Source organism: Actinokineospora spheciospongiae, assembly GCF_000564855.1.
Classification (GTDB): domain Bacteria; phylum Actinomycetota; class Actinomycetes; order Mycobacteriales; family Pseudonocardiaceae; genus Actinokineospora; species Actinokineospora spheciospongiae.
This window is the reverse complement of sequence record NZ_AYXG01000222.1, coordinates 1-50,220: the sequence shown is the minus strand read 5'-3', so window position 1 is coordinate 50,220 and position 50,220 is coordinate 1. Positions and strand designations below refer to the sequence as shown.

Here is a 50,220-nt window from a genome sequence, read left to right as displayed (position 1 = left end):
ACCGAGGGCGGCGCCCAGCAGCGCTACCTGCTCAAGGCGAACGTGCCGTTCGTCGACGACGCGACCTGCAAGTCGGCGTACCCGAGCATGAAGACCGCGGTGGAGATCTGCGCGGGCTACCCGCAGGGCGGCACCGACACCTGCCAGGGTGACTCCGGTGGGCCGATGGTCCGCCGCGACGCCAACAACAACTGGGTCCAGGTGGGCATCGTCTCCTACGGCCAGGGCTGCGCCCGGCCGAACTACCCGGGCGTGTACGCCCAGGTCAGCGCCCTGTCCGCGGCGATCGCCCAGCAGGCCGCGGCCATGGGCGACCCGAACACCCCGCCCGGGAACCAGGTGTTCGAGAACGCCACCAACGTGACCATCACCGACGCGGGTGCGGCTGTGACCAGCGAGGTCACCGTCAACGGGATCACCGGCAACGCCCCCGCCGCGCTGTCGGTCGGGGTGGACATCAAGCACACCTACCGCGGTGACCTGGTGATCGACCTGGTCGCGCCGAACGGCACCGCGTTCCGGCTGAAGAACGCCAACTCGTCCGACTCGGCCGACAACGTGATCACCACCTACACGGTGAACGCCTCGGCCGTCCCCGCGAACGGCACCTGGAAGCTCAAGGTGCAGGACGTCTACAGCGCCGACACCGGTTACATCGACAGCTTCAAGTTGGCCTTCTAGGTCGACCACCCCGGGGCCCCGGCCGAGACCGCGCAGGTCTCGACCGGGGCCCCGGCCGTCGCGCACCGGGTGGTCGGTGGCGGTTTTGTCACACCGGTCGGTATCAGTTGGGTTCGAAGTCTGGCCGTTCGGAGTAGTTCCGGGCAAGATACGGACAAAGTTACTGTCAGGTAGCCGCCTGGTGCACACCCGAGGTGACCAGGTGACGACCGCCGTGCGCCGTCCGGAGGAGAAGACCATGCGCGAGTTCGCCGTGCCGCCCGTCGCCAAGCGTGAAGAGGCGGGCGGACTCGCCGACCTGGTGTACAGCAATGCCGCCAAGACCCCGGAGCACGTGCAGTTCAAGCGCAAGTCGGGCGGCGGTTGGGCGGACGTGACCGCGCGGGCGTTCGCCGACGAGGTGACCTCGGTGGCCAGGGGCCTGATCGGCTCGGGCGTCGCCCCGGGCGAGCGGGTCGCCATCCTCGCCGCCACCCGCTACGAGTGGACGCTGCTGGACTTCGCCATCTGGGCCGCGGGCGCGGTGCCGGTGCCGATCTACGTGACCTCCTCCGCCGAGCAGATCCAGTGGATTCTGTCCGACTCCGGGTGCGTCGCGGTGGTCGTGGAGACCGAGGAGCACGAGAAGCGCGTGGCCGACGTGCGCGACAACGTGCCCACCCTCCAGCACGTGTGGCGGATCGAGACCGGCGCCGTCGAGCAGATCATCGAGGCGGGCGGGGGGGTCGACGAGGCCGAGGTGCACGCCCGCCGGGCCGCGGTGTCCTCGTCGGACCTGGCCACGATCATCTACACCTCCGGCACCACCGGCAACCCCAAGGGCGTGGCGCTGACCCACGACAACTTCTTCGCCGAGGTCGGCTACGGCGGCGAGGTGCTGACCCGGCTGTTCAAGGGCACCGGGGTGCCCGGCGACGCCTCCACCCTGCTGTTCCTGCCGATCGCGCACGTCTTCGGCCGGATGGTGCAGGTGGGCTGCGTGTACTCGCAGACCACCATGGGCCACGGCCCGGACGCCAAGAACCTGCTTCCCGACCTGGCGACCTTCCGGCCGACGTTCATCCTGTCGGTGCCCTACGTGCTGGAGAAGGTCTACAACGGCGCCCGGCAGAAGGCGCACGCCGACGGCAAGGGCAAGATCTTCGACGCCGCCGCGGCCACCGCGATCGCCTACAGCGAGGCCGAGGGCAAGGCCGGGCTGGGCCTCAAGATCAGGCACGCGGTGTTCGACAGGCTGGTCTACTCGAAGCTGCGCGCGGCCATGGGCGGCAAGACCGGGTACGCGATCTCCGGCGGCGCCGCGCTGGGCCTGCGGCTGACGCACTTCTTCCGCGGCATCGGCCTGGTGGTGCTGGAGGGCTACGGCCTGACCGAGACCACCGCCGCGGCCACGACCAACGCCCCGGACAACTTCAAGGCGGGCACCGTGGGGCAGCCGCTGCCGGGCACCTCGGTGAAGATCTCCGAGGACGGCGAGATCCTGCTCAAGGGCGGGCAGGTGTTCGGCGGCTACTGGAAGAACGACGCCGCCACCGCCGAGGTCCTCGACGCCGACGGCTGGTTCGCCACCGGCGACCTGGGGCAGCTCGACGCGGACGGCTTCCTGTCGATCACCGGCCGGAAGAAGGAGATCCTGGTGACCAGCGGCGGCAAGAACGTCGCCCCGGCGGTCATCGAGGACCGGATCGCCTCGCACCCGCTGGTCGGGCAGGCCATGGTGGTCGGCGACGGCAAGAAGTACATCGCCGCGCTGGTGACCATCGACCCGGACTACTTCACCTACTGGAAGACCACCGTCGGCAAGCCCGCGTCGGCGACCGTGGCCGACCTGGTGGACGACCCGCAGTTGCTCGCCGAGGTGCAGAAGGCCGTCGACGAGGGCAACGCGGCGGTGTCGAAGGCCGAGTCGGTGCGCAAGTTCCGGGTGCTGGCCACCGAGTTCACCCCGGAGACCGGGCACCTCACGCCGTCGTTGAAGCTCAAGCGCCGGGTGATCATGAAGGACTTCGGGGCCGAGGTGGACGCGCTCTACTCGTAGGCGAGGCTGATTCACAACAGTGATTCACATCTCGGCGGCCCTCCCCCGGGCGCGGGGTTTCGCTTAACCTGACTGAAACTCATCTCGGGGGAGGGCCGACACCATGGGGCGACACTCGTCGGGCAGGGGTCGGCCCCGCCCCGTGGTGTTGATCGGCCTCCTGGTGGTGGTCGCCCTGGTGGGCTGGCTCGGCGTCACCCTGGTCCGGGGCTGGGTCGGCCCGTCCTGCGAGAACCCGGTGACCCTGGACGTGGCCGCCACGCCGGAGATCGCGCCGCTGGTGGAGCAGTTCGGCAAGCGGGTCGCCGACGACCAGGCCGCCGGGGACGAGAACGCCTGCTACCGGGTCGCCGTCGCCGCCGAGGACTCGACGTCGGTGGCCGAGGCGCTGACCGTCTCCGACAGCGGCGCCCTGCCGGACGTGTGGATTCCGGAGAGCACGATGGTGCTGCGCCGGGCCCAGGCCAAGGGGGCGTTCGACGGGCAGGTCAGCGGCACCTCGATCGCCTCGTCGCCGGTGGTGCTGGCGCTGACCGACGACACCGCGGGCGCGCTCGGCTGGCCGGACAAGACCCCCACCTGGGCCGACGTCCTCGCCACCCCGGCCGAGACCGCCATCGGCATCCCGGACCCGGCCCGCGACCCGGTCGGCACCTCGGCCATGTTCGGCGTCCGCACCACCACCCAGACCACCCCCGACCCGGACGCGGCGCTGACCAGCACGCTGCGCCGGATCTCGGCCAATACCCGGCCGCTGGCCGCGGACCTCTACGCCCGCCTGCCCGGCGCGGGCAGCCCCGACGAGCCGATCGACGTCATCGCCACCACCGAGCACGACCTGCTCAAGCACAACGCGGCCGAGTCCGGCTACGAGCTCGTCGCCACCTACAGCGAACCGGCCGTGCCGTCGATGGACTACCCGTACACGGTGCTGCCCCAGACCGCCCCGGCCGAGCGGGACGCCGCGTTGAAGTTCCTCGGCAGGCTGCTCGACGAGACCTCGGTGCGGGCGCTGGCCGACGCCGGGTACCGGGCCGCCGACGGCCGGGTGCTGCGCGACCGGTCGCAGGACCGGCGCACCGGGGCCGAGCAGGTCGACCGCACCGAGGTGCCGGACAACGACGCGGTCGACGCGCTGCTCAACCAGTGGGCGGGGGCGAACCTGGCCGCGCGGGTGCAGGTGCTGATGGACGTGTCCGGTTCCATGGCGCAGGAGGTGCCCGGCACGGACCTGGACCGGATGACGGTCACCACCAGGGCCGCCGTGCTCGGCCTGGGCCTGTTCAAACCGGACACCAAGCTGAGCTACACCCTGTTCTCCACCAACCTCGACGGGGACAGGGACTACCGGGAACTGCTGCCCATGAAGCCGGTCCGCGACCACCTCGCCGCGGGCGCGCGGGAGCAGGTGGCGGCGATCAAGGCGGTGCCGGGCGGCGCCACCGGGCTCTACGACACCGTGCTCGCCGCCTACCGGTCCGGGCGGGCGGACTGGGAGCCCGGTCGGCTCAACCTGGTGATCATCATGACCGACGGCCGCAACGAGGACGGCAACGGCATCAGCCGCGACGACCTGCTGGCGGAACTGGACAAGCTCCAGGACCCGCGCAGGCCGCTGCCCATCGTCGGCGTCGGCATCGGGCCGGACGTGGACAAGGCCGAACTGGACGCGCTGTCGGCGGCCACCGGCGGCAAGGCGTTCGCCACCGCGGACCCCACGAAGATCAGCGACATCTTCTACGCGGCCCTGGGCAAGTTCCTGTGCCAGCCGCCCAACTGCAAGGCACCGGCGAACTGACGTGCCCGCCGAACCCGCGGTCCCCACCGCGAGCGGGATGCTCGACGTCGGCGACGGCAACCGGGTGCACTGGGAGACCTGCGGCGACCCGGCGGGCACGCCGCTGGTGTGGGTGCACGGCGGGCCGGGGATGGCGACGACCGAGCGCTGGCGGGACAGGCTGACCGCGCACGGGCACCGGGCGGTGTTCTTCCACCAGCGCGGCTGCGGTCGCAGCACGCCGAACGCGGCGGACCCGGCCACCGACCTGTCGGTCAACACCACCGCGCACCTGATCGCCGACATGGAGCGGTTGCGCGCGCACCTGGGCATCGAGCGCTGGGTGGTGACCGGCGGCTCCTGGGGGTCGACGCTGGGGCTGGCGTACGCGCAGGCGCACCCGGAGCGGGTCAGCGCGATCGTGCTGCTCGCGGTCACCGCCACCCGCCGCCGCGAGATCGACTGGCTCTACTCCGGACTGGGCCGGATCTTCCCCGAGGCGGCGGAGCGCTTCCGCGCGGGCGTGCCCGCCGGAACCCGCCGGGAGGACGTGCTCGCGGCGTACTCGCGGCTGATGGACGACCCGGACCCGCGGGTCCGCGCCCGCGCCGCGCACGACTGGTGCGCCTGGGAGGACGCGGTCCTGTCGCACGAGGACGGACCCGCGAAACCGTTCAGCGGCAGCACTTCCGCCGAGCGGTTGGCGCTGGTGCGGATCTGCGCGCACTACTTCTCCCACGGCGCCTGGCTCGACGAGGGCGTGCTCATCCGGGAGGCGGGGAAGCTCGCGGGCATCCCGGCCGTGCTCATCCACGGGCGGGTGGACCTGGCGGGGCCGCTGGAGACGGCGTGGGAACTCGTCAAGAACTGGCCGGACGCCGAACTGGTGGTGCTGGAGGGCTCCGGCCACCAGTCCACGGCGGCGTCCGACGCGGCCCTGAGCCGGGCACTGCGCCGCTTCGCCTGATCGCGGCGGGAACCTCATCCGGCCGGCGTTTGTCACATCCGGTTAAAGTCGCGGTGGTTTGCGCGCTCTTTTTCGTGCCCGAAGGTCCACCACGAGGAGGCCCTGCTCAAAAATTGGCCCATTGGGCCGCATCAACTGGTCTGAATGGTCGTGGCTACGCCAAGATTAGCCCATATAACGCCATTGTTTGAATAGTGCCGTTATCGCTACAGTCTCGGCGTACCGCTCACCGCTCCCGACCGGAAGGTGCGTCATGCGCGCCCTGGTGCTGACCGCCGCCCTCCTGGCGACCGTGACCGTCGCCGCGGCCACCGAGACCGGCTCCGGGTCCCCCCGGCTGCGCCCGCTGCCGCTGCCCGGCCCCGACACCGAGGCCGGGCTGACCGGGATGACCGCGACCGGCATGGTGCACGGGTTCGTGCGCGGGCGCGGCGGGCCCGCGCGGGCGGCGGTGTGGCGCGGCGGGAGGCTGACCCTGCTGGAGCGGACCGGGCCGAGCACCCCGACCGCGGCGAACGACCACGACCAGGTCGTCGGCTCCTACACCCGCCGCCCCGGCGAGGAGGAGCGGGCGGTGCTCTGGACCGGGGGGCGCCGGGTCGACCTGCACCCGCGCGGGGCCTTCCGCAGCGCCGCGGTGGGGATCACCGACCGCGCCGAGGTGCTGGTGGTGAGCCACCACGTCAGTTCGGACACCCTCGGCACCGCGCGGCGGCTGTCGCTGTGGCGGCCGGGCGGGTGGCGCACCCTGGTGGAGGACGGCCGGTTCCACGACCCGGTGCTGGGCGCGGCCGGTGACGTCGCGGTCCTGGTCGACGACCGGGCGCTGCTGTTCCCGCGCGGCCGGGGCCCGGGCATCCGGCTGGTGGGCCTCGGCGGCGGCGCGCCGGTGCCGATGGGCATCAACGCCGGTGGCGCCGTCCTGCTGGCCTGCGAGGACGACGGCCGCGGCCGGGCGGCGCTGTGGCGCGACGGGGGCCTGACCGACCTCGGTTCGCTGGGCGGCGGCGACACCCGCTTCGTCGGCACCGGCCCGCGCCACGGCCCGTGGCTCAACGCCTCCGGCGAGGTCACCGGCCTGTCGGAGACCCGCGACGGCCGCTACCACGCCTTCCGCTGGCGGCGCGGGGTGATGACCGACCTGACCCCGCACGCCCCGTACAGCACCAGCTACGCCATCAACGAGCGCGGCGACATCGCGGGCGAGGTGCCCGCGCCCGGGGCGGCGGGCACGCACGCGCTGCTCTGGAAGCGCCGCAGCACAACGGACCTGGGCGCCGCGACCCCGGGCAACCTGACCATGCCGACCGCCCTGCACCCCCGCCTGCCGCAGGTCGCGGGCATGGACGCGGCCCCGGGAAGTTCCGCCACCTCGCTCTTCACGTCCCAGTAGGACGGTCTGACCCCGAAGGAAGGACACACACCGATGCGTGTCAGGACAACCGTTTCGGCCACCACGGCCGCTTTGCTCATCCTGGTCGGCGCCACCGCGGAGGCGGACGCGGACGCCGGGGTGCGCCCGCTGCCCGCCCCGGCCGGTGCGCGCCAGGCGGCCGGGATCGGCATGAGCGCCACCGGGCTGATCCACGGCGTGGTGCTCACCGACGCGGGCTCGCGGGCCGTCACCTGGCGCGGCGGCGAGCGCGTCGACCTCGAACCCGAGGGGGTGAACAGCCTGGTGCACGAGGGCAACGACCTCGACCAGGTCGTCGGGTACCGCGAGGTCGACGGGGTGCGGCACGCCGTGCTGTGGTCGGCCGGGCGCCGCGTCGACCTCACCCCGGCCGGGGCGGTCGACAGCGCGGCGGTCGACGTCAACAACCGCGGCGAGGTCCTGGTGAGCAGCGTGGACGCCGACGACGACCGGCGGCTGTCGCTGTGGCGGGCGGGCACCTGGCGCACGGTCGTGGAGAGCCCGTCGGCGTACTTCGGCAGCCTCGGCGCGGGCGGCGACGTCACCTACACCGCCGACGGCACCGCGTACCTGGCCCGCCCCGGACGGGCGCCGGTGGCCATCGGCGCGGGCACCCCGGTGGACGTCAACGCCTCCGGGCAGGTCCTCGTCGCCGCGGAGGGCAAGCTGCTGCTGTGGAGCGCGGGCCGCACCACCGACATCGGTTCCCTCGGCGGCGGCCAGACCCACATCCCCGTCAGCCAGGAGGGGTCGGGGCCGTGGCTCAGCGACTCCGGTCAGGTGGTCGGCCAGTCCAGCACGGCGGACGGCCGCAGCCACGCCTTCTCCTGGCAGCGCAGGGTGATGACCGACCTGACCCCGGGTGCGGACAGCGGCGCGGCGTTCGCGGTGAACCGCACCGGCACGGTCACCGTCACCGAGTTCGCCCCGGTGCCGAAGCTGTCGCTCTGGCGGCGGGGGACGGCCGAGGTGCTGCCGCTGCCCACGGGCGGGAACCCGTTCGGCTCGGCGCTGCACCCGTTCCTGCCGTGGACCGGCGGCACGATCGTGAGCACCACCGCGCCGGAGTCGACCGCCTACGAGTGGCGCTGAACGCTCACCCCGCCGGGTCGCCCGCGGGCGGCTCGGCGGGGGTGAGGCGGGTGGCCTCGACGGCGAGGTACAGCTCGCCCACGTCGCGCGGGTCCTCCATGTCCCGGCCGGTGACCTCGGCGGCGCGGCGGAGGCGGTAGCGGACGGTGTTGGGGTGCGTCGACATCAGCTCCGCGACCACCTTCACCGCGCCGCCGTGGGCGAACCACAGGCGCAGGGTGGTGAGCAGTTCGGCCCGCTCCTCGGCGCCGAGCGCGTCCAGACCGGCGAGCACCTCGATGGCGAGTTCGCGGGCCAGGTTCGGCGCGCCCGCGACCAGCGTGGTGACCGGGCGCTCGCCGAACACGGCGACCCCGGTCTCCCCCGGCGGCAGGCAGCGGCGGGCGATGCGGGCGCGGCGCAGCGCGGCGGGGACCCTGGCCAGGCCGGACACCGGGCGGCTGACGCCGATGACCTGGCCGCTGGCCGCCAGGGCGGCGCGCAGGCCGTCGAAGTCCTCGACCCGCTCCACCGACACGATGCCGATCTCCGCGTCCGGCAGGCTGCGCCAGACGATGACCCGCCTGCGGCTGGGGTCGACGGCGGTGGCGCTGACCTCCGGCCGGGCCTCGTCGGTGCTGCCGTCGCCGTAGAGGACGACGAACAGGCCGTCCTCGGGCAGCTCCAGCACGCGGGCGGCGTCGGACAGCTCGGAGCGGCGGGTGAACCGGCCCTCCAGGAGCCGGTCGATCAGCTCGCGGCGCACCTTCTCGTCCGGGGGCACCCCGGTGCCCCCGGTGTCGCGGTACACCGACACGTCCGCGACCCCCGGTTCCGATACGAGATCGACCACCGGTGGAGGGTATCCGAGCAGGGGATTCGGAGCACTCCCCTATCCGTGAAGAGTTTTCAGCACCTTTTCAGCGCCGTTGTGCGCGCGTGCGCACCGGACCGGGCGGGGTTGTCACGCGCCCGGCAGATCGATGCCCAGGCCGCGCAGCAGGGTGGCGAACTTCGCCGAGGTCTCCGCCAGCTCCGCGGCCGGGACCGAGGCGGGCATGACGCCCGCACCCGCGTAGAGCACCATCTCCCGGTCGAAGACCTCCGCGCAGCGCAGCGACACCACCCACTCACCGTCACCGTCGGCGCCGGTCCAGCCGACGGCCCCGCTGTAGAAGCCGCGTTCGAACGGCTCCAGGTCGGCGATCGCCGCCGCCGCCGCGGCGGCGGGGGTGCCGCAGACGGCCGGGGTCGGGTGCAGCGCGGCGGCCAGGCGCAGCGCGGAGATCCCCGGGTCGGCCAGTTCCCCGGTGATGCGGGTGGACAGGTGCCAGACGGTGGGGGTGGCCACCAGCGACGGACCGGCGGGCACGTGCAGGCTGCGGCAGAACGGGCGCAGCACCTCCTCGACCGCCTCCACCACCACCCGGTGCTCGGCCTGGTCCTTGCCCGAGGCCAGCAGCTCGTCGGCCAGGGCGCGGTCCTGCTCCGGGGTGATCCCGCGCGGCAGCGACCCGGCCAGCGGGTTCGACACGACGCGGGTGCCGGTGCGCGAGACCAGCAGTTCGGGGGTGGCCCCCAGCAGGGTGCGCCCCCCGGGCAGCGGCGCGGCGAAGGTGTGGCCCTGGGGGTTGGCCGCGACCAGGCCGGGCAGCAGGGCGGCGAGGTCGACGGGGGCGGCGAACCCGAGCCGCAGGGTGCGGGCGAGGACGACCTTGCGCAGCTCGCCGGGCCCGCGCAGGAGCGCGACCGCCGCGGCGACCGCGGCCTCGTACCCCGCCCCGGACGGCACCGGCGTCACCGACACGGGCGCGGCCCCGGCGGCGGGCGCGGCGGAGCAGGGGTGCGCCGACCCGGTGCGGCGGACCTCGGCGGGCACGACCACGTGCGCGGGTGCCCCCGGGGCGAACGGCAGCGCGCCGACCGCGACCTGGGCGCCGCTGTCGGCCAGGGCCTTCTCCACCCTGGCGGACAGCTCCTCCGGGTCGGACTCGGTGACGACCGCTCGCTCACCCTCCGCGAGCAGCGTCGATGTCGGTCCGGCGAGCAGGAACGCCCCCGGGCGGTAGTCCCGCACCACGTGTTCAGCCACCCTTCCATTCTGCCCACGGCCACCCGATCGGGGGCCGCCGAGCACGGCGAAGTTCGTGGGCTGCCCCACGCGCGACAGCGGGCGGGCGGCCGTCCGGCCACCCGCCCGCTGTCGTGGTCCTGATCAGCCGAGCGCGTCGATCAGCGCGGAGCGCTGCCGGTCGCCGAGGCCCGCCGCGCGGCGGTCGGGGTCGATCCCGGCCTGCTCGAGCAGGGCGGCGACCTTCACCGCGCCGAGGCCGGGAACGGCCTTGAGCAGGGCGGCGACCTTGGTCTTGCCGATCGTCTTGTCGTCCTTGGCCTTGCCGAGCACCGACGCGATGGTCCGCTCACCGGACTTGATCGACGCCAGCAGCTCCGAGCGCGCCTTGCGCGCCTCGGCTGCCTTGGCGAGCGCATCCGCGCGCTGCTCGGGAGTCAACGTGGGCAGAGCCAACGTGGTTGTCCTTTCCTTCATCACCCGCCGCGGTGGCGACGGGCCCAGCCTCATCGGGGCATCGTGACTACCGACAGTCACCGGAGCGGAAGAACCTACCCACCCCGGACGCACCGCGCGACCCGGCCGCCCGACGCCTTTCACCAGTAAACGACACCTCGGGGGGCAACATACCCCCGACACGCGCAAACCTCCTGCGGAGCCCATCACGTCCGGGGGCGGCACGCAGCGTGACAGCATGATCAAGTTGGCGGAACCGGGCATTTCGGGAGTGTTGCCGACAGCGTTTGCGCACTAGGCTTTCCTACCGCCAGTAAGTTAGTCGGGGCCGATGTCCACCGAGGGCCGAGGCCGTCAACCCCAGGGAGCTTGATCGACCATGTTGAGCACCATGCAGGACGGCAACCTGTCCATCGGCACACTGCTGCGGCACGGCACGAAGGTGCACGGGACCGCCGAAGTGATCACCTGGACCGGTGAGGGCAGCCGCAGCAGCACCTTCGCCGAGGTCGGCAGGCAGGCCGCCCGCCTGGCCAACGCGCTGCGCGGCCTGGGCGTCACCGGCGACGAGCGGGTCGCCACGTTCATGTGGAACAACGCCGAGCACCAGGTCGCCTACCTCGCCGTCCCGGCGATGGGCGCCGTGCTGCACACGCTCAACCTGCGGCTGTTCCCCGAGCAGCTCACCTACATCGCCAACCACGCCGAGGACCACGTGGTCATCGTGGACGCGACCGTGGCCCCGCTGCTGGCCCGGCAGCTCCCCACCTTCACCACCGTCAAGCACGTGATCGTGGCCAACGGCCCGGCCGAGGCGCTGACCGCCCCCGAGGGCGTCCAGGTGCACTCCTGGGACGCGCTGCTGGCCGAGCAGTCCGACGAGTTCGACTGGCCGGACGTGGACGAGCGCACCGCCGCCGCCATGTGCTACACCTCCGGCACCACCGGCAACCCCAAGGGCGTCGTCTACTCCCACCGCTCGATCTGGCTGCACTCGATGCAGGTCTGCATGGCCGACGGCATCGGCCTGGCCTCCACCGACCGCTCGCTGGTGATCGTGCCGCAGTTCCACGCCATGTCCTGGGGCATGCCCTACGCGGCGTTCATGTCCGGCGCGTCGCTGATCATGCCGGACCGCTTCCTGCAGCCGGAACCGCTGGTCCGGATGGTCACCGAGCTGGGGGCGACGCACTCCGCGGCGGTGCCGACCATCTGGCAGGCGGTGCTGGCCCACCTGGACCAGAACCCGGCCGACCTCAGCTCGCTGCGCGAGGTCGTCGTCGGCGGCTCGTCCTGCCCGCCCGCGCTGATGCACGCCTTCGCCGAGAAGTACGGCGTGCACATCGTGCACGCCTGGGGCATGACCGAGACCTCGCCGCTGGGCACCGTGTGCCGCCCGCCCGCGGGCCTCACCGAGGAGGAGGCGTGGAAGTACCGCTACACGCAGGGCCGCCTCCCGGCGAGCGTGCAGGCCAGGCTCATCGACGACGACGGCAACGAGATGCCGTGGGACGGCGAGAGCGTCGGCGAGCTGGAGGTGCGCGGCCCCTGGATCGCCGCTTCCTACTACCGGCTCGAAGAGGACGGTGAGGGCGCGGAGAAGTTCCGCGACGGCTGGCTGCGCACCGGGGACGTCGGCACGCTCACCCCGGACGGCTTCCTCACCCTGACCGACCGCTCCAAGGACATCATCAAGTCCGGTGGGGAGTGGATCTCCTCGGTCGACCTGGAGAACGCCGTCATGGGCCACCCGGCGGTGGCCGAGGCCGCGGTCATCGGCATCCCGGACCAGAAGTGGGACGAGCGCCCGCTGGTCGCGGTCGTGCTGCGCCCCGGCGCTGAGGCCGCCCCCGAGGAGCTGCGCGACTTCCTCGGCGACAAGGTCGCCAAGTGGCAGCTCCCGGAGAACTGGACCTTCGTCGAGGAGGTCCCGAAGACCAGCGTCGGCAAGTTCGACAAGAAGGTGCTGCGGGCCGCGCACGCCGAGGGCAGGCTCGACGTCAAGCACCTGGGCTGAGCGCCGCCGAGCGGGTTCGCGCGACCGGCTCACCCGGCCCCGCGCGAACCCGCCCGGCCCGGCCGGGGCGAGGCGCGTCCGCCCGCCCCCGCCGCTCCCGGGATGGGTATGGTTCGCACTGTGGGCGGCGCGAACGGGGAGGTGACCGGCCTGTCAGGCGAGTCCAGCGCACGTGGTCGCAAGCTCAACGCGACGTCCTACGTCGTCCTGGGAATGCTCTCCGCGGGTCCGGCGACCAGCTACGACCTCAAGCAGCGGGTCGGCTACACCATCGGCCACTTCTGGGCGTTCGCCCACTCCCAGCTCTACGACGAGCCGAGCAGGCTGGCCGAGGACGGCCTGGTGGTCTCCGCGGTCGAGGACGGCGGCAGGCGCAGGCGCACCTACTCGATCACCGAGGCGGGCCGGGAGGCGCTGCGCGAGTGGCTGGTCGCCCCCACGCCGGAGGAGACCGAGGTCCGCGACCTCGGCCTGCTGAAGCTGTTCTTCGCCGCGCACGGCAACCCGCGGACCCTGCGCGGCCTGGCCAGGGACCGCTACGAGTCGCACAAGGCGCGCGGGGACAACTACGTCGTGCAGTACGGGCAGGTCGCCGGGGTGGCGGACCCGTGGCAGCTCAAGTCCCTGGAACTGGGCATCCGGTTCGAGCGCTGCGTGGAGGAGTTCTGGGCGGACTTCCTCGCCGAACTCGACGCCGGTCCGTCCGAACAGGCGCCACCCGCGGGCTGACCGCGCGGCAAGCCGGTGACGGCTGTTTACATACTGACCGCGTGGCGCGAAAATTCTCGACATGAGACCGTTGCGCCTGCTCACCGCCGGGGTCGCCGTACTGGCCGCCGCCGCGGTCGCCACCCCACCCGCGTCCGCGACCACCACGCACCGCCCCGACGGCGCGCCGGTCGACCACCACCGGTGGACCTTCCCGCGCGACTTCGCGGGAGGCCGCTCCGACGGCCTGCTCCCCGGCCCGGGCGGGCTGCGCATCGGCAGGCCCGCGGGCAGCGTCGAGCACACCGAACCCGAACTGGGCACCACCCGCCGCTACGACTACGGCACCTGGACCTCCCCGGTCCACCGGCCGGGCTTCGACGCCACCCAGCTCGTCGCCTCCTGGAACGCCACCACCCCCGCGGGCACCTGGCTGCGGGTGGAGCTGCGCGGCGACGGCCCGACCTGGTTCACCCTGGGCCGCTGGGCGCTGGGCGACCAGGACATCATCCGCAGCAGCGTGCCCGACCAGTCCGACGACACCGGGTACGTCGACGTGGACACCTTCGTCGCCGCCCCGGGCAGGCCGCTGCGCGCCTACCAGCTCCGGGTCACCCTGTTCCGGGCCGCGGGCACCCGGGCCACGCCGACGCTGCGCACCGCCGGGGCGATGACCTCGGCCATCCCGGACCGGTTCACCGTCGCGGCCAGCGCGCCGTCGCTCGGGCGGGCGGTGGAGCTGGCGGTGCCCGCGTACTCGCAGAACGTCCACATCGGGCAGTACCCGCAGTACGGCGGCGGCGGTGAGGCGTGGTGCAGCCCCACCTCGACGCAGATGGTGGTCGAGTACTGGGGCAAGCGGCCGTCGGCCGACGACCTGGCCTGGGTGGACCCGACCTACGCCGACCGCTCGGTCGACCACGCGGCCCGCGCCACCTACGACCACGACTACGACGGCACCGGCAACTGGCCGTTCAACACCGCCTATGCCGCGTCCTACGGCCTGTCGGCGCACGTGACCCGGCTGCGGTCGCTGACCGAGCTGGAGGCCCACATCGCCCGCGGCATCCCGGTGGTCACCTCGCAGTCCTTCCGGGCGGACGAACTCGACGGCGCGGGCTACGGCACCGCGGGGCACCTGATGGTCGTCGTCGGCTTCACCGCCGAGGGCGACGTGATCGCCAACGACCCGGCGTCGCCGGACAACGCGGCGGTGCGGCACGTGTACAAGCGGGCGCAGTTCGAGAACATCTGGTTGCGCACCAAGCGGTACACCGCTTCCGGCGCGGTCGCGGGCGGTTCGGGCGGGATCGCCTACATCATCACGCGGTAGAGCACTCCGCGGTCACGGTGAGGTCCGGTGCCACGACGTACCGGCGCCGCGGCACGTCCGAGGGCGTGCGCGGTGCCGGGACCGGGACGGCACCCGGCGGGAGGCCGTAGTGGGCGCACAGCGGCGCGGTGTCGGTCAGCGGACCGTCGGCGCGCGGGGCACCCCGGACGACGCCCTTGCCCACGCCCACCTGCACACCGTCCCCGACGGGGCGGACGCCCGCCAGCGGCAGGTAGTTCTCCCGGAGGCCGAGCAGTCCGGTGTGGACGACGGCCCACTCCGGCTCCCCGGTGCCCCGGTTGAGGTAGACGCCGCCGATGCGGCCGATCCTGTTGCCCGCGGGGTCGTAGGCGTCGAGTCCGGACAGTTCCACACCCCAACCGTTCCCGCCGCCCGCCCGCCCCAACCCGGAGTTCACCCGTCCGTGTTGCCGTGGACGGGCCAGGGCGCGGACAGCACGGACATCCCCTCGACCGGTTCCAACCACACGTAGGTCCACGCCCAGACCCCGTCGACGACCACCCGGACCCGCGCGTACTCCGACCCCTCGTACTCGTCGAGCGCCGCCAGCGACACCCCCGCGCGCAGCGGCACCGTCCAACCCGAGACCCCGGGCCCGTCGCCGAGGCGCAGCGCCGGGTAGCCCAAACCGGTGTCGTACAACGATCCCGCCAACCGTCCGGGCCGGGGCTCACCGCGGGCCACCCCGGCCAGCAGGGGCCACATCGGCGCACCGGGTTGCAGCGTGCCGTAGACGAAGAGCCTGTCGGGGAACGCCTCCGGGGCGGGCGGGCCGCTGACGACCTCGACGTCGAGCCCATCGCCCGCCGCGGGCTCGCCGATCAACCCGACGGCCTCGGCCTGCGGGACGTCCGCGCAGCGCACCGGGGCACCGGACACCAGCAGCGGCCTGCGGATCACCGCCGCACCGACGTAGGCGAGCACGCCATGGATGAAGGGGCCGTCGGCTGTGACATCCAAGAGTTCCACCGTGCCGGTGCGCACCCGGGCCAGGGCGTACCGGTGGCCGCGCCCCTCGCACACGTCGAGCACCGCCACCTGCTCCGGTGCCAGCATCAGCACCGCGTGGTCCTCCACCCCGTCCAGCGCGGCGAGCACCACCGGCCGCTGGTCGTCGACCACGCGCAACCCGGCCGCCCACACCGCGGCCAGCCCGGTGCACCGGGCCCGCAGCACCACCACCGGCCCCACCAGCCCGAGCGCGTCCCGCAACCACGTCAGCTTCGACGGGCACGGGTTCGACCCGTAGGACAGCACGGGAACCCGCCCGGCCATCGGCGCACCCCCGCGCGTGTCCAGCCACTCGTCGAGGTCGACGCCACCCGCCCGCCACCCGGACAGCGCGGCGGGGTCGGCGGTGAGCCGGACACCGCGCCCGCCGTCGTGCGCGTAGGAGTACGGCGGCCGGGCGCCCGGGTAGGGGACGGCGGGGAACTCGGCGTCGACGAACACCTAGCGGGCGGCCCTGCGCTCGTCGAAGGTGGCCTGCGCCACCAGCACGGACGGCGTGGACTCCTCGATGAGCCGGTAGAGCCCGCGCACGCCCTCCGCGATCGGCCGCCCGAGGTCGGTCAGGGAGTAGTCCACGTGCGGCGGGATCACCGGCCGCACCTCCCGGTGCACGAGCCCGTCGCGCTCCAGCGCCTGGAGGGTCTGCGCCAGCATCTTCTCGCTGACCCCGCCGACGGCCTGCCGGACCTCGCCGAAGCGCAGGGTCCCGTCGAGCAGCACCCCGAGCACGAGCACCCCCCACCGGCTGGCGACGTGCTCCATCACGCCACGCCCGGGGCAGTTCGGGTCGAACACGTTGGCCCGGAACGGTGTGGCCTCAGTCACGCCCATACCCCGCTGACCTCATTTCTTCCCTCAAGGTAAGTACAGCACCTGAAGGTAGGTACTTACGAAGAGAAAGTAACACTCCTACGGTGACCCCAACACCCGCTTCCGAAGGAGTCCACCGTGAAGTACCTGGTCACCGGCGCCACCGGCCACCTCGGCGCCCGCGTCGTCCACCACCTCCTCGCCCGCGTCCCCGCCGCGGACATCGCCGTGTCCGTCCGCGACCCGCGCAAGGCCGAACCCCTCGCCACCCAGGGCATCGAGGTCCGCCGGGGCGACTTCGCCACGGGCATCGACCCCACCGGCATCGACTCCCTCCTGCTGATCTCCGCCGACGGCCCCGACCGCGCGACGACGCAGCGGGCCACCGTGCGAGCGGCGGTCGCCGCGGGCGTCCGCCACATCGCCTACACCAGCGTCACCGACGCCGACACCTCCCCGGTCGCCCTCGCCGCCGACCACAAGGCCACCGAGGAAGCCATCCGCGCCACGGGCGTCGCCCACACCTTCCTGCGCAACGGCATGTACCACGAGAACTACACCCCGGCCCTGCTCCAAGGCCCCCTCACCACCGCGGCGGGCACCGGCCGGATCGCCACCGCCGCCCGCGACGACCTCGCCCAGGCCGCCGCGATCGCCCTCACCGAACCCGGCCACCACGGCAAGACCTACGAGCTGACCGGCCCCACCGCCTGGACCTTCGACGAACTGGCCGCCCTCGCGGGCACCACGCACACGGCAGTGACCCCCGAGCAGCGCCGGGCGGCCCTGGTCGGCTTCGGCCTGCCCGAGCCGGTGGCGGACCTGCTGACCGACATCGAGGCCAACATCGCCACCGGCGTCTTCGCCGAGGTCCGCCCCGACCTGGCCACCCTCCTCGGCCACACCCCGACCCCCATCGAGGACGCGGTCAAGACCACCCTGGCCTGACTCCCCTTCACCGCGACTCTGGATCAACCCATCACCAGGCACCGACAGGCGCGGTCATCCACCCTCTGCCCAGTGGCGGTTCACCCGAGCTATCGCCTCTTCCCTGCTCATCGCCGCAACCTCGTCCTCACCGAGACCAACCCTATTGATCAACAGGTGCACGAGGTCGACCGGGAGCGCTTCGGCCGGAGGCTCCGGAGCGCCACGATTCGGCTTCACCTTGTGGCGCACACAATCCCAGAACACCGCTTCAACAACGTCGAGCTGATCTCGAAGAATATGAGACCACATACTTGGACCATAGTCCGACCGGTCGACCGGATGCGAGATTCGAGTTCGGAGAATCCGGCCATCATGCATAGCGAACTCGTAAGTCACATGATGGGTCCCTTTCCTGCCAACCGCATCCCGGACGCGTTGCCACCCCTCGACACGACAGAAAGTTTCATGATCTTGCCGGGTTGCCGGAGGCCAACTCACCGAGGAGATCCCACCAACCAGTCTCGAAGCTCGAGATCGCCACTGAGGCTGATCAACTGCACGAGTGCCCAATTTTCCTGATGGTTGGGCGCAACCGAAAGTCGCTCCTGCCAATCGTCGGCATACTCTCGCAGAGCATCGACCATCTCGTCGATCGCATCGTTGAAAGTGGCCCCGTCCGCGGCCACGGGCAGTCCGGGGATGAAGACCGACCAGCCACCGCCCTCATTGACCACTTCGGCCTTGGATGAAATTATGGACGCCAGGAAATGGCGCATGCGATCGCCGTCGACCAAAACAACCTGCGAATTGTCTCGCCGTACCGTCGCGACGTGTCCGCGAAGTGCAGCGTTGAACAATTCCTTCAGGTGCGTGCGCGCGTCATTGAAGCCATCTGCGTGAACAGCGGACATGCCCAACCCCCTTCACCACATCATCGATGGTGCCCTGAGCTGGCGCGTACGTCAAGTACACCACGTACGCAACGTACGTGCGGTGACTGGAGCGCTCATCTCAAGTGGACACTCTCCGAGTGCTCTCTTCTCCGCGAAACCCCGGGCTTTTCCGCCGCCGATGGGCCACGCTCGGGGCATGACCGCTGAGGACCCCCGCGAACCCCGTCCGGCGGCGGACCCGCTCGCGCAGATCACGCTGACCCCGCGCCGCTTCGCGGCCGTGCTGGCGGTGGCCGCGCTGCTGCTCGGACTGACCCTCCTCCTGGTCCCCGTGCACGTCGCCAACCCCGACCCCGGTGCCGGGTCGGTGAACTGCGGGAACGTCGTCGGCGGGGTGGAGACGCGGTGGGTGACCGACGACCTGCGGTCCACCGACCGGTCGACCGTGGTGGCCTACGTCGGGATCTGCGAGGAGGCGATCAGCGACCGGGCGGGGACCGGGTTCCCGCTGCTCGCCGCCGGGGTGGTCGGGGGTCTGGCGCTCACCGTGGTGCGGTGGCGGGTCCGGGGATGAGCTTGCCGGGGTTCAGCACGCCCGCCGGGTCCAGTTCCGCCTTCACCGCGCGCAGCACGTCCACGCCGAGGTCGCCGATCTCGGCGCTCAGGTAGGGGGCGTGGTCGACGCCCACGGCGTGGTGGTGGGTGATGGTGCCGAGGGTGGTGATGGCGGTGCTGGCGGCGTGCTTGGCGCGCTGCCACTGCCCGACCGGGTCGGCGGGGTCGCGGGGGACCAGGACGGTGAAGTAGAGCGACGCGCCCGTCTCGTAGGTGTGCGAGATGTGGCAGGCGACGACGGGGCGGCGGCCGTCGCGGGTCAGCGAGCCGGTCAGCGCCGCTGTGACCGCCGTGCGCAGGGCGGACAGCCCGGACCAGTGGGCGGCGGTCTCCAGGGTCTCGACGCACACGCCCGCGTCCATCAGGGCGTCGCGCTGGCGGGGGCCGGAGAAGCGGCCGCGGCGCCAGGCCTCGCCGACCGGGCGGCCGAGGCGGACCGCGCCGCGCAGCACCTTCAGCGTGGCCGCGCGCTTGGCCCGCAGTGCCGCCGCCGACGACGCCTCCCAGCCGATGACCAGCAGGCACGGTTCGCGCACGCCGCGCGCCCGGAGGTACGCGCGGACGGCCCGGGTCTTCCAGCCGCCGTTCATGGTGAAGCCGACCTCGGTCTCCTCGGGGTCCGACAGGCGGGTGACCGCGCCGCGCACGTCCTCCTGGGTGAGCGCGCGCACCGCCTCGGCGCCCGCCTCCCAGCCGTCGAGGACGAAGCCCTCGTGGCGGGAGACCACCGGCTTGGGCCGCACCCGCAGGGTGACCTCGGTGATCACGCCGAACGCGCCCTCGCTGCCGACCACGAGCCGGCGCAGGTCCGGGCCCGCGGCGCTGGCCGGGGCGGTGCCCAGCCGCCAGTCGCCGCGCGGGGTGGCGACGCGCACGCCCGCCACCATGTCCTCGAAGCGGCCGTAGCCCGCGGAGGCCTGGCCGGAGGAGCGGGTGGCGGCGAAGCCGCCGATGGTGGCGCGCTCGTAGGACTGCGGGAAGTGCCCGAGGGTGAACCCGTGCCGGGCCAGCAGCCGCTCCGCGACCGGGGCGGGGACGCCCGCCTGGAAGACTGCGAGCCGCGACACCGGGTCGACGCTGACCAGCCGGTCGAGGCGGGCCAGGTCGAGGGCGATGACCGAGTCGAAGCCGCCGCGCAGCGCCGACACCCCGCCGACCACGGACGTGCCGCCGCCGAAGGGGACCACCGCGACCCCGTGCTCGGCGCAGGCGGCGAGCACCCGGACCACCTCGGCGGGGTCGGCGGGGACGACCACGGCGTCCGGGACGGCGAGGTCCCCGGCGCCCCGGCGGCGCAGCAGGTCCAAGTAGGACAGTCCGCCCGCGCGGGCGAGCCGGTCGGGCGACTCGACCAGGACGTGCTCGGCCCCGACAATGGACCCCAGGACGGCCCGCACCGCGGCGGGCAGGGCGGAGTCGGGCACCGGGGCCACCGAGCCCGGGGCGACCGGCGTGCTCGCCGGGCGCAGGCCGGTGCGGGCGGCCAGCCACCTGCTCGCGTGGGCGGGCAGGTCCGCGTCCGCCGCTCCGGCCCGCGTCCAACCGCTTCGCACCAGGTGGTCGAGGTGGTCCATCTCAGCGCTCACGGGATAGAGTGTGACATATGACGTCCAAACGTCACAGCAGTGCGCCCACGCGGGTGGCCGACGACGTCCTGCTCGACGCCGCCCGCGACTGCGTGCTGGCCACCGGGGTGCGGCGCACGACGCTGACCGACGTCGCCCGCCGGGCCGAGGTCAGCCGGATGACGCTGTACCGGCGGTTCCCGGACGTGCGCAGCCTGCTGGCGGCCCTGATGACCAGGGAGTTCGGCCAGGCGCTCGCCCGCACCCAGGACTCGGTCGCCGACCGGCCCTCGGCCAGGGACCGGCTGGTGAGCGGCGCGGTCGCGGGGGTCCGGGCGATCGCCAACGACCCGCTGATGCGGACCGTGCTCGACCGCGACGGCGAATTGGTGCTGCCCTACGTGGTGTCCCGGCTGGGCAGCACGCAGCAGATCGCCGAGCGGTTCCTGCGCGCGCAGCTCGAGGCGGGCCACGCCGACGGCACCGTGCGCCGGGCCGACCCGCTGGTGCAGGCCAGGGCGCTGCTGCTGGTGGTGCAGTCGTTCGTGCTCTCGCACGTCCCGGCCACCGCCGACCTCGACCCCGAGGACCTGCTCGCCGAACTGGCCCACCTGCTGGAGACCACCCTCCGCCCCTGACCGACCTCCGCCCCCGACCAGTCCAGACCCCGACCAGGGAGTTCCCGTGCCCGAGCCCCGCACCGCCCTCAACGCCGCCCGCCGCGCCGCCGACCTGGCCGCGCTCGCCGGGGGCGAGGTGGTCGACCTGCTGGTGGTCGGCGGCGGGGTCACCGGGGCCGGGGTGGCGCTGGACGCGGCGGCGCGCGGGCTGAGCGTGGCCCTGCTGGAGGCCCAGGACCTCGCGCACGGGACCTCCCGCTGGTCGAGCAAGCTCGTCCACGGCGGCCTGCGCTACCTGGCGAAGGGCGACGTCGGGCTGGCCAGGGAGAGCGCGGTCGAGCGCGGGGTGCTGATGACCACCACCGCCCCGCACCTGAGCCGGGCGCTGCCGCAGCTCATCCCGCTGCACCGCCCGACCACCGGCCGGGACGCGGCGCTGACCCTGTCCGGCCTGCTGGCGGGCGACGCCCTGCGCCGCTCGGCGGGCACCCCGTCGGCGCTGCTGCCCCGCCCGCGCCGGGTGTCGGCACCGGAGGCGCTGGCCCTGGTGCCGGGCCTGCGCCGCGACGGCCTGCGCGGCGGGCTGCTGTCGTTCGACGGGCAGCTCGTCGACGACGCCCGGCTGGTGGTGGCGCTGGCCAGGACCGCGGCGGGCCTGGGTGCGCGGGTGCTCACGCGGGCGCGCGTGACCGCGCTGACCGGCACCGGCGCCGCGGTGACCGACGCCCTCACCGACTCGCCGTTCGAGGTGCGGGCCCGCGCGGTGGTCAACGCGACGGGCGTCTGGGCGGGCACGCTCGTCGACGAGGTCACCCTGCGCCCCTCGCGCGGCACCCACCTGGTGCTCGACGCGCGGGCGGCGGGGCTGACCGGGTCGGCGCTGATGGTGCCGATCTCCCTGGGCCGGTACGCGCTGCTGCTGCCCCAGCCCGACGGCCGCGCCTACCTGGGGCTGACCGACGAGCCGGTGGACGGCCCGATCCCGGACGTGCCGACGGTCCCGCAGTCCGATGTGGACCTCCTGCTCGACGTCGCGGGTTCCGCCCTGGCCACCCCGCTGCGCCGGGCCGACGTGCTCGGGTCGTTCGCCGGGCTGCGCCCGCTGCTGCCCGCCACCGGCCGCAGCGCCGACCTGTCGCGCCACCACGCCGTGCTGACCTCCCGCGGCGGGGTGATCACGGTGGTGGGCGGCAAGCTGACCACCTACCGCAGGATGGCCGCCGACGCGGTCGACCGCGCGATCGCGCACGCGGGCCTCAACGCCGGTCCCAGCACCACCGCGACCCTCCCGCTGGTCGGCGCCGCCCCGCGCACCGTTCTGTCCACACTGGACGCACCGGGGCACCTGGTGGAGCGGTACGGCACCGAGGCCCCGGTCGTGCACGCCCTGGGTGAGCTGGACCCCGACCTGGCCGCGCCGATCGCGCACCGCACCACCGCCGCCGAGGTCGTCTGGGCCGTCCGCAACGAGGGCGCCCTCACCGCGGCCGACGTCCTGGAGCGCCGCACCCGCCTCGCCCTCGTCCCGGCCGACGCCGAGGCCGCCGCCCCCGCGGTCACCTCGCTCGTCGACCGCGCCCTGGCGGGCCTCACCAGCGCGGTCTAGACGCGGAAGAGGCCGCCTCCCAAGGGGAAGCGGCCTCTTCGGCGTGCTGCGGCCTCAGGCCTGGATGGTCATCTTGTCGTCGCCGGAGTTCAGCGCCTCCAGCAGGACCATGATCGAACCCCACTCCTGGAGGATGTGCCGCACACCCGCCAGCATGTTGTCGATCGGCTCCCAGATGTTGCCGTGACCGGGGACCTGGTGCTGCTGGAACTGCGAGTCGGTCACCTGGAGCATCCCCTTGGGCGGGTTGCCGTCGGTGGCGCCGGGGCCGGACAGGTCGACCGCGTGCGGGTTGCCGCCGGAGGCGCGGTCGACGATCTGCGCGATCTGGCCCGCGTCGATCTTCGACGGGTCGACGCCGTGGTTGATCAGGATCTCCACCGCGGAGCCGATCCAGCGGGCCCGGTCCACCATGGACGCCGGGGCGCCGGGGGTGGGCGGCGGGCCGGAGGGGCCCCAGCCGCCGGGCGGGGTCACCTGCGACACCTGGCCCGGGACGCCGGTGGTCGGCACGCCGGGGTTGGTGTACGGGGAACCGCCGGTGGGCTGCTGGTAACCGCCGTAGGAAGGGATATTGGGCTGCTGCCCGTAGCTCGGCTGCTGGTGGGAGCCGCCGCCGGTGGGCTGCTGGTAGCCGCCGTACGAGGGTGCGGGGGTCTGGCCGTAGTTGGCGGGGTTGGTCTGCCCGCCGCCCGGCTGCTGGTACCCGCCGTAGCCCGGGGCGGGGCGCTGGCCGTAGTTCGCGGTGTTCTGCTGACCGCCCGGCAGCGGCTGGTAGCCGCCGTAGCCGGGCACCTGGCCCTGGTTGTAGTTGGCCTGGTTGGTCTGCCCGTTGTTGCTGTACTGGGTGTTCGCCGCGGTGTCGAGCTGACCGGGGTTGACCTGCGGCGCCTGCGTGGTGGCGGCCGGGGCGGTGCCCGCGGCCTTGCCGCCGATGGTCGCCAGGAGCTGCTTGACCGCCTTGGCGAGCTGCACGATCTTCTGCACGGCCTGCATGATCTTCTGCAGCGAGGAGACGAACTTCTGGATCTTCGAGGCGATCTTCTGCGCGGTCTGCACGGCCTCGGCGATCGAGCGGGCGATGCCCTCGGCGATGCTGGCGCCGAAGCTCAGCCACGCCTTGGCCAGCGCCTCGATGATGATCTGGATGACCTTCATGACGCACTTGTTGATGAAGTCCAGCACCGTCTTGCGGACCTCGGCGAGCAGTTGGCCCGCGCCCTTGATGGTCTCGCCGATGGCCTTGCTGACCTCGGCGAGCGCGTCGAGCCCCTGCGCCTGGGTGGCGGCGGCCTTGCGGTAGCCGTCGGCGGCGACGCCGGTCCAGTTGCCGGTCTCCTTGACCGACGCCTGCCGCAACTGCTCGGCGGTCTGGGTGAGCTGCGAGCCGGTCTTGCCCCAGCCCGACGAGCTGCCCAGGATCGACTCGGCGCTGCCGAACAGCGCCTCGAACGGCTTCCGCAGGAACGAGATGTGCTGGATGATCCAGCCGAACCCGGCGCTGCCCGCGGCCGAGAGCGGGTCGCCCGCGATGCCGATGACGTCCATCGCCACGTTGGTGATGGACATGCCCGCCTCGAGCCAGTCCCCGCGCTCGATGGCCGACTTCACGCTGGTGATGTCGTTGGTGATGTTCTGCGCGCCCTGCTCGGCGGTGCGCGGGCCGGAGGCGGTCGAGGTGGTCTGGGTGGTGCTGGTCATCCGGCGCCTCACAGCCTTCCGGCGAACGTGTTCGCGTTCGCCGAGTCGATGTCCTGGTACTCCTTGGCGACGGCCTCGATGCCCTTGCGGACGTCGTCGACCGCGGTGGCGACCTTGGTGATGCCCTGCACCACGTCACCGCAGGCACCGAGGATGGCCTGGGCGAAGAACTGCCCGATCATCCCGAAGGCGTCCCCGGAGACGGCCTGCGCCGACCCGGTGGCGGCGTTCACCTGGGAGGAGATGGTCGCCACGGTCGCGGCGTGCTTCACCAGCTCCTGCACGTTGACGTTGAAACCTGTGCCCATCGGATTCCGCCCCGTTCTAGTTGACGACTTCGGGTGGGTTGTCGAAGTACTCGTCGTCGGACCGGTCGTCGCGCCCGCGGCGGACCGGTCGACCGGTGTCCTCGACGTCCCCGGCGTAGCCCTCGGGCATGCTCGCCTTCACGACGTCGAGCGCCGGGCTGTCGCCCACCAGGCCCTCCATGGCCGCCAGCACCTGCGCGCTCGCGTCGCGCTGCGCCTGCCGGGTGACCTCCAGGATCTGCCGGGCCAGGTGCTCGGGCTCCAGCTCGCGGACCCCCTGGCGCAGGACGAGGCCGGTGGTGACCCCGTTGGCGCTGACCCGCACGGAGATCTCCCCGTCGGAGGAGGTGGCCGCACCGCCCACCTCGCGCAGCGCCTTCTCGGTCTTGGCCGCCTGCGCCGCCACCGCCTGCAGCTCGTCGTTGTACTGCGCGAGCCACTGTTCAGGATTCATCCTGATCTCTCCAATGGTCCTACCCGGATCATCCGCCCATCTTTGACGGAGCATCCTCTGATCGGTTCCCGGCCGGGAGGGAAACGCCCAACTCGTTTGCGGTCGCACCGGCCGACCGGTGCCCACCCGCCCCCGACGGGGATACTGGGGCAGGACGGGACCGGGTGGGAGGGGGTCGCCAGTGCTCGCAGCCGACGGCGCCACCGGCCTCGTGGTCGACCGCGTGTGCAAGCGCTTCGGCACCCGCACCGCCTGCGACGACCTCACCCTGCGGGTCGACCGCGGCGAGGTGTTCGGCTTCGTCGGCGGCAACGGCGCGGGCAAGACCACGGCCATGCGGATCGTGCTGGGCGTGCTGCCCGCCGACTCCGGCCGGGTCACCTGGGCGGGCGAACCGATCACCCCGGCCCGCCGCGCCCGCTTCGGCTACCTCCCGGAGGAACGCGGCCTCTACCCGCGGATGCGCGTCCTCGACCACCTGGTCTACCTGGCCGAACTGCACGGCCTGCCGGTCGACGACGCCCACCGCGCCGCCGAGTACTGGATCGCCCGCCTCGGCCTGCGCCCGCACCGCGAGCAGGAGGTCCAGCGGCTGAGCCTGGGCAACCAGCAGCGCGTGCAGCTTGCCGCCGCACTGGTGCACGGCCCGGAACTGCTGGTCCTCGACGAACCGTTCTCCGGGCTGGACCCGACCGCGGTGGACGTCCTGGCGGGGGTGCTGCGCGACCAGGCGGCGCGCGGGGTGCCGGTGCTGTTCTCCAGCCACCAGCTCGACCTGGTGGAACGGCTGTGCGACCGGGTGGGCATCATCCGCGCGGGCCGGGTGGTGGCCACGGGGACGGTCGGGGAACTGCGCGCGGGCAGCGGCACCACCCTGGTCGTGGACGCGCCCGGCGCGGCGGCGGGCTGGGCCGACCGGCTGCCGGGGGTGCGGGTGCTGGCGGTGGCCGGGAGCCGGACGACGCTGCGGCTGGCCGAGGGGGCGGACGACCAGCCGGTCCTGGCCGCGGCACTGGCCACCGGACCGGTCCGGGAGTTCCGCCGCGACCGGCCGGGCCTGGCGGAGCTGTACCGGGACGTGCTGGGGCGAACCGACCCGGCGACCCCGGGCGGCGGAGTGGGCGCGGCCAGCGGAGCGGGCACAGGTGCCGGCACGGGCGCGGGCCGCGTGGCGAGCGCGGCAGGCGCCAGCGGCGCGACAAGCGCGGGCGGCGCGGCGAGCCCGGGTGGGGGAACGCGGTGGCCCGGGGCCCATCAGGACATCGGGTGGCCCGCGAACGGTTCGTCCGAGCCCATCGACGCCGGGTACCGGAACGGCCCGCCCGGCGTGCCCGGGCAGGGCGCCGGCGGTCCGGGCGAGCGCGGCGGGTTCGGCGACGGGGTGGGGCGGTCCGGGTGATGGCCAGGGCGGTGTGGGTGATCGCGCGGCGGGAGGTGCGGACCCGGCTGCGGGCGCGCTCGTTCCTGGTGGGCACGGCCGTGTCGGTGGTGGTGCTGGTCGCGTTCGTGCTGGTGCAGACGTCGCTGTTCGCGCGGCACACCGACACCAGGGTCGGGTTGTCCGGGCAGGCGACCGCGGTGGCGGAACCGTTGCGGGACGAGGCCCGGTCCCGCGGTCTGGCGGTCAGCACCAGCACCGTCCGCGACCCGGCCGAGGGCGCGGCCCAGGTGGCCGACGGCGACCTGGACGCCCTGGTGACCGGTGCCCCCGGCACCCTGCGCGTGCTGGTCCGCGACTCGGTCGACGAGAACCTGCGCGGCGCCCTGAACACCCTGGTCCAGAAGGAGGTCCTGCGCGGCCTCCTGGCCACCCTCGACGACGGGGCGAGCCCGGACGACCTGCTGGCCACCATGTCCGACGCCACGGTGGACGTGCACGCCCTGGCCGCCCCGGACCCCACCGGGGACCAGCGGCTGGTGGTGGCGCTGGTGCTGGTCGTGCTGCTCTACATGTCACTGCTGCTGCACGGGACAATGGTGGCGCAGGGGGTGGTGGAGGAGAAGTCGAGCCGGGTCGTGGAGATCCTGCTGGCGGCGGTGCGCCCTTGGCAGTTGCTGCTGGGCAAGGTCGTCGGGCTGGGGCTGGTCGGGTTGGCCCAGTTGGCGGTGATCGGCGCGGCCGGGTTGGTCCTGGCCGCCACCGCGGGCGCCCTGACCATCCCCGCCGCCGCTGCGGGCACGCTCCTGTGGGGCCTGTTCTGGTACGTCCTGGGCTACCTGTTCTACGCGGCGGTCTTCGCGGCGGCGGGCTCGCTGGTGTCGCGGCAGGAGGAGACGCAGGCGGTCCTGCTGCCGGTCACCTCGGTGCTGGTGCTGACCTTCGTCCTCGCCTTCGGCCTGCTCACCCGCTCCCCCACCGGCACGGGGACCGCGGTGCTGTCGCTGCTGCCGCCGTTCGCGCCGATCCTCATGCCCGCCCGCCTGGCCCTCGGCACCGCCCCCGCCTGGCAGGTCCTCCTGGCCGCCGCCCTCCTGCTCGCCGCCGTCGCCGCCCTCGCCTGGCTCGGCGGTCGCGTCTACACCGGCGCCATCCTCCGCACCGACGGCCGGGTCAGGGTCCGCGACGCCCTGCGCGCCGGTTCCCGACCCTCCTGATCAGTCCACAGTAGAGGGACGGGGACGCCGGGGGCGAACGACAAGAGGGCCGCCCCGAGCTGGGGACGGCCCTCTCAGTGAGCTGAGGTTCAGCGCTCGTTGAGCGCCTTGTACTCGCGCTCGGTGTGCCCGGTGTAGACCTGCCGGGGACGGCCGATCTTCGTGGCCGGGTCGTTGATCATTTCGCGCCAGTGGGCGATCCAGCCGGGGAGGCGGCCCAGGGCGAACAGCACGGTGAAGAACTTCGTCGGGAAGCCCATGGCCCGGTAGATCAGGCCGGTGTAGAAGTCGACGTTCGGGTAGAGCTTGCGCTCGACGAAGTAGTCGTCGGCGAGGGCGTGCTCCTCGAGCTGCTTGGCGATGTCGAGGAGGGAGTCGTCCACGCCGAGCTTGGCGAGGATGTCGTCGGCGGTCTTCTTGACGATGGCGGCGCGCGGGTCGTAGTTCTTGTAGACCCGGTGGCCGAAGCCCATCAGCTTGACGCCGTCCTCCTTGTTCTTCACCTTCTTCACGAAGGCGTCGACGTCGCCACCGCCCTGGTCGCGGATGCCGACCAGCATGTCCAGGACCGCGCTGTTGGCGCCGCCGTGCAGCGGGCCGAACAGGGCGTTGATGCCCGCGGAGATGCTGGCGAACAGGTTCGCCTCGGACGAGCCGACCAGCCGGACCGTCGAGGTGGAACAGTTCTGCTCGTGGTCGGCGTGCAGGATGAACAACTGGTCCAGCGCGCGCACCAGGGTGGGGTCGAGGTCGTAGGTCTCGGCCGGGAACCCGAAGGTCATCCGCAGGAAGTTCTCCACCAGCCCGAGGGAGTTGTCGGGGTAGAGGAACGGCTGGCCCACGGACTTCTTGTAGGCGTACGCGGCGATCGTCGGCAGCTTGGCCAGCAGCCGGATGGTGGAGATCTCCACCTGCTCGGAGTCGAACGGCTTGAGGCTGTCCTGGTAGAAAGTGGACAGCGCGGAAACGGCGGATGACAAGACCGGCATCGGGTGCGCGTCGCGCGGGAAGCCGTCGAAGAACCGCTTGAGGTCCTCGTGCAGCAGGGTGTGCCTGCTGATCTTGTGGGTGAAGTCCTCCAGCTCGGTCTTGCCCGGCAGCTCGCCGTAGATCAGCAGGTAGCTGACCTCCAGGAAGCTCGACTTCTCCGCGAGCTGTTCGATCGGGTAGCCGCGGTAGCGCAGGATGCCCGCGTCCCCGTCGATGTAGGTGATCGCCGAGGAGCACGACGCGGTGTTGACGAACCCGCTGTCGAGGGTCACCAGACCGGTCTTGGCCAGCAGCTTCCCCAGGTCGACGCCTGATGTGCCTTCCGTGGCGGTGACGATCGCCATCTCGTGCTCGCCACCGGGGTAGCGGAGGGCTGCGGATCGCGCGGACTGATCGGTGCCGGTGGGCACAGCGGTCCCGTCTGGCATGTGCAAGTACCTCTCACACTCGGACAGGGCGGTGATGACGGCCGAACCGGTGCGGCCCTGGTCGGGTGCGAACGCGGCTCGATGTCGCCGCAGCGCAGCACCGCCCCGTTGGGGTCCTGAGCTTCCTACGCTAGTGCTCGGGCCGCATTACGGACACCCGTACGCCGTGCTCGCGGGCGGTCTTGGGACACGTATCACAAGCGGTCACCCGATCAGCGGTCCGCCGGGCTGGCGAGGCCGCCGAGCAGCAGGTCCGCCAGGCCCGCGAAGGCGTCGGAGTCGGACACCCCCGCCCGCTCACCGACCACCCCGGCCTGGATGCCCTCGATCAGCCAGCCCGCCATCTCCCCGACGAGCGGGGCGTGCACGTCGCGGAACAGCCCCTCGGCGACGCCCTCGGTGATGAACGCCCGGATGCGCGCGGCGGCGGCCTGGGCGTTGCGCCGGTAGACCTCGCGGGTGGGGGCGAAGTCGGACACGTCGGTGACGAACGCGACCGAGGCGACCCCCAGTTCCTCGGCGGCGCCGGAGAGGTAGACCGAGATCCGCTCGCGGGCGTCCGCCGCCGCCGAGACCCGCTTCTCGATGCGCTCGGTGGCCACCCGGAAGAACTGGCCGACCACCCGCAGCGCCAGTTGCTCCTTGCTGGGGGCCAGGGCGTAGAGGGTCGACTTCGAGCAGTGCAGCCGGGCGGCGAAGTCGTCGAGGGTGGCCTCGGCGAAGCCCTCGGCGAGGAACAGCGCCAGCAGTTCGTCCAGCAGCGCCGCCTGCCGGGCGGTGGGCGCGCGCCGGGTGGTACGGGTCATCTCCCCAGGTTATCGACAGGCGCCGAACCGGAGTAGTACTCTGAATGGCACGCCAGTACTGTTTTCAGTACCCAGTTCCGACCTGGAGGACCCGATGCCCGCCGACCGCCTCCTGCCCGACACCGACGCCGAGGACCTGCTCAAGCTCGTCCGCGAGATCGCCCGCGAGGAGCTGGCGCCCGACGCGGCGAAGCACGAGGAGGCGGGGCAGTTCCCGCGCGAGCAGTTCCGCCTGCTGGGCCGCAGCGGCCTGCTGGGCCTGCCGTACGCCGAGCGGTGGGGCGGGGCGGACCTGTCCTACGAGGTGTACCTCCAGGTCGTGGAGGAGATCGCGGCCGCGTGGATGTCGGTCGGCGTCGGCCTGTCGGTGCACACCATGTCCTGCTGGGCCCTGGCGCAGCACGGCACCGACGAGCAGCGCGACCGGTTCCTGCCGGACATGCTCGGCGGCGACCTGCTCGGCGCGTACGCCCTGTCGGAGACCCACGCCGGGTCGGACGCGGCGGCGCTGAGCACCCGCGCCCGCCGCGACGGCGCCGAGTACACCGTCTCCGGCACCAAGGCCTGGATCACCCACGGCGGCGAGGCCGACTTCTACACCACCATGGTCCGCACCTCCGACGACGGACCCAGGGGCATCAGCTGCCTGCTCGTCGACGCCGCCACCCCCGGCCTGACCGCCGCCCCGCCCGAGCGCAAGATGGGCCTGACCGGCTCGACCACCGCGCAGGTGGTGTTCGACGGCGCCCGCGTCCCCGCCGACCGCCTGATCGGGGCCGAGGGCGACGGCCTGCGCTTCGCCCTGGACGCCCTCAACTCGGGGCGGCTCGGCATCGCCGCCTGCGCGGTCGGCCTGGCCCAGGCCGCACTGGACGAGGCGGTGGCCTACGCCAAGCAGCGCAGCCAGTTCGACCGCGCCATCGTCGACTTCCAGGGCGTGGAGTTCCTGCTGGCCGACATGGCCGCGGCCGTGGAGTCGGCCCGCGCCACCTACCTGGAGGCGGCCCGCAGGCGCGACCGAGGCCTGCCGTTCGTCCGCCAGGCCTCGATCGCCAAGCTGGTCGCCACCGACGCGGCCATGAAGGTCACCACCGACGCGGTGCAGGTCCTCGGCGGCGCCGGGTACACCAGGGACTTCCCGGTGGAGCGCTTCATGCGGGAGGCCAAGGTGACCCAGATCTTCGAGGGCACCAACCAGATCCAGCGGGTGGTGATCGCCCGGCAGCTCAAGCGGTCGTAAACTGGCCGGCCCCCTAACGCGCCCGAGGAACAGGACGACACAACGCCATGCGGAATTCCGTCCTGCCCCCCGACCCGGGGGTGAACGCCGTGCGCCTGACCGAGAGCGTGGTGGACGTCCTGGCCCGCCTCCCGACGATCGAGGGCCCCGACCGCCGGGCCGCCGACACCCTGTTCGACCTGGTCATCGGCCGCCTGCGGCACGCCCGCGCGACCGGCACCTACGACGTGTTCGAAGCCGATCCCCAGTCCCCCCGCCGCCGGGCGGCCCTGGCGGAGGTCCTCGACCGGCAGTTCAACACCGACCCCGCCTTCCGGGAGTCGGTCGCCGCCCTGGTCCCCGCGGCCGAACCCGAGGAACCGGAAACCCCCCGGCGCCCGACCCTGCGCATCCTGGTCGCCGGGACCGTCGCGGCGGTCGTGCTGGGGATCGGGGGCGCGACCCTGGCCACCACCGTGCTCTCCGAGGACCCCCGCGACGGGACGACCCCCTGCCGGACCTTCTTCGTCCTCACGGAACCGGAGCAGCGGGCACTGCTGGTCGAGGCCCACCGCGCCCACGGCCACCCGGAGGAGGCCCAGGGGATGTACGCGGTCGCCAGCGTCCTCTACAACTGCGGCAGGCGCCCCGACAGCACCGTGGGCGAGATAGTCGACCTGGCCCACTGACCGCTCGCGGGGCGCCCGGACGACGGGCACCCCGCGAACGGGCCGTCAGCCCTCGCTGTAGTAGGGGTTCTCGGTCACGCCCACCCCGCTGCCCTCGTCGAACCGGTAGACCTGCCGCCCGTTGACGAACACCCGCAGCGCGCGGCTCATCACGTCCAGCGGGTCCCCGGACCAGATCACCACGTCGGCGTCGAGCCCGGGCTTCAACGCCCCGACCCGGTCGTCGAGCCCCAGCATCTCGGCGGGGTTGACCGTGATCGACCGCAGCCCGGTCTCCTCGTCCAGCCCCTCCTTCACCGCCAGCGTCACCTGGTGCACCAGGAAGTTGATCGGCACCACCGGGTGGTCGGTCGTGATGGCGATGCGCACCCCGGCCCGCGCCAGGACGCCCGGGTTGCGCAGGGTCCGCCGCCGAAGCTCCACTTTGGACCGCGAGGTGAACAGCGGGCCGATCACCACCGGGATGTCGCGCTCGGCGATGAGGTCCGCCAGCAGGTGCGCCTCGGTGCCGTGGTTGAGCACCAGCCGGTAGCCGAACTCCTCGGCCAGGCGCAGGGCCGTGGCGATGTCGTCGGCGCGGTGCGCGTGCTGGCACCACGGCAGTTCGCCGTCGAGCACCCGCACCAGCGCCTCGCACGTCAGGTCCCGGTCGAACGGGCCCTCCGCGGCGTCGCGGCGCGCCTTGTAGTCCTGCGCCTTGGTCAGCGCGTCGCGGATGACGGCGGCGACGCCCAGGCGGGTCGACGGCATGGTCTTCTTCTCGCCGTAGACGCGCTTGGGGTTCTCGCCGAGCGCGCTCTTCATGCTCACCGGGTCGCGCAGGACCATCTCGTCGGCGGTGCGGCCCCACGGCTTCACCGCGACGGTCTGGCCGCCGATCACGTTGCCCGACCCCGGTTTCACCACGATCGTGGTGACACCGCCCGCGAGCGCGTCGCGGAAGCCCTCGTCGTCGGGGTTGATGCCGTCGAGGGCCTTGACCCTGGCGGTCACCGGGTCGGTCATCTCGTTGGTGTCCTGGCCCGCCCAGCCCTCGGCCTCCTCGTGCACGCCGAGGTGGCCGTGCGCCTCGACGAAGCCGGGCAGCACCCAGGACCCGGACGCGTCGACGACCTCGGCGTCGTCGGGGACGTCCACCTCCGCCGCCGGGCCGACCGCGACGATCTTGCCGCCGTCGATCAGGACCGTGCCGCCGTGGATGGGAGAACCCTCCACCGGAACCACATAACCGCCTGTCACCGCGATAGTCACGAGACCGACCTCATTCCCCACGAACCGGTCCAGCCGTCCCCCGGCGCGACGGTCAGCAGGTCGGTGCCGGAGTTCAGCGCGTCCGGCGGGCAGGTCATCGGCTCGATCGCCACGGCCCGGCCGGGGCGGCCGGGGAAGGAGTCCGGCGTGTAGACCTGCACCCAGCCGAACACCGGGTCGGCCCACACCTCCACGCCGCCGCCGGGTCCGGTCAGGGAGTGGTGGACCAGGCCGTCGGGGCCGGGTTCGCAGCCGCCGAACGCGTCGTCGAGGGTGAGCGAGCGCAGCGGGACGCCCGCGGCGAAGTCGTGCTCGGTGATCGGGGTGGCGGGGCCGGAGGGGACCATCTTCTCCGGGTCCAGCGGCAGGTGGGTGGTCGCGGCGAGGCGCAGCACGCAGTCGTCCACGTCGAGGGCGCCGGGGCGCGGGTAGGGGTGAGCGCCGACGCCGAAGGGCATGGGGTCGGCGCACAGGTTGCGCACCCCGTGGGTGACGGTCAGGCCGTTGTCGTCCACCAGGTAGGTCATCGTCGCCTCGAAGGTGAACGGCCACCCCGGGCGGCGGTCCACCACGACCGAGAGGGTCACCGAGTCCTCGGTGCGCTCGCCCGCGGTCCACAGCTCCTTGCGCACCAGGCCGTGACTGGCGTTGCCGCGCTCGGGTTCGGTGACGTTGAGGTGCTGCACCACCCCCTCCAGCGGCCAGGTCGCCCCCGCCACCCGGTTGGGCCAGGGCACCAGCACCGCGCCCGCGCCCATCGGCGCGGGCTCACCCGCGTCGAAGGTCTCGGCGTACGCGACCCCGCCCAGCTCCAGCACGCGCAGCGTGGCGCCCACTTCCGAGATGACGGCGCGGGCCCGGCCCGAACGGATCTCCCACTGCTCAGCGTTCATGGTCCAGAGCCTAACGGCCTCCCGCTACTCACTAGACCGGTCTGTATAGTACGGCTCGTGGCCCCACGATCCGACACCCGCGACCGGACGCTGCGCACCGCGGTCGAGCTGTTCCGCGCCCGCGGTTACCACGGCACCGGCCTCAACCAGGTGCTCAGCGAGGGCGGCCTGCCCAAGGGCTCGCTCTACTTCCACTTCCCCGGCGGCAAGGAGCAACTCGCCGCCGAGGCGGTGGCCCTCGCGGGCGAGCAGTTCCGCGCCGAGATGGCGGAGGCGCTGGCGACGGCCGAAGACCCGGCAGCCGGGCTCTCCGCGATCATCGATCACCTGATCGAGCGAATGACGGCGTCCGACTTCACCCTCGGCTGTCCCGTTGGGACAATCGCCCAGGACGCCGACGCCGACCGGGTGCGCGAGGCGTGCGCGCGGGCCTTCGCGGGGTGGCACGACCTGCTCGCCGAACACCTGCGCCACCACGGTTTCGGCGATCGCGCAGCCGACCTCGCCACCACCCTGCTCGCCCTGGTCGAGGGCGCGCAGTTGCTCGCCCGCACCTGCCGCGACACCGCCCCCCTGCGCGCGGTCGCCGCGACCGCGCGGCACCTGCTGGAAAGGCACTGAACATGCGCGTGCACCACCTGGACTGCGGTCCGATGCGCCCCCTCGGCGGCAGCCTGGTCGACGGCCGCCCCGGCCTGCTCCGCCCGGCCGAGCTGTGCTGCCACGTCCTGCTGGTGGAGTCCGCCGACGGCCTGGTCCTGGTCGACTCCGGCTTCTCCCGCGCCGACCTGGCCTCGCCACCCGGCACCCTGCCCAGGCCGTTCCTGTGGCTGGTCCGCCCGAGGCTGGACCCGACCGTGACCGCGTTCGAGCAGGTCAAGGCACTCGGCCACGACCCGGCCGACGTCCGCCACATCATCCTGACCCACCTCGACCTCGACCACGCGGGCGGCATCTCCGACTTCCCGGAGGCGGCGGTCCACGTCCACGGCCCCGAGTTCCGCACCGCGATGAACCCCCCGACCGCCGCGGAGAAGACCCGCTACCGCAAGGCCCAGTGGGCCCACGGCCCGAAGTGGCAGGTCCACGAACCCACCGGCGGCGACCGCTGGTTCGGCCTGGAGTCGGTCCGCCCCCTCCCCGACCTCCCCGAGGACGACTTCCTGCTCATCCCCCTCCCCGGCCATACCCGCGGCCACGCGGGCGTCGCCGTCCGCACCGACTCCGGCTGGCTCCTGCACGCGGGCGACGCCTACTTCCACCGCGACCAGCTCAACCCCACCCCGTCGATCCCCCCGTTGCTCAAGGCGTTCGAGGCCCAAGCCCAGACGATCGCCGAAACCCGCCTGGCCAACCAGCAACGCCTCCGCGAACTACACCGCGACAACGACGACATCACCGTCTTCTCCGCCCACGACAACACCGAACTGACCCGCTTCACATCTTGAAACAAACCCCGGTCAAGCGGGGGAACACTGAATACCCGACCATGGGCGGGAACCACGCGGGGAGGGCTTGGGCAATGGCGCGGTCATGGCAGGAGACGCGAGCCGACAAGGCGCGCATCGATGCGGCGAGCGGGCGGGATGTGGACCGGGCGCGGGCGGTGGCCCACGCGCGGACACAGGCGTACGTGGTCGGTTTCGAGTTGTCCCGGCTGCGCGGGGAAGCCGGGCTCTCGCAGGCCGAGGCGGCTGAGCGCTCAGCCCCCGGGGACAACCCGGCGGCTGAGCGGTGATCACCCGGACGACTGCGCCGCGCCCGACCGCACCCGCCCCAGCACCAACCGGTTGAGCAGGTAGAGCACCACCCCGACCGCCAGCAGGACCGCCGCGATCGCGTACTCGCGCCCCGGCCGCCCCGACAGCGGGCTAGCCAGGTACGCGCACGTGACGGCGCCGATGACCGGCAGCGCCGTCGGCGCGCGGAAGTGCTCGTGCTCCACCGGGTCGCGGCGCAGGACCAGGACGGCGACGTTGACCAGGGTGAAGACGACGAGCAGCAGCAGCGAGGTGGTGCCGCCCAGGTCGTTGATGTTCACCGTGGCGACCAGGACGGCGGCGATGGCGGTGGTGAAGGCGATGGCTACCCACGGGGTGCGGCGGCCGGGGTGCACGGTGCCGAAGAACGGGGGGATGATCCGCTCGCGGGCCATGCCGTAGACGAGGCGGCTGGCCATCAGCATGTTGATCAGGGCGGAGTTGACGACCGCCAGCAGGCCGATCAGCGCGAACACCCACAGCGGGAAGCCCGGGGCGCCCACCGACAGCACCCGCAGCAGCGCGTCGCTGCCCGCCGAGGACAGTTCGTCGGCCGGGAGCAGCAGCGAGGACGTCAGGGCGACCAGCACGTAGACGGCCGCGGCGATGCCCATGCCGAGCAGCATGGCGCGGGGGAAGATGCGCACCGGTTCGCGGCACTCCTCGGCCATGTTGACCGAGTCCTCGAAGCCGACCATGGCGAAGAACGCCAGCGCGGTCGCGGAGGTGACGGCGATGAGCGGGGACTGGCCCGCGGTGTCGATCTGGGTCAGCCGGGCCGGGTCGCCCTGGCCGCCGCTGACGGCGTACACGCCGACCACGATGATGATCAGCAGGCCGGACAGCTCGATGAACGTCAGCACCACGTTGGCCCACAGCGACTCGGCGACGCCGCGGAAGTTGACCGCGGCGAGCAGGAGCACGAAGCCGACCGCGATCCACACCGTGGGGATCGTCAGCGAGTCGCCCATCAGCTTGCGCAGGTAGGTGTTGCCGAACGCCTGCGCCGCCGAGGCCGCGGAGGTGATCCCGGAGGACATGACCGCGAAGGCAACCATGAACGTCAGGAACTGGACCTTGAACGCCCGGTTCGCGTACAGCGCCGCCCCGGCCGCGCGCGGGTACTTGCCGACCAGCTCCAGGTAGCTGAACGCGGTCAGGAACGCCACCGCGAACGCGAGCAGGAACGGCAGCCACAGCGCCCCGCCGACCTTGCCCGCCACCGTCCCGGTGAGCGCGTAGACGCCGGTCCCGATGATGTCGCCGACCACGAACAGCAGCAGCAGCCCGGGGCCGATCACCCGCTTCAGCTCCGGCTGCCCGTCCGCCCCGATCTCCCGCGCGACCCCCGACTTGTCCGTCATGGGCGGAAAGTCTCCCAGGTCGCAGCGGGGGCGGCGGTCACGTTCGGGAAACGTCCGCCGTGAACCGGTAGCGCCAGAAGGCGGGGAGCGCGGCCACGGCGACCACGGTCAGCACGACGACCAGCACCCCGCCGATGGTGACCGTCGCGGCGGTGCCGAACACGGCGCCGCCCCAGCCGTGCAGGACGTCGGCGATCCGCGGCCCGCCCGCCACCACGACGGTGAACACGCCCTGCATCCGCCCGCGCATCTCGTCGGTCGCCTCCGTTTGCAGGATCGAGCTGCGGTGCACGGCGCTGACCAGGTCGGACCCGCCCGCGATGGCCAGGAACAGCACCGCCAGCCATAGCGACGAGGTCAGCCCGGCCGCGGCGACCGCCAGGCCCCAGGCGCACACCGCCAGGGTGATCACCACGCCCTGCCGGGGCAGGCGGGCGAAGGAGCCGGAGAACAGGCCGAACACCACCGACCCGATCGGGATGGCCGCGTAGAGCAGGCCCAGCGCCACACCCCCGCCGGGCGGGTCGCCGAAGGTGCGCTCGGCCATCTCCGGGAACAGCGCCCTGGGCATCCCGGCGACCATGGCGATGATGTCGACCAGGAACGACACCAGCAGCAGCCTGCGCCCGACCAGGTAGCGGAACCCGGCGACGACGTCGGCGACGCCCGCGGTGCGGGTGGAGCCCTCGCCGGGCGGGATCGGGGGCAGCCGCAGCACCCACGCCAGCGCGATCACCAGGGCGACCGTGTCGATCAGGTAGAGGGTGGACAGGCCGAGGACGGGGATCAGCGCCCCGGCGAGCAGCGGCCCGAACACGGTGCCGAAGGTGAACGTGGTGAAGCTCAGCGCGTTGGCGGGCGGGATGAGTTCCCTGGGCACCAGCCGGGCCACGGCGGCGCTGCGCGCGGGCGCGTTGACCGCCACGAACGCCTGCTGCACGCCGAGCAGCACCAGCACGAAGGTCACCGAGTCGAAGCCGAGGAACGCCTGCATCCAGAACAGCGCGGAGGTGACCGCGACGCCCAGGTTGCTCACCGCGATGACCTTGCGCCGGTCCAGGGCGTCGGCGATCGCCCCGCCCCACAGCCCGAACACCAGCAGCGGCACCAGCCCGACCGCGCCCGCGAGGCCCACGTAGGCCGACGAGCCGGTCAGGTCGAACACCTGCTTGGGCACGGCCACCGCGGTGAGCTGGCTGCCGACGGCGGTGACGACCGTGGAGAACCACAGCATCCGGTAGTCGCGCACGCGCAGCGGCCGGGTGTCGATGACGATCTTGCCGAGGGTGGTCCGCAGGCGACCGCGCGGTGGGACTCCGTTGCTCACGACAGAGAGCTTAGGCCAGCTAAGGATCTGCCCGCTGTGACGTCCGCGGCGCCGGGGAGGGGACCGTCAGGGGCCGAGGCGCTCGACCTTCCAGCCGCCGCGGGTGTTCTTGAAGCGCAGCCGGTCGTGCATCCGGTCGGCGCGGCCCTGCCAGAACTCGACCGTCTCGGGCTGGATGCGCCAGCCGCCCCAGTGCGGCGGGACGGGGATGGTCTCGGCGTCGGCGAACTGGCGCTCCACATTGGCCAGCGCCGACTCCAGGGTGCCGCGACCGCTGACCACGATGGACTGCGGCGAGGCCCAGGCACCGAGCTGCGAGCCGCGCGGCCGCTGCGCCCAGTAGGCGGCGGTCTCGGCACTGCGTACCTTCTCCACGGTCCCGCGTACCGTCACCTGCCGCTGCAGGCCGTACCAGGGGAAGGTGGCCGAGGCGTAGCGGGTGGCGAGCAGGTCGTGGCTCTTGGCCGAGGTGTAGTTGGTGAAGAAGACCACACCGCGCTCGTCGAGGCCCTTGGCGAGGACGGTGCGCGAGGACGGCATCCCGTCGCCGCCCGCGGTGGCCAGCACCATGGCGTTCGCGTCCGGCAGGCCCTGGGAGGCGGCCTCGTCGAGCCACCGCTGCAACTGCTCGTGCCAGGTCGGCAGCAGTTCGGACTCGCCCAGCGTGCCGCCCTCGTAGGCGACCCGCATGGTCGGGAGCTTCAGGGCGATGTCACCGTCAGGCATCGTGTTCTCCTCGCAAGTGGCGCGCCGGGATCACCTCGCAACCTGAAAGGTACGGGGATTCCCGGTGAACGGAAACCGCTCGAAAGGTGACCACGACCACCGAATCCTTGCCCTCGAACCGGGTTCGTCACCCACCGTGGGCGTCGGGTCGTCTGGATCGGTTCACTGGATCGTGACACATCCCACCAGAGTGAACGATTGCTAACGAGCGGAGTAGAGAGGAAAGTTTTTTCCAGCCGTGCAGTGGTGCCCGGCGCCGGTGACCTGCCACGAAGCTGCCCCTGGTGCTGTCGCGACCGCTGCGGGCGAACCGTCACGCACATGGCGCTGGAAGGGCTGAGCAGAGATGACACACGCGGTGCAGGACAAATCGGCGCACAACCCGGCGGCCGAACCAGACGACGGCTTCCGCCCCGGGCTGGAGGGTGTGGTCGCGTTCCACACCGAGATCGCCGAGCCTGACCGCGACGGCGGTTCGCTGCGCTACCGGGGCGTCGACATCGAGGACCTCGCGGGCAAGGTGACCTTCGGCAACGTGTGGGCGCTGCTGGTCGACGGCCGCTTCGGCCCCGGCCTGCCCCCGGCCGAGCCGTTCCCGCTGCCGGTGCACTCCGGCGACGTCCGGGTCGACGTGCAGGCCGGGCTGGCCATGCTGGCCCCCATCTGGGGCTACCGGCCGCTGCTCGACATCACCGACGACGAGGCCCGCGAGCAGCTCGCCCGCGCCTCGGTCATGGCACTGTCCTATGTGGCCCAGTCCGCCCGCGGCATCCACCAGCCCGCGGTCCCGCAGCGGCGCATCGACGAGGCGGGCACCATCACCGAGCGGTTCATGACCCGCTGGCGCGGCGAGCCCGACCCCCGGCACGTCGCCGCCATCGACGCCTACTGGGTCTCCGCCGCCGAGCACGGCCTCAACGCCTCCACCTTCACCGCCCGGGTGATCGCCTCCACCGGCGCCGACGTGGCCGCGGCCATGTCCGGGGCCATCGGCGCCATGTCCGGCCCGCTGCACGGCGGCGCCCCGGCCCGGGTGCTGCCGATGATCGAGGAGGTCGAGCGCAGCGGCGACGCCCGCGGCTTCGTCAAGGGCCTGCTCGACCGCAAGGAGCGGATGATGGGCTTCGGCCACCGGGTCTACCGGGCCGAGGACCCGCGCGCCCGCGTGCTGCGCCGCACCGCCCAGGAACTGGGCGCGGCCCGCTACGAGGCCGCCGCCGCGCTGGAGCAGGCCGCGCTGGCGGAGCTGCGCGAGCGCCGCCCGGACCGCGCCATCGAGACGAACGTGGAGTTCTGGGCCGCGGTCATCCTGGACTTCGCCGAGGTCCCGACGCACATGATGCCCGCGATGTTCACCTGCGCCCGCACCGCCGGGTGGTGCGCGCACATCATGGAGCAGAAGCGCACCGGCAAGCTGGTGCGCCCGGCCGCCAAGTACATCGGCCCGAGCCCGCGCAAGCCCGAGGACGTCGAGGGCTGGGACACCATCAACCACTAGTCCCCCCGCAGCGCAGCGCGAAGGCCGTCTCCCCACCCGGGGAGGCGGCCTTCGCCGTGCCCGGGGAATTATCGGATCACCTTATGCCCGACAATCTCCCCATGTTGCAGACCACTGAGTTCGCGTTGCTGCGCAGGCTCGCCACCGAGCAGGCGGCGAGCCGGGCCCCGTCCCTGGTGGCGGGGGTCGTCCGGGGCGACCGGCTCGTCTGGAGCGGCGGCCGCGGCAAGGTGGAGGGCAGGCCGCCGACGGCCGACACCCAGTACCGCATCGGGTCGATCACCAAGACCTTCATCGGCGCCCTGGTCATGCGCCTGCGCGACGAGGGCAGGCTCGACCTGAACGACCCGCTGGAGCGGCACGTGCCGGGCACGACCTTCGGCGGGGCCACGGTGGCGCAGTTGCTCGCGCACACCGCGGGCCTCACCTCCGAGTCCCCCGGCACCTGGTGGGAGCGCGCCGCGGGCGGCGACTGGGCCGCGCTCAACGCCAGCCTCGGCCCGGAGGCCACCAGGCACCGCCCCGGCGCCCGCTTCCACTACACCAACGTCGGCTTCGGCGTCCTCGGCGAACTCGTCGCCCGCCACCGCGGCACCGGCTGGTACGAGGCCCTGACCAGGGAGGTCCTCGAACCCCTCGGCATGGCCCGCACCACCCCGCACCCGCAGGCCGACGCGGCCACCGGCTGGGCGGTGCACCCCTACGCCGACGTCCTGCTGCACGAGCCCACCCCCGACGCGGGCGCGATGGCCCCCGCGGGCCAACTCTGGTCCACAGTGGACGACCTGGCCCGCTGGACCCGCTTCCTCGCGGGCGACACCGGCGACGTCCTGCACCCGGACACGGTCGCCGAGATGCGCGAACCCGCCCACGTCGAGGACGACGACACCTGGACCTCCGGCTACGGCCTGGGCCTGCAGACCATGCGGGTCAAGGGCAGGCGCCTGGCGGGCCACGGCGGCTCCATGCCCGGCTTCCTCGCCATGGTCCTCACCGACCCCGCCACCGGCACCGGCGCCCTCTGCCTGGCCAACAGCACCTCCGGCGTCGGCGTCGGCACCCTCGCCGCCGACCTGATCGACCTCGTCGAGCAGCACGAACCCGCCCTGCCCGCCGAGTGGGAACCGATGCCCGAGGTCGACCCGGCCCTGCTCGCCCTGACCGGCCAGTGGCACTGGGGCCCCACCCCGTACACCCTCAAGCTGCTGCCCGACCGCCTGCTCAACCTCGTCCCCACCTCGGGCCGAGGTCGGGCCTCCCGCTTCCGCCCCACAGCCGAAGACACCTGGCAGGGCCTCGACGGCTACTACGCGGGCGAAACCCTCACCCTGCACCGAACCCCGGACGGCACCCCCAGCCACCTCGACCTCGCTACCTTCATCTTCACCCGCGAGCCCTACGGCACCCCCGAAGCCATCCCCGGCGGCGTCGACAAGCACGGCTGGCGCCCCCGCCACCCCTGACCCGACACCGATCCACCACCCCCGAACCCGGCGGCCCGGCCACCCGCCAAACCAACGGCCGGGCGGCCGGCCACCCGGGGCCCACACCGCACAGCCGCCGACCACCCGACAAACCGTCGGCCCGGCTACCGACCACCCGACAAACCGGCGGCCGGGCGGGCCAGCCACCAGCCACCCGCCAGCCCGCCACCGCGAACCCCACCGGGCGCAGCGAAACCGACCACCCAACAAACCGCCGGCCCGGCGCCAGAATGCCCGGGTGGGTGGATGTGCTTGGGTGGGGGAAGCGATCATGTGCGAGCCTGCCTGGGCAGTGGGGCACTCTTTTCGCCCCACTCGGTCACACCGGGCGCATGATCGCTGTAGGGGCCCCGCCCAAGCAGATCCACCCACCCGGGCACGCCCAACAAACGACCGGACTTTGAAACCACGGCACGGCTGAGCAGATCCACCCGTGCACGCCCCCAAAACGACCGGGCCCTTGAACCACAGCCACGACTGAACAAGAAGTCCTGCCCACCCCCGCAGCCCGCGATCGACCGGATCGGGCGACCCCGAGGCCACCCCAGCCGAGTGGGACCACATGGTGGACGGGCCTAGGCTGGGTGCCGAAGCCCAACCGGCACGTTGAAAGGCGCAGAGATGACGCAGACCGCCGATCCGAGCACGCTGGAGCTCCCCGCGGAGCTCAAGCCGTCCGACGGCCGTTTCGGCTGCGGGCCGTCCAAGGTGCGCCCGGAGCAGTTGGCGGCGCTGGCCGCCGAGGGCGCGAAGCTGATGGGCACCTCGCACCGCCAGAAGCCGGTGAAGTCCCTGGTCGGCCGGGTGCGCGCGGGTCTGCGGGACCTGTTCGCCCTGCCCGAGGGGTACGAGGTGGTCCTGGGCAACGGTGGCACCACCGCGTTCTGGGATGCCGCCGCGTTCGGGCTGGTGCGCGAGCGCGCGCAGTTGTTCACCTACGGTGAGTTTTCCTCGAAGTTCGCCACCGTGAACAAGAAGGCCCCGTTCCTGGCCGACCCGATCGTGGTCAGCGCCGAGCCGGGCAGCGCCCCCGAGATCGCCTACGCCGAGGGTGCCGACCTGGTGGGGTGGGCGCACAACGAGACCTCGACGGGTGTGGCCGTGCCGGTCAGCAGGCCCGCCGGGTCCGACGGCGCGCTGGTGGCCATCGACGCCACCTCCGGCGCGGGGGGTCTGCCGGTCAAGGCCGAGGACTTCGACTGCTACTACTTCGCCCCGCAGAAGTCCTTCGCCTCCGACGGTGGCCTGTGGCTGGCGCTGATGAGCCCGGCGGCGCTGGAGCGGGTGGCCGAGATCGGCGCGACCGACCGGTTCATCCCGGAGTTTCTGTCGCTGACCACGGCGGTCGACAACTCGGTCAAGGACCAGACCTACAACACCCCGGCCGTGGCGACGCTGTTCCTGCTGGCCGAGCAGTTGGACTGGATGAACGGCAACGGTGGCCTCGACTGGACCACCGCGCGCACGAAGGACTCCTCGGACCGCCTGTACGGCTGGGCCGAGAAGACCTCGTACACCAGCCCGTACGTGGCCGACCCGGCGCACCGCTCCCAGGTCGTGGGCACGATCGACTTCGCCGACGGGGTCGACGCGGCGGCCGTGGCCAAGGCGCTGCGGGCGAACGGGATCGTGGACGTGGAGCCGTACCGCAAGCTGGGCCGCAACCAGTTGCGGGTGGCCATGTTCCCGGCCATCGAGCCGACCGATGTGACCACCCTCACCAACGCCATCGATTGGGTCGTCGAGCGCCTCGGCTGAGCCGTTCGGGCTAAACTGCCCGGGTGATCACCCCGGAGGGCCACCAACCGATCACTATCGGCGGTGGCCCCCCGGCGTGTCCACGCTGACACGCTCGCGAATGGGTGAACCGCGCCCCAATCGGGATGCGGCGGCCCCGGTGGATACGGCAAGATCACGAGTGGATGTCACGGGGATCGCGGCGCGCCTGGCGCGTCAGGCCGTACCGCCGATCTACCGTGGGACGCAGACGAGTGATTTCTGCTCATGTCGTACGGGAGGTGCTCGATGCGCGCGCTGCGGGTCGTCGGGCTGGCGGATGATGGCAAGACCATCGTCTGCGAGGACTCGGCGCGAGGCGAGCGCTTCACCCTCCCGGCGGACGAGCGGCTGCGCGCGGCCGCCCGAGGAGACGTCACCCGACTCGGCCAGATCGAGATCGAGCTGGAGAGCCAGATGCGTCCTCGTGAGATCCAGGCCCGCATCCGTGCGGGTGAGTCCGTCGAGCAGGTCGCGGAGGCTTCCGGCCTCCCGACGCACAAGATCGACCGCTTCGCCTACCCGGTCCTGCAGGAGCGCTCCCGCTACGCCGAGATGGCCCAGCGGGCGCACCCGGTCCGCGAGGAGGGCCCGGACGTGCGGACCCTCGACGAGGTGGTCCAGCACGCCTTCACCCTGCGCGGGCAGGACTACGCCGAGGTCGCGCTGTGGGACTCGTGGCGCAACGAGGAAGGCAAGTGGATCGTCCGCCTGAGCTGGGCCGCGGGTCGGTCGCACAACCGCGCCCACTGGTCGTTCAGCCCGGGCGCCCAGGGCGGCACGGTCACCCCGCTGGACGAGCACGCCCACGACCTGCTGGACCCGCAGCCGACCCGCACCCTGCGCACGGTCCGCCCGGTCACCGAGCTGGCCCAGGCGGCCATGAGCCTGGAGACGGCGGACCCGGGGCCCGAGCAGCCGCCCGCGGCCCCCTCGGCACCGGTGGTGCCCGCCGCCGAGCCCGACCGCCGCGACCCGGAGCAGGACTTCGTCGAGGACTTCGAGCTGACGCCCGAGCCCGAGCCGACCCCGGCACCGGTGGCGCTGGACCTGGAGGAGGAACTGGCCGTCCCGGAGCCGGTCGCCGCCCCCCAGCCCGCCGCCGTGGTCGAGTTCCCCGAGGAGGCACAGGCCCCGGAGCCCGAGCAGCAGGACGCCCCCGCCGAGGAGGCGCCCCGCAAGCAGGACCCCGCGGCGGCCCGCCGCCCCGCCAAGGGGAAGAAGGCCCGCCCGATCGTCCCCTCGTGGGAGGACGTCCTCCTGGGCACCCGCTCCAACCGCGGGTAGCGCGGCACCGGAACGCAACGCGGAAGCCCCGGCTCACACCAGAGCCGGGGCTTCCGCGTTCCCACCAGCGTCCACTGAGGGCAGTCGGGGCACCGGTCAGCCGGGGTCGAGCGCGAGCAGCCTCCCCACGCGGCGGATGACGTCGACCTGGGCCGGGCTGTAGAGGTCGTGCAGGGCCGTCGCCATCGTCTGCGCGGCCAGGCGCGCGGCGGCCGGTGTGTCCGCCTTCAGCTCCCGCATCCCCGGGTGGTCGGCCTGGAGTTCGCGGATGTACCCGACCATCCGCCGGGCCAGGTCCTCGCGGGTCTGCTCGTCGGCGTCGGGGGGCAGGTGGTCGAACTCGTCCGTGCTGGGATCGGCGCTGTAGGCCTCAAGCATCCCCCGGTAGGCGGTGATGGCCGAGGGGCTGAGCAACCGGCTCATCACCACGACGAACGAGCGGTCGGCGGCGGTCAGCTTCGCGTCGGCGGCGGCCTGGGCCAACTCGGCGGGCAGGTCGGTGGGGGCGGCCTTGTCCAGGATCAGGGCGAGTTCGGCGCGCACCCGCTGCAACCGCTCGATGGTCCCGGCGACCTCGGCGTCCAGCGCCCGCAGCGCTTCTTCGGGGTGCTCGTCGGCGTTGCCCATCCCGGCGATCTGCGGCAGGGAGAACCCGAGGTCGGTCAGGCGCTTGATCCGCAGCAGGCGCACCAGGTGCGCGACGCCGTAGCGCTTGTAGCCGTTGGCCCGGCGCTCGGGCTCGGCGAGCAGGCCCACCTCGTGGTAGTGCCGCACCGCGCGCACGCTGGTGCCCGCGAGTTCGGCGATCTGCCGGGTGCTCCAGGCCAAGCCGTCCCCCCTCGGGAAGCGGGTGCGGACCGTGTTGTCACGGCGTGCTCAGCCGCCGTCGCGGCGACCAGGGCGGTCTCACCCGGGGACGGCGTCCAGCAGGTGCAGGTCCCACCCCTCCCGCTCGCACCAGTCCTCCGCGGCCTCCCGGTCCAGCGGCTCCGCCGACCGGGTGCGCGGCGCCCCCAACCGGGTCCACCCGTCCGGGGCCAGCAGGTACACCTGCGTGTCGCGGACCGCGAGCAGCCTCCCGTCCGGGAAGGCCATGCTCGGCGCCGTGCGGAGGAAGCGCACCGTCATGGCCACATGATGCCCGCCCCGGCCCCCGCGTGCGAGCCGGCCCCCGCTGTTGTGATCACTTCCCTTGCGCCGCAAGCGAAACCCCGCCCTGTGGAAAACCGGGTGCCGATTGTCACCCCTCCTCGCTAACGTCGGACGAGGCGACGAAGGGGGCACCATGAGCGAGGACCCGCGTCCGGGTTCCAGGCTGGCCGCGCTGCGCAGGCTCGGCCCGTACGTCCGCCCGCTGCGCTGGTACCTCATCGGCTCCGGGCTGGCGGTGCTGGGCTCGATGGCCTGCGGCCTGACCATGCCCCTGGTCGTCAAGGCCATCCTGGACGGCCCGGTGGCGCACCGCGACACCGGCGGGCTCGGGTGGATGATCGGGTTCATCGTGGTCCTGGGAATCGCCGAGGCGGGGCTGATCTGGTTGCGCCGCAGGCTGGTCTCCGAACCGTCCACCCGGATCGAGGCGAACCTCCGCGCCGACCTCTACCACCACCTGCAGAGCCTCCCGGTCGCCTTCCACGACCAGTGGCAGTCCGGGCAGTTGCTCTCCCGCGCCGTGTCGGACCTGTCGACGCTGCGGCGGTTCATCGGGTTCGCGGCGATCTTCATGGTGGTCAACGCGCTGACGATCGTGATGGGCATCGGGGTGCTGTTCGCGCTGGACCCGTGGCTGGGGTTGATCACCCTGCTGTGCGCGGCCCCGCTGATCGTCATCTCCACCCGCTACGAGCTGCGCTTCTCCGTGCTCTCCCGCCGGTCGCAGGACCAGGCGGGCGACCTGGCGACCACGGTCGAGGAGTCGGTGCTGGGCATCCGGGTGCTCAAGGCGTTCGGCCGTGGGCCCGACATCGCCCGCCGGTTCGGGCAGCAGGCGCGGGAGCTGCGGACGACGGAACTGGCCAAGTACAAGGTCATCGCCGGGCTGATCGGCGTGATCATCTTCCTGCCGGAGCTGGGCATCGGCCTGCAACTGCTGGTGGGGACCCAGGGGATCGCGCAGGGGACGATGTCGATCGGCACCCTGGTCGCGGGCATCACCGTGGCCACCTACCTGCGCTGGCCGACCGACTCCATCGGCTGGCTGCTGGCCGAGACCAACCAGGCGGCGACGGCGTGCGAGCGGTACTGGGAGGTGCGCGACTCGCCGATCACCGTCACCGACCCGGCCGACCCGGTGCCGCTGCCCGCCGACGGGGACGGCGAGCTGCGGCTCGACGGCGTCCGCTTCGCCTACCCCGGCGCGGCGGGCGAGGTGCTGTCCGGGGTCGACCTGGTGGTGCGCCCCGGCGAGACCGTGGCGCTCGTGGGGCCGACCGGGTCCGGCAAGACCACGCTCACCGCGCTGGTGCCGCGCCTGGCCGACGTGACCGGTGGGCGGGTGCTCGTCGACGGGGTGGACGTGCGCGACCTGCGGCTGGGCGACCTGCGCACGGCCGTGGCCACCGCGTTCGAGGAGCCGGTGCTGTTCTCGGCGAGCGTGCGGGAGAACGTGGCGCTCGGCTCCCCCGGCGTCACCGACGCCGACGTGCGGGTGGCGCTGCGGATCGCGCAGGCCGAGGAGTTCGTCGACCGGCTGCCGTGGGGGCTCGACACCCGGATCGGCGAGGAGGGGCTGTCGCTCTCCGGTGGCCAGCGGCAGCGGCTGGCGCTGGCCAGGGCCGTGGTCGGCAGACCGAGGGTGCTGGTGCTCGACGACCCGCTGTCCGCGCTCGACGTGCACACCGAGGCGGAGGTGGAGCGGGCGCTGCGGGAGGTGCTGCGCGGGGTCACCGCCCTGGTGGTGGCGCACCGGTCGAGCACCGTGCGGCTGGCCGACCGGGTGGCGCTGCTCGACGGCGGGCGGATCACCGCCGTCGGCACGCACAGCGACCTGTTGGCGGGCAACGCGGACTACCGCGCCCTGCTGTCCACACTGGACGACGAGCGGGAGAGGGTGGGGTCGGCGTGACCGACGAGCAGGCCTGGCGCGGGGTGGCCGCGGAGGACACCGACGAACTGACCGCCGCGGTCGGGGTGAAGCTGCGCAGGCGGTCGCGGGTGCTGCTGGGCTCGCTGCTGCGACCGCGCCGGTGGTGGGTGCTGCTGGCGTTCTCACTGGTGGTGCTGCACAACGCGGCGGCGCTGTCCGGTCCGCTGCTGATCGCGGTCGCCCTGGACGCGGGCGTGCCGCGCGCCCTCGACGGCGACGGCACCACGCTCGCCTGGTGCGTCGGCGGGTACCTGGCGCTGGCCGTGGCGTCCTCGCTGCTGTACTACGCGTTCATGCGCCTGTCCGGGCGGATCGGCCGCGACGTGCTGACCGACCTGCGGCAGCGGGTGTTCGAGCACTCCGGCAGGTTGTCGGTGTCGTTCCACGAGTCCTACACCTCCGGCAAGGTCGTCTCCCGGATGACCAGCGACGTCGACGCGCTGGAGGACCTGCTCGACACCGGTGTGGAGAACACCCTCACCGCGGTCCTGTCGATGGTCGGCATCGCCGGTCTGCTGGTCGTGCTCGACCCGCCGCTGGCGGTCCTGGTGCTGGCCGGGTTCATCCCGATCTGGTTCATCACCCGGTGGTTCCAGCGCCACTCCGACCGCGCCTACCGCGGCACCCGGGGCGCGATCGCCAAGGTGATCGTGCAGTTCGTGGAGACCATGAACGGCATCCGCGCGGTGCAGGCGTTCCGCCGCGAACCGCGCAACGAGGCGATCCTGGGCAGCCTGAACGACGAGTTCCGCGGCGCCAACCGGCGCGCGTTCGACCTGATGGCGCACTTCACCCTGGCCGTGCGGCTGATCGGCAACCTGTCGTTGGCCCTGGTCCTCGCGATCGGCGCCTGGCGGGTGATCGGCGGCGGACTGGAACTGGGGGTGCTGACCGCGTTCACCCTGTACCTGCGCCGCTTCTACGACCCGCTCGACGACATCGCCATGTTCGCCAACTCCTACTCCTCGGCCACCGCGGCCCTGGAGAAGATCTCCGGCCTGCTCCAGGAGCGCCCCGACGTCGCCGAACCGGACCACCCGGTGGAACTGCCCCGGCACGCGGGCGGTCGGCGCATCACCTTCGACGGCGTGGAGTTCCGCTACCGCCCCGACACCCCGGTGGTGCTGCACCCGCTGGACCTGGACATCGCCGCGGGCCAGACCGTCGCCCTGGTCGGCCCCACCGGCGCGGGCAAGTCGACCGTGGCGAAGCTGGTGGCCCGCTTCTACGACCCGACCGCCGGAACCGTCCGCCTCGACGGGGTGGACCTGCGCTCCCTCGGCGACGCGGAGCTGCGCCGGTCGGTGGTCATGGTGACCCAGGAGAACTTCCTGTTCAGCGGTTCGGTGGCCGACAACATCGCCCTGGGCGACCCCACCGCCACCCGGCCGCAGATCGAGGCGGCGGCCCGCGCGGTGGGCGGGCACGAGTTCATCACCGCCCTGCCCGAGGGCTACGACACCGACGTCCGCAAGCGCGGCGGCAGGCTGTCCGCGGGCCAGCGCCAGATCATCGCCTTCGCCCGCGCCTACCTGGCCGACCCGGCGGTGCTGGTGCTGGACGAGGCCACCTCCAGCCTCGACGTGCCGACCGAGCAGGTCGTGCAGCGGGCGCTGGAGTCGGTCCTCGCCGACCGCACGGCCCTGATCATCGCCCACCGGTTCTCCACCGTCCTGATCGCCGACCGGGCACTGGTCATCGCCGACGGCCGGGTGGCCGAGGACGGCCCACCCGCCGACCTCATCGCCGGGGGCGGCCACTTCGCCACCCTGCACGCCACCTGGCGCGACTCCCTGGTCTGACCCGGGCCCGTGCAACCCGGGCTTGTGCGGTGGTGCCCGGGTGGGTGGGTGCGCTTGCCGGCCGACGACCCCGGGAACCGGCGGCCCGGCGAGCGACTGCCCGGGTGGGTGGAGGTGCTTGGCCAACCGACCACCCCCGCAACCGGCGGCCCGACCAAGCAACTGCCCGGGTG

At 72.8% G+C, this 50,220-nt stretch carries 45 protein-coding genes and 2 pseudogenes; 27 read left to right on the top strand and 20 right to left on the bottom strand.

What is annotated here, in order from left to right; all coding sequences use genetic code 11:
- From UO65_RS39090 to UO65_RS28120, 7 genes and pseudogenes are all read left to right on the top strand, one after another.
- Positions 1 to 309 (top strand): annotated as a pseudogene (locus tag UO65_RS39090) (serine protease); the annotation flags it as partial.
- Complete coding sequence (locus tag UO65_RS39085; protein WP_411431384.1) at positions 307 to 681, top strand: proprotein convertase P-domain-containing protein; 375 nt, start codon at positions 307 to 309, stop codon at positions 679 to 681. The pseudogene UO65_RS39090 and the gene UO65_RS39085, both read left to right, overlap by 3 nt.
- A 238-nt stretch (positions 682 to 919) precedes the next feature.
- On the top strand, positions 920 to 2,719 hold the full coding sequence (locus UO65_RS28140; RefSeq protein ID WP_035288430.1) for an AMP-dependent synthetase/ligase: 1,800 nt from the start codon (positions 920 to 922) through the stop codon (positions 2,717 to 2,719).
- Between the two features lie 142 nt (positions 2,720 to 2,861).
- Positions 2,862 to 4,517 (top strand): substrate-binding domain-containing protein, encoded by a 1,656-nt coding sequence (locus UO65_RS28135; RefSeq protein WP_324608986.1) that lies wholly within the window; start codon positions 2,862 to 2,864, stop codon positions 4,515 to 4,517.
- Between the two features lies 1 nt (position 4,518).
- A complete protein-coding gene (gene pip / locus UO65_RS28130; RefSeq protein WP_035288413.1) occupies positions 4,519 to 5,463 on the top strand; it encodes a prolyl aminopeptidase in 945 nt (314 codons plus the stop codon).
- Between the two features lie 253 nt (positions 5,464 to 5,716).
- Entirely contained in the window at positions 5,717 to 6,856 is a 1,140-nt protein-coding gene (locus UO65_RS28125) for a hypothetical protein (protein ID WP_035288411.1), read from the top strand.
- Positions 6,857 to 6,889: 33 nt separating this feature from the next.
- Entirely contained in the window at positions 6,890 to 7,969 is a 1,080-nt protein-coding gene (locus tag UO65_RS28120) for a hypothetical protein (protein ID WP_084176331.1), read from the top strand.
- A 4-nt stretch (positions 7,970 to 7,973) separates the two neighbouring features.
- On the opposite strand, the gene UO65_RS28115 is transcribed toward UO65_RS28120, so the two are convergent.
- From UO65_RS28115 to mihF, 3 genes are all read right to left on the bottom strand, one after another.
- On the bottom strand, positions 7,974 to 8,801 hold the full coding sequence (locus UO65_RS28115; RefSeq protein ID WP_052021892.1) for a PucR family transcriptional regulator: 828 nt from the start codon (positions 8,799 to 8,801) through the stop codon (positions 7,974 to 7,976).
- Positions 8,802 to 8,912: 111 nt separating this feature from the next.
- Complete coding sequence (locus tag UO65_RS28110; RefSeq protein ID WP_035288407.1) at positions 8,913 to 10,040, bottom strand: isochorismate synthase; 1,128 nt, start codon at positions 10,038 to 10,040, stop codon at positions 8,913 to 8,915.
- A 123-nt stretch (positions 10,041 to 10,163) separates the two neighbouring features.
- Positions 10,164 to 10,475, bottom strand: a complete 312-nt coding sequence (gene mihF / locus UO65_RS28105; RefSeq protein ID WP_181399859.1) for an integration host factor, actinobacterial type — start codon at positions 10,473 to 10,475, stop codon at positions 10,164 to 10,166.
- A gap of 379 nt (positions 10,476 to 10,854) precedes the next feature.
- On the opposite strand from mihF, the gene UO65_RS28100 reads away from it, so the two are divergent.
- The 3 genes from UO65_RS28100 to UO65_RS28090 all read left to right on the top strand — a co-directional run bounded on the left by UO65_RS28100 (position 10,855) and on the right by UO65_RS28090 (position 14,533).
- Positions 10,855 to 12,492 carry a long-chain fatty acid--CoA ligase gene (locus tag UO65_RS28100; RefSeq protein WP_035288403.1) on the top strand — a complete coding sequence of 546 codons (1,638 nt, stop codon included), beginning with the start codon at positions 10,855 to 10,857 and terminating at the stop codon, positions 12,490 to 12,492.
- A 120-nt stretch (positions 12,493 to 12,612) separates the two neighbouring features.
- Entirely contained in the window at positions 12,613 to 13,221 is a 609-nt protein-coding gene (locus tag UO65_RS28095; protein WP_052021890.1) for a helix-turn-helix transcriptional regulator, read from the top strand.
- Positions 13,222 to 13,282: 61 nt separating this feature from the next.
- Positions 13,283 to 14,533 (top strand): C39 family peptidase, encoded by a 1,251-nt coding sequence (locus tag UO65_RS28090; RefSeq protein ID WP_035288401.1) that lies wholly within the window; start codon positions 13,283 to 13,285, stop codon positions 14,531 to 14,533.
- Here UO65_RS28090 and UO65_RS37045 read toward each other — a convergent pair.
- Genes UO65_RS37045 through UO65_RS28075 form a run of 3 tightly spaced genes read right to left on the bottom strand, consistent with a single transcriptional unit; the run spans position 14,523 to position 16,396 of the window.
- On the bottom strand, positions 14,523 to 14,906 hold the full coding sequence (locus UO65_RS37045; protein ID WP_052021889.1) for a PRC-barrel domain-containing protein: 384 nt from the start codon (positions 14,904 to 14,906) through the stop codon (positions 14,523 to 14,525). The two genes, UO65_RS28090 and UO65_RS37045, sit on opposite strands and share 11 nt — an antisense overlap.
- 41 nt (positions 14,907 to 14,947) lie before the next feature.
- Complete coding sequence (locus UO65_RS28080; protein WP_063936029.1) at positions 14,948 to 16,006, bottom strand: gamma-glutamylcyclotransferase family protein; 1,059 nt, start codon at positions 16,004 to 16,006, stop codon at positions 14,948 to 14,950.
- The gene (locus UO65_RS28075) at positions 16,007 to 16,396 is read right to left on the bottom strand and encodes a winged helix-turn-helix transcriptional regulator (RefSeq protein ID WP_035288399.1); all 390 of its coding nucleotides are present in this window, start codon (positions 16,394 to 16,396) and stop codon (positions 16,007 to 16,009) included.
- A gap of 117 nt (positions 16,397 to 16,513) precedes the next feature.
- Between UO65_RS28075 and UO65_RS28070 the strand changes: the two genes are divergently transcribed.
- On the top strand, positions 16,514 to 17,323 hold the full coding sequence (locus tag UO65_RS28070; RefSeq protein WP_035288397.1) for an NAD(P)H-binding protein: 810 nt from the start codon (positions 16,514 to 16,516) through the stop codon (positions 17,321 to 17,323).
- A gap of 476 nt (positions 17,324 to 17,799) precedes the next feature.
- On the opposite strand, the gene UO65_RS28065 is transcribed toward UO65_RS28070, so the two are convergent.
- Positions 17,800 to 18,216 carry a type II toxin-antitoxin system HicB family antitoxin gene (locus tag UO65_RS28065; RefSeq protein WP_035288395.1) on the bottom strand — a complete coding sequence of 139 codons (417 nt, stop codon included), beginning with the start codon at positions 18,214 to 18,216 and terminating at the stop codon, positions 17,800 to 17,802.
- A gap of 178 nt (positions 18,217 to 18,394) precedes the next feature.
- Between UO65_RS28065 and UO65_RS28060 the strand changes: the two genes are divergently transcribed.
- Complete coding sequence (locus tag UO65_RS28060) at positions 18,395 to 18,772, top strand: hypothetical protein (protein WP_035288393.1); 378 nt, start codon at positions 18,395 to 18,397, stop codon at positions 18,770 to 18,772.
- On the opposite strand, the gene UO65_RS28055 is transcribed toward UO65_RS28060, so the two are convergent.
- Complete coding sequence (locus UO65_RS28055) at positions 18,741 to 20,387, bottom strand: FAD-binding oxidoreductase (RefSeq protein WP_035288391.1); 1,647 nt, start codon at positions 20,385 to 20,387, stop codon at positions 18,741 to 18,743. The genes UO65_RS28060 and UO65_RS28055 overlap by 32 nt on opposite strands.
- Positions 20,388 to 20,416: 29 nt before the next feature.
- Here UO65_RS28055 and UO65_RS28050 point away from each other — a divergent pair, with 29 nt between their 5' ends.
- Both UO65_RS28050 and UO65_RS28045 read left to right on the top strand, forming a co-directional pair.
- Positions 20,417 to 21,016 (top strand): TetR/AcrR family transcriptional regulator, encoded by a 600-nt coding sequence (locus UO65_RS28050; protein WP_084176328.1) that lies wholly within the window; start codon positions 20,417 to 20,419, stop codon positions 21,014 to 21,016.
- 46 nt (positions 21,017 to 21,062) lie between these two features.
- Positions 21,063 to 22,604: a glycerol-3-phosphate dehydrogenase/oxidase gene (locus UO65_RS28045; protein ID WP_035288387.1), complete on the top strand. Its 1,542-nt coding sequence runs from the start codon at positions 21,063 to 21,065 to the stop codon at positions 22,602 to 22,604.
- Between the two features lie 54 nt (positions 22,605 to 22,658).
- On the opposite strand, the gene UO65_RS28040 is transcribed toward UO65_RS28045, so the two are convergent.
- From UO65_RS28040 to UO65_RS28030, 3 genes are read right to left on the bottom strand one after another with little or no spacing between them, the layout of a single operon-like run.
- Positions 22,659 to 24,305: an EspA/EspE family type VII secretion system effector gene (locus tag UO65_RS28040; protein ID WP_035288385.1), complete on the bottom strand. Its 1,647-nt coding sequence runs from the start codon at positions 24,303 to 24,305 to the stop codon at positions 22,659 to 22,661.
- An 8-nt stretch (positions 24,306 to 24,313) separates the two neighbouring features.
- Positions 24,314 to 24,613, bottom strand: a complete 300-nt coding sequence (locus UO65_RS28035) for a type VII secretion target (RefSeq protein WP_035288383.1) — start codon at positions 24,611 to 24,613, stop codon at positions 24,314 to 24,316.
- Positions 24,614 to 24,629: 16 nt separating this feature from the next.
- Positions 24,630 to 25,067 (bottom strand): YbaB/EbfC family nucleoid-associated protein, encoded by a 438-nt coding sequence (locus UO65_RS28030; protein ID WP_035288381.1) that lies wholly within the window; start codon positions 25,065 to 25,067, stop codon positions 24,630 to 24,632.
- Positions 25,068 to 25,248: 181 nt separating this feature from the next.
- On the opposite strand from UO65_RS28030, the pseudogene UO65_RS28025 reads away from it, so the two are divergent.
- A pseudogene (locus tag UO65_RS28025) lies at positions 25,249 to 26,154 on the top strand (ABC transporter ATP-binding protein); the annotation flags it as partial.
- A 311-nt stretch (positions 26,155 to 26,465) separates the two neighbouring features.
- A complete protein-coding gene (locus UO65_RS28020) occupies positions 26,466 to 27,662 on the top strand; it encodes an ABC transporter permease (protein WP_035288379.1) in 1,197 nt (398 codons plus the stop codon).
- Positions 27,663 to 27,751: 89 nt separating this feature from the next.
- Here the strand turns inward: UO65_RS28020 and UO65_RS28015 are convergent, their stop codons facing one another.
- Positions 27,752 to 29,080 (bottom strand): citrate synthase, encoded by a 1,329-nt coding sequence (locus UO65_RS28015; protein ID WP_052021888.1) that lies wholly within the window; start codon positions 29,078 to 29,080, stop codon positions 27,752 to 27,754.
- 212 nt (positions 29,081 to 29,292) lie between these two features.
- The gene (locus UO65_RS28010; RefSeq protein WP_035288375.1) at positions 29,293 to 29,886 is read right to left on the bottom strand and encodes a TetR/AcrR family transcriptional regulator; all 594 of its coding nucleotides are present in this window, start codon (positions 29,884 to 29,886) and stop codon (positions 29,293 to 29,295) included.
- A 94-nt stretch (positions 29,887 to 29,980) separates the two neighbouring features.
- Here UO65_RS28010 and UO65_RS28005 point away from each other — a divergent pair, with 94 nt between their 5' ends.
- A complete protein-coding gene (locus UO65_RS28005) occupies positions 29,981 to 31,126 on the top strand; it encodes an acyl-CoA dehydrogenase family protein (protein WP_035288373.1) in 1,146 nt (381 codons plus the stop codon).
- 47 nt (positions 31,127 to 31,173) lie between these two features.
- Positions 31,174 to 31,794: a hypothetical protein gene (locus UO65_RS28000; protein WP_035288371.1), complete on the top strand. Its 621-nt coding sequence runs from the start codon at positions 31,174 to 31,176 to the stop codon at positions 31,792 to 31,794.
- Between the two features lie 45 nt (positions 31,795 to 31,839).
- On the opposite strand, the gene UO65_RS27995 is transcribed toward UO65_RS28000, so the two are convergent.
- Positions 31,840 to 33,045 (bottom strand): amidohydrolase, encoded by a 1,206-nt coding sequence (locus tag UO65_RS27995; protein WP_035288369.1) that lies wholly within the window; start codon positions 33,043 to 33,045, stop codon positions 31,840 to 31,842.
- Positions 33,042 to 33,938, bottom strand: coding sequence for an aldose 1-epimerase family protein (locus UO65_RS27990; RefSeq protein ID WP_035288367.1), 897 nt, complete (start codon positions 33,936 to 33,938; stop codon positions 33,042 to 33,044). The genes UO65_RS27995 and UO65_RS27990 overlap by 4 nt, the downstream gene beginning before the upstream one ends.
- 57 nt (positions 33,939 to 33,995) lie before the next feature.
- Between UO65_RS27990 and UO65_RS27985 the strand changes: the two genes are divergently transcribed.
- The 3 genes from UO65_RS27985 to UO65_RS27975 all read left to right on the top strand — a co-directional run bounded on the left by UO65_RS27985 (position 33,996) and on the right by UO65_RS27975 (position 35,676).
- Positions 33,996 to 34,559 carry a TetR/AcrR family transcriptional regulator gene (locus tag UO65_RS27985; protein ID WP_035288365.1) on the top strand — a complete coding sequence of 188 codons (564 nt, stop codon included), beginning with the start codon at positions 33,996 to 33,998 and terminating at the stop codon, positions 34,557 to 34,559.
- A gap of 2 nt (positions 34,560 to 34,561) precedes the next feature.
- Positions 34,562 to 35,386: an MBL fold metallo-hydrolase gene (locus UO65_RS27980; protein ID WP_035288363.1), complete on the top strand. Its 825-nt coding sequence runs from the start codon at positions 34,562 to 34,564 to the stop codon at positions 35,384 to 35,386.
- Positions 35,387 to 35,460: 74 nt separating this feature from the next.
- On the top strand, positions 35,461 to 35,676 hold the full coding sequence (locus tag UO65_RS27975; protein WP_052021887.1) for a hypothetical protein: 216 nt from the start codon (positions 35,461 to 35,463) through the stop codon (positions 35,674 to 35,676).
- Here the strand turns inward: UO65_RS27975 and UO65_RS27970 are convergent, their stop codons facing one another.
- The 3 genes from UO65_RS27970 to pdxH form a co-directional block, all read right to left on the bottom strand.
- Complete coding sequence (locus UO65_RS27970; RefSeq protein WP_035288361.1) at positions 35,677 to 37,062, bottom strand: APC family permease; 1,386 nt, start codon at positions 37,060 to 37,062, stop codon at positions 35,677 to 35,679.
- 37 nt (positions 37,063 to 37,099) lie between these two features.
- Positions 37,100 to 38,389 carry an MFS transporter gene (locus tag UO65_RS27965; protein ID WP_233427874.1) on the bottom strand — a complete coding sequence of 430 codons (1,290 nt, stop codon included), beginning with the start codon at positions 38,387 to 38,389 and terminating at the stop codon, positions 37,100 to 37,102.
- A 66-nt stretch (positions 38,390 to 38,455) separates the two neighbouring features.
- Positions 38,456 to 39,115 carry a pyridoxamine 5'-phosphate oxidase gene (pdxH, locus tag UO65_RS27960; RefSeq protein ID WP_035288360.1) on the bottom strand — a complete coding sequence of 220 codons (660 nt, stop codon included), beginning with the start codon at positions 39,113 to 39,115 and terminating at the stop codon, positions 38,456 to 38,458.
- Positions 39,116 to 39,461: 346 nt separating this feature from the next.
- On the opposite strand from pdxH, the gene UO65_RS27955 reads away from it, so the two are divergent.
- The 4 genes from UO65_RS27955 (at position 39,462) to sepH (ending at position 45,160) form a co-directional block, all read left to right on the top strand.
- Positions 39,462 to 40,613 (top strand): citrate synthase 2, encoded by a 1,152-nt coding sequence (locus tag UO65_RS27955; protein ID WP_035288359.1) that lies wholly within the window; start codon positions 39,462 to 39,464, stop codon positions 40,611 to 40,613.
- Between the two features lie 101 nt (positions 40,614 to 40,714).
- Positions 40,715 to 42,076 (top strand): serine hydrolase domain-containing protein, encoded by a 1,362-nt coding sequence (locus tag UO65_RS27950; RefSeq protein ID WP_035288357.1) that lies wholly within the window; start codon positions 40,715 to 40,717, stop codon positions 42,074 to 42,076.
- A gap of 642 nt (positions 42,077 to 42,718) precedes the next feature.
- Positions 42,719 to 43,855 (top strand): phosphoserine transaminase, encoded by a 1,137-nt coding sequence (serC, locus tag UO65_RS27945; protein ID WP_035288355.1) that lies wholly within the window; start codon positions 42,719 to 42,721, stop codon positions 43,853 to 43,855.
- A 267-nt stretch (positions 43,856 to 44,122) separates the two neighbouring features.
- Positions 44,123 to 45,160 (top strand): septation protein SepH, encoded by a 1,038-nt coding sequence (sepH, locus tag UO65_RS27940; RefSeq protein WP_035288353.1) that lies wholly within the window; start codon positions 44,123 to 44,125, stop codon positions 45,158 to 45,160.
- A gap of 96 nt (positions 45,161 to 45,256) precedes the next feature.
- Here sepH and UO65_RS27935 read toward each other — a convergent pair whose 3' ends face one another.
- Positions 45,257 to 45,988 carry a helix-turn-helix domain-containing protein gene (locus tag UO65_RS27935; RefSeq protein WP_035288351.1) on the bottom strand — a complete coding sequence of 244 codons (732 nt, stop codon included), beginning with the start codon at positions 45,986 to 45,988 and terminating at the stop codon, positions 45,257 to 45,259.
- 78 nt (positions 45,989 to 46,066) lie between these two features.
- Positions 46,067 to 46,288, bottom strand: a complete 222-nt coding sequence (locus UO65_RS27930; protein ID WP_035288349.1) for a hypothetical protein — start codon at positions 46,286 to 46,288, stop codon at positions 46,067 to 46,069.
- A gap of 157 nt (positions 46,289 to 46,445) precedes the next feature.
- On the opposite strand from UO65_RS27930, the gene UO65_RS27925 reads away from it, so the two are divergent.
- A complete protein-coding gene (locus tag UO65_RS27925; protein WP_035288347.1) occupies positions 46,446 to 48,224 on the top strand; it encodes an ABC transporter ATP-binding protein in 1,779 nt (592 codons plus the stop codon).
- Positions 48,221 to 50,047, top strand: a complete 1,827-nt coding sequence (locus tag UO65_RS27920; RefSeq protein WP_035288345.1) for an ABC transporter ATP-binding protein — start codon at positions 48,221 to 48,223, stop codon at positions 50,045 to 50,047. Before UO65_RS27925 ends, UO65_RS27920 begins: the two co-directional genes overlap by 4 nt.
- The last annotated feature ends 173 nt before the right edge of the window (positions 50,048 to 50,220 follow it).

Excerpts from the sequence above, each read along its gene's own strand:
- UO65_RS39085 (WP_411431384.1), top strand. The coding sequence starts at position 307 with ATGGGCGACCCGAACACCCCGCCCGGGAACCAGGTGTTCGAGAACGCC.
- UO65_RS28140 (WP_035288430.1), top strand. The coding sequence starts at position 920 with ATGCGCGAGTTCGCCGTGCCGCCCGTCGCCAAGCGTGAAGAGGCGGGC.
- UO65_RS28125 (WP_035288411.1), top strand. The coding sequence starts at position 5,717 with ATGCGCGCCCTGGTGCTGACCGCCGCCCTCCTGGCGACCGTGACCGTC.
- UO65_RS28120 (WP_084176331.1), top strand. The coding sequence starts at position 6,890 with ATGCGTGTCAGGACAACCGTTTCGGCCACCACGGCCGCTTTGCTCATC.
- UO65_RS28100 (WP_035288403.1), top strand. The coding sequence starts at position 10,855 with ATGTTGAGCACCATGCAGGACGGCAACCTGTCCATCGGCACACTGCTG.
- UO65_RS28090 (WP_035288401.1), top strand. The coding sequence starts at position 13,283 with ATGAGACCGTTGCGCCTGCTCACCGCCGGGGTCGCCGTACTGGCCGCC.
- UO65_RS28075 (WP_035288399.1), bottom strand. The coding sequence starts at position 16,396 with ATGGGCGTGACTGAGGCCACACCGTTCCGGGCCAACGTGTTCGACCCG.
- UO65_RS28065 (WP_035288395.1), bottom strand. The coding sequence starts at position 18,216 with ATGTCCGCTGTTCACGCAGATGGCTTCAATGACGCGCGCACGCACCTG.
- UO65_RS28060 (WP_035288393.1), top strand. The coding sequence starts at position 18,395 with ATGACCGCTGAGGACCCCCGCGAACCCCGTCCGGCGGCGGACCCGCTC.
- UO65_RS28055 (WP_035288391.1), bottom strand. The coding sequence starts at position 20,387 with ATGGACCACCTCGACCACCTGGTGCGAAGCGGTTGGACGCGGGCCGGA.
- UO65_RS28050 (WP_084176328.1), top strand. The coding sequence starts at position 20,417 with ATGACGTCCAAACGTCACAGCAGTGCGCCCACGCGGGTGGCCGACGAC.
- UO65_RS28040 (WP_035288385.1), bottom strand. The coding sequence starts at position 24,305 with ATGACCAGCACCACCCAGACCACCTCGACCGCCTCCGGCCCGCGCACC.
- UO65_RS28035 (WP_035288383.1), bottom strand. The coding sequence starts at position 24,613 with ATGGGCACAGGTTTCAACGTCAACGTGCAGGAGCTGGTGAAGCACGCC.
- UO65_RS28030 (WP_035288381.1), bottom strand. The coding sequence starts at position 25,067 with ATGAATCCTGAACAGTGGCTCGCGCAGTACAACGACGAGCTGCAGGCG.
- UO65_RS28020 (WP_035288379.1), top strand. The coding sequence starts at position 26,466 with ATGGCCAGGGCGGTGTGGGTGATCGCGCGGCGGGAGGTGCGGACCCGG.
- UO65_RS28015 (WP_052021888.1), bottom strand. The coding sequence starts at position 29,080 with ATGCCAGACGGGACCGCTGTGCCCACCGGCACCGATCAGTCCGCGCGA.
- UO65_RS28010 (WP_035288375.1), bottom strand. The coding sequence starts at position 29,886 with ATGACCCGTACCACCCGGCGCGCGCCCACCGCCCGGCAGGCGGCGCTG.
- UO65_RS28005 (WP_035288373.1), top strand. The coding sequence starts at position 29,981 with ATGCCCGCCGACCGCCTCCTGCCCGACACCGACGCCGAGGACCTGCTC.
- UO65_RS28000 (WP_035288371.1), top strand. The coding sequence starts at position 31,174 with ATGCGGAATTCCGTCCTGCCCCCCGACCCGGGGGTGAACGCCGTGCGC.
- UO65_RS27990 (WP_035288367.1), bottom strand. The coding sequence starts at position 33,938 with ATGAACGCTGAGCAGTGGGAGATCCGTTCGGGCCGGGCCCGCGCCGTC.
- UO65_RS27980 (WP_035288363.1), top strand. The coding sequence starts at position 34,562 with ATGCGCGTGCACCACCTGGACTGCGGTCCGATGCGCCCCCTCGGCGGC.
- UO65_RS27975 (WP_052021887.1), top strand. The coding sequence starts at position 35,461 with ATGGCGCGGTCATGGCAGGAGACGCGAGCCGACAAGGCGCGCATCGAT.
- UO65_RS27970 (WP_035288361.1), bottom strand. The coding sequence starts at position 37,062 with ATGACGGACAAGTCGGGGGTCGCGCGGGAGATCGGGGCGGACGGGCAG.
- pdxH (WP_035288360.1), bottom strand. The coding sequence starts at position 39,115 with ATGCCTGACGGTGACATCGCCCTGAAGCTCCCGACCATGCGGGTCGCC.
- UO65_RS27955 (WP_035288359.1), top strand. The coding sequence starts at position 39,462 with ATGACACACGCGGTGCAGGACAAATCGGCGCACAACCCGGCGGCCGAA.
- UO65_RS27950 (WP_035288357.1), top strand. The coding sequence starts at position 40,715 with ATGTTGCAGACCACTGAGTTCGCGTTGCTGCGCAGGCTCGCCACCGAG.
- serC (WP_035288355.1), top strand. The coding sequence starts at position 42,719 with ATGACGCAGACCGCCGATCCGAGCACGCTGGAGCTCCCCGCGGAGCTC.
- sepH (WP_035288353.1), top strand. The coding sequence starts at position 44,123 with ATGCGCGCGCTGCGGGTCGTCGGGCTGGCGGATGATGGCAAGACCATC.
- UO65_RS27930 (WP_035288349.1), bottom strand. The coding sequence starts at position 46,288 with ATGACGGTGCGCTTCCTCCGCACGGCGCCGAGCATGGCCTTCCCGGAC.
- UO65_RS27925 (WP_035288347.1), top strand. The coding sequence starts at position 46,446 with ATGAGCGAGGACCCGCGTCCGGGTTCCAGGCTGGCCGCGCTGCGCAGG.